The following is a 57,671-nucleotide window of genomic DNA, read 5'->3' as shown; positions in this document are numbered from 1 at the left end:
ACCGTTGTCGGCTTCGTTCTGGATGCTTGGACGCTTGTCTTTCTTTTCCTTCATGCCTGGCTCGAAACCGCCGCCCTGGATCATGAAGTTACCGATGACACGGTGGAAAACGGTGTTTTCGTAGTGACCGGCTTTGACGTACTCGATGAAGTTGGCCACGGTGATCGGGGCTTTTTCAGCGTTCAGTTCGATGACGATGTCGCCATGGTTTGTTGTCAGTTTGACTTGGGTCATGGTCGCTGCTCTTTTTCAATGAAGCGTTTTATAAAGAATTCGTGGTCTTGGAGCCTCAAGCCCCGCAACCGGTTCAGCCTGATTCGGCCAAGGAGCGCAGTTTAGCGTGACAGGCGCGAAATTCGAGGCTGTTTTTCAATTGCCGGCGATTAAATGCATGCCTTTATAAGAGCCTGCTCTGTCAGGCCCTTGACAGCATCGGCTATGATAGCGGCTTTGTTTTGTCTGGCCCCCTTTGCGGCCGCGCACATGTAAGTCAAGGATCCTATGAGCAAGCCCACTGTCGACCCTACCTCGAATGCCAAGTCCGGCCCTGCCGTGCCGGTCAATTTCCTGCGGCCGATCATCCAGGCAGACCTGGACTCGGGCAAGCACACCCAGATCGTCACCCGTTTTCCGCCTGAGCCCAACGGCTACCTGCACATCGGCCACGCCAAGTCGATCTGCGTGAACTTCGGCCTGGCTCAGGAGTTCGGCGGTGTCACGCACCTGCGTTTCGACGACACCAACCCGGCCAAGGAAGACCAGGAATACATCGACGCGATCGAAAGCGACGTCAAATGGCTGGGCTTCGAATGGTCCGGCGAAGTGCGCTACGCCTCGCAATACTTCGACCAGTTGCACGACTGGGCCATCGAGCTGATCAAGGCCGGCAAGGCCTACGTCGACGACCTGACGCCTGAACAGGCCAAGGAGTACCGCGGCAGCCTGACCGAGCCGGGCAAGAACAGCCCGTTCCGCGACCGTTCGGTGGAAGAGAACCTGGACTGGTTCGCCCGCATGCGCGCCGGTGAGTTCCCGGACGGTGCCCGCGTGCTGCGCGCCAAGATCGACATGGCCTCGCCGAACATGAACCTGCGCGACCCGATCATGTACCGCATCCGCCACGCTCACCACCATCAGACCGGTGACAAGTGGTGCATCTACCCGAACTACGACTTCACCCACGGTCAGTCGGACGCCATCGAAGGCATTACCCACTCGATCTGCACCCTGGAGTTCGAAAGCCATCGTCCGCTGTACGAGTGGTTCCTCGACGCACTGCCGGTGCCGGCGCACCCGCGTCAGTACGAATTCAGCCGTCTGAACCTGAACTACACCATCACCAGCAAGCGCAAGCTCAAGCAACTGGTTGACGAGAAACACGTCAATGGCTGGGACGATCCGCGCATGTCCACGCTGTCGGGCTTCCGCCGCCGTGGCTACACCCCGGCGTCGATCCGCAGCTTCTGCGACATGATCGGCACCAACCGTTCCGACGGTGTGGTCGATTTCGGCATGCTCGAATTCAGCATCCGTCAGGACCTGGACGCCAACGCTCCGCGTGCCATGTGCGTGCTGCGTCCGTTGAAGGTCGTGATCACCAACTATCCGGAAGACCAGGTCGAGAACCTCGAACTGCCGCGTCATCCGCAGAAAGAAGAACTCGGTGTGCGCAAGCTGCCGTTCGCCCGTGAAATCTACATCGACCGCGATGACTTCATGGAAGAGCCGCCAAAAGGCTACAAGCGCCTGGAGCCGAACGGCGAAGTGCGTCTGCGCGGCAGCTACGTGATCCGTGCCGACGAAGCGATCAAGGACGCCGACGGCAACATCGTCGAGCTGCGTTGCTCCTACGATCCGGACACCCTGGGCAAGAACCCTGAAGGCCGCAAGGTCAAGGGTGTGATCCACTGGGTGCCGGCCGCTGCCAGCGTCGAGTGCGAAGTGCGTCTGTACGATCGCCTGTTCCGTTCTCCGAACCCGGAGAAGGCCGAAGACAGCGCGAGTTTCCTGGACAACATCAACCCTGACTCACTGCAAGTGCTGACCGGTTGTCGTGCTGAACCCTCGCTGGGCAATGCGCAGCCGGAGGACCGTTTCCAGTTCGAGCGCGAAGGCTACTTCGTCGCGGATATCAAGGACTCGAAACCAGGTCAGCCGGTATTCAACCGTACCGTGACCCTGCGTGATTCGTGGGGCCAGTGATCAAGTCTTAAGGAATGACCGTGCTTTCGATCTACAACACGCTCACCAAGAGCAAAGAAGTCTTCAAGCCGCTGGATGGCAACAAGGTGCGCATGTACGTCTGCGGGATGACCGTGTACGACTACTGCCACCTGGGCCATGGCCGCAGCATGGTCGCGTTCGACCTGGTGACCCGCTGGTTGCGGTTCAGCGGTTATGACCTGACCTACGTGCGCAACATCACCGACATCGACGACAAGATCATCAACCGGGCCAACGAGAACGGCGAGTCGTTCGAAGCGTTGACCGAGCGCATGATCGCGGCAATGCACGAAGACGAAGCGCGCCTGAACATCCAGAAGCCGGACATGGAGCCGCGCGCCACGGATCACATCCCTGGCATGCACGCGATGATCCAGACCCTGATCGACAAGGGTTTCGCCTACGCCCCGGGCAATGGCGACGTGTATTACCGCGTCGGCAAGTTCATGGGCTACGGCAAGCTCTCGCGCAAGAAGATCGAAGACCTGCGCATCGGTGCGCGGATCGAGGTCGACGAAGCCAAGGAAGATCCGCTGGACTTCGTGCTGTGGAAAGGCGTCAAGCCGGGTGAGCCGAGCTGGGAATCGCCGTGGGGCGCCGGGCGTCCGGGCTGGCACATCGAGTGCTCGGTGATGTCCACCTGCTGCCTGGGCGAGACCTTCGACATTCATGGCGGCGGCAGCGACCTGGAGTTCCCGCACCACGAAAACGAAATCGCCCAGAGCGAAGCGGCCACCGGCAAGACCTATGCCAACGCGTGGATGCATTGCGGCATGATCCGTATCAATGGCGAGAAGATGTCCAAGTCCTTGAACAACTTCTTCACCATTCGCGACGTGCTCGACAAGTACCACCCGGAAGTCGTGCGTTACCTGCTGGTGTCGAGCCACTACCGCAGCGCGATCAACTACTCGGAAGACAACCTCAAGGACGCCAAGGGCGCCCTGGAGCGTTTCTACCACGCGTTGAAAGGCCTGCCGAACGTGGCGCCGGCTGGCGGCGAAGCCTTCGTCGAGCGTTTCACCACGGTGATGAACGACGACTTCGGCACGCCGGAAGCCTGCGCGGTGCTGTTCGAGATGGTGCGTGAGATCAACCGTCTGCGCGAGAGCGATCTCGATGCGGCGGCCGGTCTGGCGGCACGCCTGAAAGAACTGGCCAGCGTGCTGGGTGTGTTGCAGCTCGAAGCCGATGACTTCCTGCAGGCCGGCGCCGAAGGGCGTGTCGATGCAGCCGAAGTCGAAGCGCTGATTGCTGCGCGTCTGGCGGCTCGTGCCGGCAAGGACTGGGCCGAATCCGACCGCATCCGCGACCAGCTAACCGCCATGGGCGTGGTGCTGGAAGACGGCAAGGGCGGCACGACCTGGCGTCTGGCTGACTGATTGCTGTGATTGGCTTCAAAACAAAACCCGCCTTGTGCGGGTTTTTGTTTTTCTGCTGTTCAAGTGGTGTTGCTTTTGCTCTGCGCGTAGGTCTTGATGTCTGGCGCGACCAACATGGGCTGCAGCCCTTGTAGCGGGATGCTGGTCAGCGACGTATATGGAAGGGAGAAATCATGGCAAACCACTATCGCGAACTCCTGACAACCCCCGGTGCAACGGGGTTGGTGCTCGCGAGCGCTATCGCGCGATTGCCGCAGGCGATGATCGGCATTGGCATCATTACCATGTTGGTGGAGCAAACCGGTATCTACTGGCTGGCCGGTGCAGTCGCCGGTACGTTCACCCTCGCCAATGCGCTGATCGGCCCGTACATCTCGAAACTCGTCGATCAGCGTGGCCAGAGCCGTGTGTTGCCCGTCGTGACGACTTTCAGCATCGGCATGTTGCTGGCGCTGATCTTTGCCGTTTATATGAGGGCGCCGGCGGCATTGCTTTTTGTGCTGGCTGCATTGGCGGGCACCATGCCGAGCATGCCGTCGATGATCCGTGCCCGCTGGACGCAACTGTTCCGGGGCAAGCCGCAGCTGCACACGGCGTTCTCTCTGGATACGGTGCTGACCGAACTCGCTTACATCATCGGCCCACCCTTGGCGATCGGATTGAGCGTGAGCCTTTTTGCCGAAGCCGGGCCGCTGGTCGCGGTCGGGTTGCTGGCCGTCGGGGTGACGGCGTTTGTCCTGCAGCGTCAGACCGAACCCAAGGTTGTTGTGGGCCATACGCGGCATACGGGTTCAACCCTGCTGATTCCCGGCGTTCCCACCATCGTGCTGGCGCTGTTGGCGATGGGGGCAATCGGAGGCTCGATCGATGTCGCCGTTGTCGCCTTCGCCAATGCGCAAGGCTGGCCTGCCTCAGCGACCTTCATCCTCGCCGCCTATGCGTTCGGCTCGCTGGTGGCGGGCCTGACGTTTGGTGCCTTGAGGGTTTCCCTGCCGATAGAGAAGCAGTTCTTTATCGGGATCCTGGTCACGGCCATCACAGGCGTATTGCCTCTGTTCTCACCGGACGTTTATGTCCTCTCGGCGATGCTGTTTATTGCCGGCATATCGTTTGCGCCAACGATGGTCGTGGTCATGAAGCTGGGGACGATCATCATCCCGCCGTCGAGGATTACCGAAGGGCTGACATGGATGACCACCGGCATCAGCATCGGCGTCGCCCTGGGAGGTTTGCTCTCGGGTCTGATCGTTGATGCTTTTGGCGCTCGGGCAGGTTTCGGTGTAGCCGTTTTCGCCGGGCTGGGGATGCTGATAGTGGTTCTGGCCGGGCTGCGTACCTTGGGTGCCGTATCAACGAGTGTTGAGCCGACCTGCCAGTAACCAGCGTTGTACGAAGGCACAAAAAACAAAACCCGCACCAGGCGGGTTTTGTTTTTTTGCGGCGGGCCTTAACTCAAGAGTCCGGTGCTGACCGCGACGATCAGGAAAACCCCCAGCACTGCGCGGTAAATCACGAATGGCCAGGTGGAGAACTTCTCCAGAAACCGCATCAGGCCCCAGATCGCGAAAAACGCCGAGATGCTGGCAATCACCAGACCGAAAATCAGGTGTGCCCAAGCTTGCGCCGGCAATTGCGCATGGAACAACACCCACAACTCCTTCAAACCCGCCAGCGCGATGGCCGGCAGCCCGAGCAGGAAGGAGAAGCGCGCCGCTTCCTCACGTTTGAAGTTGAGGAACAGCGCCGCCGTCAGCGTCGAGCCGGAGCGCGAAACGCCGGGAATCAGCGCCCCGATCTGAGCGATACCCACGATCAGCGCATCGCGCAGACGCATTTCGCCCACGGTACGGCGATGGCGACAGGTGAGTTCGGCGATGGCCAGCAGCACCGCCATCACCACGCAGGATATCCCGATCACCATCAAACCGCGCAATGGCGAGTTGCAAGCATTGAGCGTCGAGGACAAGGCGATGCCGGCAATACCAATGGGGATGGTCGCCAGCACGATGGCCACCGCGAGGATGAACCATTGATTGTTGAAATCCCGTTGTCGCACCGCCTCCAGACTGCCGGTCGCGACCTGTCTCACGTCGCGCCAGAAATAACTGACCACCGCCGCCAGCGCGGCCAGTTGCATGGCGGCGGAAAACGCCGAGCCGGGATCCGGCCAGCCGAGCAGGGCCGGAACGATGCGCATGTGGGCGGTGGAGGAAACGGGCAGCAATTCGGTGATGCCTTGAATGACGCCGAGGATGCCGATTTGCAGGTAATCCAGCGAGGCGAAGCCGATATCAAGGCCGGTAGAACAGATGTTGGTCAAAGAACTTACCCTGTGAGGATCAGGAAGAGGGGGGGCGAAAACCTGAAACATTTCGTCACAGTCTAGTCGGTGCGGTCAATGGGTGCAGTGAAGGGTTTTTTAGGGTGATCGGGCTGACGCCTTCGCGAGCAGGCTCGCTCCCACAAGGGATTGGTGTATGGCGCAGATCAAATGTGGGAGCGAGCCTGCTCGCGATTGACGGCGCAGCCGTCAGCCTTCAGCCTGGCGCAAGCGTTTATAAAGGGTATTGCGGCTTACCCCCAACCGCCGCGCCAGATGGGAAATATTGCCCCCGGCCGCCTGCAGTTCCCGATTCAACGCCTCGCTGTCGTTCAGGTCGATGCCCAACGGTTCTGGCGTATCCAGCGGCTCCATCTCCAGATCGACAAAAAAATCATCCGGCAAATGCTCGGGCTTTACCGGTTGCTCTTCGGCCATGGCCAGCGCCACCTGCATCACGCTGCTGACCTGACGCAGATTGCCCGGCCAAGGGTGGCGGTCGAACAACTCCAGCACTTCGCGGCTCAATCCCGCCCATTGCGTCGGTTCGCGATGTTGTTCCCACAACCGCTTGAACAACGCTTGTTTGTCACTGCGCTCGCGCAGCGGCGGCAATTCCAGGGTCAGGCCGCCGATGCGATAGTACAAATCTTCGCGAAAGCGCCCCAGTTGCACCTGTTCGCGCAACGAGCGGTTGGTGGCGGAGATGATCCGCAGATCCACCGGAAACAACTCGCTGCTGCCCACCGGTTGCACGCAACGTTCCTGCAATACCCGCAGCAGGCGGGCCTGGGTCGGCAGCGGCATGTCGCCGATTTCGTCAAGGAACAACGTGCCTTTGTCAGCCTTGCGGATCAGGCCGATGCTGCCTTTCTGGTTGGCGCCGGTGAACGCGCCTTTCTCGTAGCCGAACAGCTCGGACTCCACCAGTTCGGCGGGGATCGCTGCGCAGTTCACGGCGATGAACGCCTGTTTGCTGCGGGAGCTGGCCTGGTGCAGGGCTTTGACGAAGACTTCCTTGCCGACCCCGGTTTCTCCGTGGATCAACAGCGGAATGTCTTTTTCCAGCAGGCGCTCGGCCTGACGCACGGCTTTTTCCACGCGGCTGTCGCCGAAGTGCAGGGTGTTGAGGCTGATTGCCGCAGGTGGGACAGGTTTGGTTTCTTCGGCAAACACCCGCGCCTGAATCGGTGCCTGTTTAGGCCGCTTCAACACGCACTGGAATCGATTGCGCCCCGAGGTCTGCAAGGAAAACGGCAAACCGTCCGGCTGATTGAGCAACTCCAGCAACGACACCTTGAACAGACTCTCGACATTCACCCGCGACAAGCGCACGCCCAACAGATTGTCGGCCCGTCGGTTGGCCGACAGCACCTGACCGCTCTCATCGAAAATCAGCAGACCCGCCCATTGGCTGTCGAGGTTGTTCAACCCGGTGTTGAAGGTCAGTTGAAAGTGCTGGCCGTGGAACAGGTTGAGGATCAGCCGGTTCTCCACGGTCTGGCTCATCATCTTGACCATGCCGAGGGTATGGGAGGGCGGCAGGTAGCTGTCGCTGGACACATCGAGCACGGCGATGACCTTGCGCTCGGCGTTGAAAATCGGCGCGGCGGAACCGGTCATGAAACGGTTGGCTTTGAGGAAGTGCTCGTCGTGCTCGATATGCACCGCCTGCTCGCAGGCCAGCGCCGTGCCGATGGCATTGGTGCCGCTGGCGTGTTCCATCCAGCTCGCCCCGGCCTGAAACCCCCGCGCCAGATTCGGCTCGATAAAGCGCTGGGTGCCCCAGGACGTCAGCACCTGGCCCTGATTGTCGGCCAGCATGATCAGGCAATTGGAATTGCTCAGGATGTTCTCGTAGTACGGCAGCACTTCCTGATGGGTGGTCTGCACCAGCGAATGGTGACTGTCGAGCAACTGCGCGATACCGGAGGCGGGCAACTGGTCGAACGCCGGTGCACTTTGATGCTTGAGACCGAAGGCGCGGCAACGGGACCAGGAGTCCTGGACGATGGCTTCGTGGGAAAGCGGCGGGGCAGGTGCGGACATGGCAGTCAGCCTCTGAAAGCAGCGTTTTTATTATTGTTATGAGGCCCGTCGGGACCTGAAAAGCATCGATAGAGTGTTGTTCACTATTGTTCATTGTCAATCGTTGAACTGTTCAAATGTGTTCAGCAATGAAGGTGTTTTGCTAGCGTTTTCGGTGATTTTCGCGGCGAATCAACGGCTTGGGATTTCTGGCACGAATGTCGCTCTGTTGCACACGTCGCTTGACTCCAATAATAAAAAGGCCGAGCCATGTCACTCACCCTGGAGCACGTCAGCCGCACCGTCGAGGGCCAGACCTGGATCGACGATGCGAACCTGAAATTCGAAGCCGGATCCTTCAATGTCCTGCTCGGGCGCACGCTGTCCGGCAAGACCAGCCTCATGCGCCTGATGGCCGGTCTGGACAAGCCCGACAGCGGTCGCATCCTGATGAACGGCGTCGATGTCACCCAACGCCCGGTGCGTCTGCGCAACGTGTCGATGGTTTATCAGCAGTTCATCAATTACCCGACCATGACGGTGTTCGAGAACATCGCCTCGCCGTTGCGCCAGGCCGGGATCTCCAACGAGCAGATCCAGAGCAAGGTACAGGACACCGCGAAGATGCTGCGCATCGAGAAGTTTCTGAAGCGCTACCCACTGGAACTCTCCGGCGGCCAGCAACAGCGCACCGCCATGGCCCGGGCGTTGGTGAAAGATGCCGAGCTGATCCTTTTCGATGAGCCGCTGGTCAACCTCGACTACAAACTGCGCGAAGAACTGCGCCAGGAAATGCGTGAGCTGTTCAAGGCGCGCCACACCATTGCCATCTACGCCACCACCGAGCCTAACGAAGCGCTGGCACTGGGCGGCACCACCACCATTCTTCATGAAGGTCGGGTGATCCAGAGCGGTCCGTCGACCGAGGTCTATCACCAGCCGCAAACGGTGCTGGCGGCGGAATTGTTCTCCGAGCCGCCGATCAACCTGATGCCGGGGCGCATCGCCGGCAACGAAGTGAGTTTCGCCAACTTCGTGCACTTCCCGTTGAACGTCGATCTGCGGCCGGTGGGCGAGGGCGAGTTCCGTTTCGGTGTGCGTCCGAGCCATATCTCGCTGGTGCCGAGCAACGACGACGATCTCGAATTGGCGGTGACCGTCGAGGTGGCGGAAATCAGCGGTTCGGAAACCTTCCTGCACGTGCGCAACGAGCATTTCCTGCTGGTGCTGCACTTGCCCGGGGTTCACGAATACGACGTCGATGCGCCGATCCGCATCTATATCCCGACTCATAAACTGTTTGTGTTCGATGCGCAGGGCCGTCTGGTGCAGGCACCGGGCCGGCGTGTGGCGAGGGTTGCCTGATGGCCGAAATTCGTTTGCAGCACCTCGCCCACAGTTACAGCAAATCCCCGAGCGGGTCCGAGGATTACGCGATCCGCGAGATGGACCACATCTGGGAGCAGGGCGGCGCCTACGCCTTGCTCGGGCCGTCTGGTTGCGGCAAGTCGACCTTGCTCAACATCATTTCCGGCCTGCTCAGCCCTTCCCAGGGGCATGTGTTGTTCGACGGCAAAGCGGTCAACGACCTGACCCCGGAGAAGCGCAACATCGCTCAGGTTTTTCAGTTTCCGGTGGTCTACGACACCATGACGGTGTTCGACAACCTGGCCTTCCCTCTGCGCAATCAGGGTATGGCCGAGGCCAAAGTGCATAGCAAGGTGCAGGAAATCGCCGAAGTCCTCGATCTGCAAAACTTGCTTGGCAAGAAAGCGCGCAACCTCACCGCCGACGAAAAACAGAAAGTCTCCATGGGCCGTGGGCTGGTGCGCGACGATGTGTCGGCAATTCTCTTCGATGAGCCGCTGACAGTGATCGACCCGCACCTGAAATGGAAATTGCGGCGCAAGCTCAAGCAGATCCACGAGCAGTTCAACATCACCATGGTCTACGTCACCCACGATCAGCTGGAGGCCTCGACCTTCGCCGACAAGATCGCGGTGATGTACGGCGGCCAGATCGTCCAGTTCGGCACACCCCGGGAATTGTTCGAACGGCCGAGCCACACCTTTGTCGGCTACTTCATCGGTAGCCCCGGGATGAATCTGATCGAGGTGCAGCCGCAACCGGGCGGCGTCGGTTTCAATTCGACCCATCTGCCGCTGTCCGACGCCCTGCAGCGCCATATCGAACACGGGCAATGGAAAAATCTGAAGGTCGGCATCCGCCCCGAGTTCATTCATGTGTGGGACGAGCCGTTCGATGACGCGATGCAGGCGCGGGTCGTACACGTCGAAGACCTTGGCACCTACAAGATCATGACCCTGGATCTGGACGGCGCACCGCTGAAAGTGCGTCTGGCCGAAGACAAACCGGTGCCCCAGGGCACGGCGTACATCAGTTTTCCGGCGCAGTGGCTGATGGTCTATGCCGATGAATTCCTGCTCGAAGCCAGCGAAGAGGTGCAGCCATGAACAAGGTGCAGAACAACAAGGCGTGGTGGCTGGTGTTGCCGGTGTTTCTGCTGGTGGCCTTCAGTGCGGTGATTCCGATGATGACCGTGGTCAATTACTCGGTGCAGGACATTTTCGATCAGTCCAGCCGCTATTTCGTCGGCGCTGACTGGTACAAGCAGGTGCTGCTTGATCCGCGTCTGCATGACTCGTTGCTGCGCCAGTTCATCTATTCGGCGTGCGTGCTGCTGATCGAAATTCCGCTGGGAATCGCCATCGCCCTGACCATGCCGACCAAGGGCCGCTGGTCATCGGTGGTGCTGATCGTGTTGGCGATTCCGCTGCTGATTCCATGGAACGTGGTCGGCACCATCTGGCAGATCTTCGGCCGCGCCGACATTGGCCTGATGGGATCGAGCCTGAACGCCATGGGCATCAGCTACAACTACGCGGCCAACACCATGGACGCCTGGGTCACGGTGCTGGTGATGGACGTGTGGCACTGGACGTCGCTGGTGGCGCTGCTGTGTTTCTCCGGGCTGCGGGCGATTCCCGATGTGTATTACCAGGCGGCGCGGATCGACCGGGCTTCGGCCTGGGCGGTGTTCCGCCACATCCAGTTGCCCAAGCTGAAGAGCGTGCTGCTGATCGCGGTGATGCTGCGCTTCATGGACAGCTTCATGATCTACACCGAGCCTTTCGTGCTCACCGGCGGCGGGCCGGGCAATGCCACGACCTTTCTGAGTCAGACCCTGACCCAGATGGCCGTAGGCCAATTCGACCTGGGGCCAGCGGCGGCGTTTTCGCTGGTGTATTTCCTGATCATCCTGCTGGTGTCCTGGCTGTTCTATACCGCCATGACCCACAGCGACGCCAACCGCTGAGGCCCGGCCATGAGCAAGAGAAAAGTGATCCCGTTGCTGCTCTACATCCTGTTCCTGCTGGTGCCGATCTACTGGCTGCTGAACATGTCGTTCAAGAGCAACACCGAAATCCTCGGAGGCCTGACGCTGTTTCCCCAGGACTTCACGCTGCACAACTACAAGGTGATCTTCACCGATCCGAGCTGGTACACCGGTTATCTCAACTCCCTGTATTACGTGAGCCTGAACACGGTGATTTCCCTGAGCGTGGCATTGCCGGCGGCCTATGCGTTTTCCCGTTACCGCTTTCTTGGTGACAAGCACCTGTTCTTCTGGCTGCTGACCAACCGCATGGCGCCGCCGGCGGTGTTCCTGCTGCCGTTCTTTCAGCTGTATTCGTCGATTGGTCTGTTCGACACCCACATTGCGGTGGCGCTGGCGCATTGCCTGTTCAACGTGCCGCTGGCGGTGTGGATTCTCGAAGGGTTCATGTCCGGCGTGCCCAAGGAAATCGATGAAACCGCCTACATCGACGGCTACAGCTTTCCCAAGTTCTTCGTGAAGATTTTCATCCCGCTGATCGGTTCCGGCATCGGCGTGACGGCATTTTTCTGCTTCATGTTTTCCTGGGTCGAACTGTTGCTGGCGCGCACGCTGACCTCGGTGAATGCCAAGCCGATCGCGGCGGTGATGACGCGCACGGTGTCGGCGTCCGGCATCGACTGGGGCGTGCTGGCGGCGGCGGGGGTGCTGACCATCCTGCCGGGCATGCTGGTGATCTGGTTTGTTCGCAACCACGTGGCCAAGGGCTTTGCCCTGGGCCGGGTCTGAGGAACTGATGATGGAATGGATGAGCTGGACCGTCCCGACGGCGGCGTTTTTCATCGTGATTGGCTTGATCCTGGTGGGCATGACCACCTGGGAGCTGCGCTCGCCGAGCATCCTGCGGCGAGGGTTTCTGCCGATTGCCACCACCCGTGGCGATCGCTTGTTCATCGGTCTTCTCGGCAGTGCCTACCTGCACCTGCTGGTGATCGGCGTAACCGACTGGAGCATCTGGGTGGCGTCCGCGTTGTCCCTGGTGTGGCTGTTGGCTGTGATGCGTTGGGGCTAGTCGAATCGCTCGGCAATGTTGCTCCAGAACTTAAACAGGAGGTCTCTATGTTCGACAAAAACAATAAGCTGCGACATAGCATTTCATTGGCAGCCATGCTGGCACTCAGCGGTTTGAGCGCATCCGCCTGGGCCGATGCCTACGAGGACGCGGCAAAAAAATGGATCGGCGCCGAGTTCAAGCCGTCGACCCTGACACCGGAGCAGCAACTCGAAGAACTAAAGTGGTTCATCAAAGCCGCCGAGCCGTTTCGCGGGATGGACATCAAGGTCGTCTCGGAAACCCTGACCACCCACGAATATGAATCCAAGGTGCTGGCCAAGGCCTTCAGCGAAATCACCGGGATCAAGCTGACCCACGACCTGCTGCAGGAAGGCGACGTCGTGGAAAAGATGCAGACGGTGATGCAATCGGACAAGAACATCTATGACGGCTGGGTCAACGACTCGGACCTGATCGGTACGCACTTTCGCTACGGCAAGACCGAGTCGATCACCGACCTGATGGCCAACGAAGGCAAGAACTTCACCTCGCCGACCCTCGACATCAAGGACTTCATCGGCATCTCCTTCACCACCGCGCCGGACGGCAAGATCTATCAATTGCCCGACCAGCAATTTGCCAACCTGTACTGGTTCCGCGCCGACTGGTTCGAACGCGCCGACCTGAAGGCCAAGTTCAAGGAAAAGTACGGTTATGACCTGGGCGTGCCGGTGAACTGGTCCGCCTATGAAGACATCGCCAAATTCTTCAGTGAAGACGTCAAGGAAATCGACGGCAAACGCATCTACGGGCACATGGACTACGGCAAGAAAGACCCGTCGCTGGGCTGGCGCTTCACCGATGCCTGGTTCTCCATGGCCGGTGGCGGCGACAAGGGCCTGCCCAACGGTTTGCCGGTGGACGAGTGGGGCATCCGCGTCGAGGACTGCCACCCGGTGGGTTCCAGCGTGACCCGTGGCGGCGATACCAACGGCCCGGCAGCGGTGTTCGCCACGACCAAGTACGTGGACTGGCTCAAGGCCTACGCGCCACCGGAAGCGGCGGGCATGACCTTCTCCGAGTCCGGCCCGGTGCCGTCCCAGGGCAACATTGCCCAGCAGATCTTCTGGTACACCGCGTTCACCGCCGACATGACCAAACCGGGCCTGCCCGTGGTCAACGCCGACGGCACGCCGAAATGGCGGATGGCGCCGTCGCCACGCGGACCGTACTGGGAAGAGGGCATGAAACTGGGTTATCAGGACGTGGGTTCCTGGACCTTCATGAAATCCACGCCTGAGAAACAGAAACTCGCGGCCTGGCTGTACGCGCAGTTCGTGACCTCGAAAACCGTGTCGCTGAAGAAAACCATCGTCGGCCTGACGCCGATCCGCGAGTCGGACATCAACTCGCAAGCCATGACCGACCTGGCACCGAAACTCGGTGGTCTGGTCGAGTTCTACCGCAGCCCGGCCCGGGTGCAATGGACGCCGACCGGCACCAACGTGCCGGACTACCCACGTCTGGCACAACTGTGGTGGAGCCACATCGCCGAAGCCGCCAGTGGCGACAAGACCCCGCAACAGGCGCTCGACGGCCTGGCCAAGGATCAGGACGCGATCATGACCCGTCTGGAACGCTCCAAGGCCCAGGCCACCTGCGCCCCGAAAATGAACCCCGAGCGCGATGCGCAATACTGGTTCGACCAACCGGGTGCACCGAAGCCGAAACTGGCCAACGAGAAACCGAAAGGCGAGACCGTGAGCTACAACGAACTGCTCAAGTCGTGGGAGGCGGCGCGCAAATAAGCGTTTTTGCGGGGCGGAACGGCACCTTCGGGTGCCGTTTTTTTCAGCACTCGATTTCACGTTTCACCGCCCGGCGCACGGTTTTGAGGATGGCGCTTTCGAAGGCGTTGTGCCCGGCATGCAGCAAACGGCAGTGAATGTTCATACGTTGCCTGAGCCAGCGCACGCTGGCCATGCCGAAGGTATCGCGGATGCCCTGGATCAGCAGGGTATTGTCGTCGAGGGTCAGCTTCTGGTCCCTTGGCTGGAAGAAATAGCCTTGAAGGTGGTAATGCAATTCCAGACGGATGGCGAGTACCGCTTCCTGATCGACGAAGCTCTCCAGTGTGCCGGGGCAAATCGTCTGGCCCGTGCGGCGCAGAACAGCATTCAGCCATTCGATGGCGGCGACGCGCTGTTGCAACGGGCAGCCTTCGCCGAGTATCCGGAAGATGTCCCTGGCGCGATGGCGTGACACGGTTTGCGGCAGTTGTGCCGGCCCCTCATTGAGTGCCCGGTCGTACGCCCGGACATTGGCTGTAAAAGGTACGAAAACCGAAACCAGCGTGGTTTTCAGCAGGTGCTGCGGATAGCGTTGCTGGTACTGGATTGCCAGCCAACTGCCCCACGAAACGCCGAGCACACTGATCTTTTCGAAGCCGAAATGCTGGCGCAGAGCGTCGATGTCTTCGACACACAGGCCTGTGGTGTTGTCGCGCAATTCGCCGTAAGGCGTCGAGCGCCCGCAACCGCGCTGGTCAAACAGGATGATGTCGAAACGGCGCAGGTCGAAGAATTCCAGGTGATGGCGGCTGATTCGTCCGCCGGGGCCTCCATGCAGGAAAAACACCGGTTCGCCTCCAGTGATTCCATGCCGTTCCCAATAGAGTTGATGACCATCGTCGGTCGGGTAAAAGCCTCTGCCTTGCAGGGAAAAGGTCATGCTGAGTCGGCCGTCAGGTGATAACTGGTTTATGGATCGGATTTGTGTTCATGCATCCAATGGCGCTCATGGTGTGTGCTTCCTGGTTGTCTGGTGAGTGAACGGTTTCAAGCAGGAGCCGAATCTAGAAGCACTGCGATGATGAGGTCAAAGATGTCCGGAGGTTTCCATCCGCGGTTTTCGGGGGCACCGAAATACGTACTGACAAATCGTGATTGGACACGCCACGACCGACACAAAGGCTTGTTTTAGTGGGGTAGTACGGGGTGGCTGAACGCGAGCGAAGCGACGATGCATTAGTTTTCAACAAAGTTTTGTTTCATGCCTTCGTCAGACGTTTCATCGCAAGGTCGAAGCAAATTCGCACTGATGGATTTGCGCAGGTTTTTGGCGGATGTGTGCGGTGATTTTTCCGATGGAGATTGAGAAAACACCGCACAAATCTGCTTGAAGGTTTTAGTGCTTTTCCGCAAACACGGGAAACACCAGACTGAAAACCGTCATCGCTCCCGGACGGCTCTGCACCTGTGCGGTGCCCGAATGCAGGCTCATGATCGAGCGCACGATGGCCAGCCCCAGCCCGGTGCTGCCCTGCGAGCGGGTGCGGCTGCTGTCGACCCGGTAGAAACGGTCGAACAGATGTGGCAAGTGCTGCGCTTCGATACCCGCACCGGGATTGCTCACCCGCAGCGCCACTTGTGTCGGTGACTGTTCAATGAACAGCGAAACGGTTTTGCCGGGCGGGCAGTGGCGCAGGGCATTGGACAGCAGGTTCGATATCGCCCGCTGGATCATCAAACGGTCGCCCGACACCCGGGCGCTGCCGACCACCTTCAAATGAATCTGCTTGTCCTGCGCCGAGAGGGAAAACAGGTCGGCCACCCGTAACGCCTCCTCCTCCAGCGCAATCGGCTCGAACGACGCGTGCGCCATCGGCTGACTGGCCTGGGCCAGAAACAGCATGTCCGAGACAATCCGCGCGACGCGCTCCAGTTCCTCGGTGCACGACACCAACACGTCCTTGTAGTCCTCGACCGTACGCTTGCGCGAGAGCGTGACCTGCGCCTTGCCCATCAGGTTGTTGATCGGCGTACGCAGTTCATGGGCCAGATCATCGGAGAACTGCGACAGTTGCTGCACGCCGCTGTCCAGGCGATCGAGCATGACGTTGATGCCCTGCGCCAGTTCACTCAGTTCCTGAGGCATGTTCACCACTGAAAGCCGGTGGTCGAGGTCCTGGGTGGTCACCCGGGCCGCCACCTTGCGAAACTCGCGCAGCGGCGCCAGTCCACGCTGTACCGCGCCCCAGGCGGTAAGGCCGATGAACACCAACAGCAACGGCAAGGCCATCAGCGTCGAGCGCAAATAGGCGCTGAGCAGGGCCTGATCGTGGGCATTGTCCATCGACAACAGCACCGGCACGTTGCTGCCGTCCTTCAGGCGAATCAGCTTCGAGGCGGTAAGAAATTTCGCACCTTCATCATCGACGCTGTCGGTGTAGATCAACTGATCGGTCGTCGCCCGCACCGCTTTCAATTCGATCCGTGGGTCCGTCAATCCCGAGCCGGACTTGAGCAATGGCGAGCGCAAATTGCCCCGGTCATAAATCGTCAGCGTGAGGTTGTCATGCCCCATGACCTGATCGAGCAGAATGTGCGGCTTGCCACTGACTTCATTGGCATCAACGTACAGCGACAGGCTGTGTTCCACCTGCGCCATCTTCTTTTCCAGGCTGTCCCGGGACAACGCGTTCAGTTCATGGGTCAAGGCGAAATACGCGAGGATCGCCAGAAACACCACCAGCAGCGCGCCGAGAATGCTGACGGTCAGACCCAATCGCAGAGACAGGCTGGCCGGCTTCATTCCCGGGCCTCCAGCACATAGCCGACGCCGCGCAGGGTGTGGATCAGCTTGCTGTCGAACGGGTCGTCGATCTTCGCTCGCAAGCGGCGGATCGAGACCTCGACCACGTTGGTGTCGCAGTCGAAATTCATGTCCCACACCAGCGAGATGATCTGGGTGCGAGTCAGCACTTCACCGGACTGGCGCATCAGCAGGTGCAGCAGGGCGAACTCCTTGGTGGTCAGGTCGATGCGCTGCGTGCCGCGAAACGCCCGGTGACGGCCCGGATCGAGTTCCAGATCAGCCACTTTGAGCACCTGCGGTACCGGGATGTTTTCGCTGCGACGCATCAGGGTGCGCACCCGGGCCAACAGTTCGGGGAACTCGAACGGCTTGACCAGATAGTCGTCGGCGCCCAGATCCAGCCCCCGGATCTTGTCCGCCAGCCGGCCGCGTGCGGTGAGCATCATCACCCGGGTGGAGTGAGTACGACGCAGTTGTTCAAGCACGCTCCAGCCGTCGAGTTCCGGCAGATTCACATCCAGAATGATCAGGTCATAAACCTGTTGTTGCGCCAGGTGCAAACCGTCAGCGCCGTTAACGGCGTGGTCAACGATATAACCACTTTCGGTCAGTCCCTGATGCAAGTATTCGGCAGCTTTAAGCTCGTCCTCGACGACAAGGATTTGCATGATCTTTCACCACTTTTATTCAATGGATATTTAATTAAGGTGGCCAGGAAAGTTGTTGTTTTTGTAAAGTCTTCCGGACGGTTTCAGTTACTGGATGGCGTGCAAGGTAAAGGCTGTAGTGGCTACAGAGTCAACGTATAAGCCCTTTAAAACGGCCGTCCGCGACAGCCTGTCGCAGCAGGAAAGCGGTTTTTTCATGACTTCGATTTCGGCAAGTGCTGTTCGGCAGATAACTAATGTGTATTTGTTTCCATGTGTTGCTACAACGCCATTCGAATCCGGAATCCTAGAGCAAAACAACTTCGATGAACGGTTGATAACGGATTTGTAATTTTCCAGTCACCTTGTCGATAAGTTCAAAACCCTACCGTGGCGCAATCAAAGATTCTTGATTAAAGGAAGTCTTCCATTGCCCGGTTTAATAGAACGGACGGCGCGCTCACGCCTGAAAAAAACCGCCTGCGGCCTCTTGTTGCTGGCCTGTACAGGTCTTGCCAGTGCATCGACCCTGACCCTCGATCAGGCCCTGCAAACCGCCTTCGCCGGTAACCCGGACCTGGCGGCCGCACAGTGGGAAATCGGCATTGCCGAAGGTGACCGCAAACAGGCGGGCCTGATCCCCAACCCCGAGGTTTCGTGGGAGGCCGAAGACACCCGGCGCCAGTCGCGCACCACCACGGTGATGCTCAGTCAGCCGATCGAGCTGGGCGGCAAGCGTGGCGCGCGGACCGATGTGGCGAGCCGTGCGCAGGATGCCGCCGGTATCGAGCTGGAGCGCAAGCGCAACACCTTGCGCGCCGATGTAATTCAAGCGTTCAACGGTGCGCAAACGGCGCAGCAACGTTTGCAACTGAGCCGCCAGTCACTGCAACTCGCCGAGCACGGCTTGCGTGTGGCCCAAGGGCGGATCGAGGCGGGCAAGTCATCGCCGGTGGAAGGCACGCGGGCGCAAGTGCAACTCTCGGAAGTGCGCCTGGAGCTGAGCCGCGCCGAGCGCGATCAGGCCAATGCGTACCAGCAACTGGCGCAGGTCATGGGCGCACCGTTGCCGACTTCGACCACGGTGCAAAGCGCTGCTCAAAGCCTGCCCGGCGTACCGCCACCCACCCGTTTGCTCGAGCGTCTGAATGAAACGGCGGAGCTGCGTCTGGCGAAATTGCAGATCGATCAGCGCGAGGCGTCTCTGGGACTGGAGAAGTCCCAGCGGATTCCCGATCTCACCGTCAGCATCGGCAGCCAGTACAGCGAAACCGAGCGCGAGCGGGTCAACGTGGTCGGGCTGTCGATGCCGATTCCGCTGTTCAACCGCAATCAGGGCAATGTGCTGGCGGCGGCGCGGCGTGCCGATCAGGCACGGGACCTGCGCAACGCCACCGAACTGCGCCTGCGCACGGAAATCCAGACCACCCTTGAGCAGTGGCAGACCGCCAACGGCGAAATCCAGGCGTTCGACCGGACCATCCTGCCCGCCGCTCAAAGTGCGTTCGACAGCGCCACTCGCGGATTCGAAATGGGCAAGTTCGGCTTCCTCGACGTGCTCGACGCTCAGCGCACGCTGATCAGCGCCCGCACCCAATACATCCAGGCGGTAAGCGAGGCGACCGACGCCCGGGTCCGCATCGAACGCATTTTCGGCGACCTCGGCGTCAACCGTTGAATTTCAATTTTCTGATCACTGCGCGACGGCACGGCGCAGAGGAGTTTCCATGGATAAAAAACTGATCGTGGTCGCTGCGGCGACCTTGGCGTTGGGCATTGGTATCGGCTCGATGTGGGCGGGCAACGCGGGCATCGATGCGCATGCTGATGAAGCCTCCGAGCATGCGGATCACGCTGACGAAGGCGAGCATGGCGAAGAAGGACACATCGAATTGGCGGCGGAGCAGATCACGGCGGCGGGGATTCAACTGGCTGAAGCGAAGGCGCAGCGCATCAATCTTGGCTTGCCGTTCCCCGGCGAAGTGCGTTTCGACGAGGATCGCACCGCCCATGTGGTGCCACGTGTACCGGGGGTGGTCGAGTCGGTGTCGGTCAATCTCGGGCAGTCGGTGAAGAAGGGCCAGTTGCTGGCCGTGATCGCCAGTCAGCAGATTTCCGATCAGCGCAGCGAGCAGGCAGCCGCGCAACGCCGTCTGGCCCTGGCCCGCACGACGTTCGAACGCGAGAAGAAACTGTGGCAGGACAAGATCTCCGCCGAACAGGATTTCCTCCAGGCGCGCCAGGCCCTGGAAGAGGCTGAAATTGCCGTGAGCAACGCCCGGCAAAAGATCAGTGTACTCAGCGGCAGCGTGGTCGCCACCGGCGGCAATCGCTATGAACTGCGGGCGCCGTTCGACGGCGTGGTGGTGGAAAAACACCTGACGCCGGGGGAAGTGGTCGATGAAACCACGGCGGCTTTCACGCTCTCGGACTTGTCGCGGGTGTGGGTCACCTTCGGGGTTTCAGCGAAGGATCTGAACAAGGTGCAAGTGGGCAAACCCGTCACCGTCAGCGCGGCGGAGCTGAATGCTGAAGTCAGCGGCACCGTGGCTTACGTCGGCAGCCTGCTCGGCGAACAGACCCGTACCGCGACCGTGCGCGTCACCCTGGAAAACCCGCAAGGCTCATGGCGCCCCGGGCTGTTTGTCACCGCGCTGGTCGCCACCGACAGCCGTCAGGCCAAGGTCGCCGTACCGGAAACCGCGATCCAGACCGTCGAGGACAAACCCACGGTATTCGTGCGTACCGACGACGGCTTCAAGGCGCAAGCGGTGGAGCTGGGCAGTCGCGCGGCGGGGCAGGTGGAAGTCACCGCCGGACTGGAACCGGGCGTGCAAGTCGCCAGCGCCGGCAGCTTCGTCCTCAAATCGGAGCTGGGCAAAGCCTCGGCCGAGCACAGTCATTAATCGCGGAAGACTCCCATGTTCGAACGCCTGATCCAGTTTGCCATCGAGCAGCGCATCATCGTGCTGCTCGCCGTTCTGCTCATGGCCGGCCTCGGCATCGCCAGTTACCAGAAACTGCCGATCGACGCCGTGCCCGATATCACCAACGTCCAGGTGCAGATCAACACCGGCGCGGCCGGTTTTTCGCCGCTGGAAACCGAACAGCGCATTACGTTCCCGATTGAAACCGCGATGGCCGGCCTGCCGGCGCTGGAGCAGACCCGCTCGCTGTCGCGCTCGGGGTTGTCCCAGGTCACGGTGATCTTCAAGGACGGCACCGATCTGTTCTTTGCCCGGCAATTGGTCAACGAGCGTTTGCAGTCCGCCAAGGAGCAGTTGCCCGAGGGCGTGGAAGCGGTGATGGGGCCGATTTCCACCGGGCTTGGCGAGATATTTCTGTGGACGGTCGAGACGAAGGAAGGCGCGCTGAAGGACGACGGCACGCCCTACACGCCGACCGATCTGCGGGTGATCCAGGACTGGATCATCAAGCCGCAACTGCGCAACGTCCCCGGCGTGGCCGAGATCAACACCATCGGCGGCTTTGCCAAGGAGTACCAGATTGCCCCCGATCCGAAAAAACTTGCGGCCTACAAGCTGACCCTCACCGATCTGGTGACGGCGCTGGAGCGCAACAACGCCAACGTCGGCGCCGGCTACATCGAACGCAGCGGCGAGCAATTGCTGATTCGCGCACCGGGGCAAGTGGCGAGCACCGAGGACATTGCCAACATCGTCATGGCCAACGTCGACGGCACGCCGATCCGGATCAAGAACGTCGCTACCGTAGATATTGGCCGCGAACTGCGCTCTGGCGCCGCCACGGAAAATGGCCGTGAAGTGGTACTCGGCACGGTGTTCATGCTGATCGGTGAAAACAGTCGCACCGTCTCCCAGGCCGTCGCCGCCAAGCTCGAACAGATCAACAAATCCTTGCCCGATGGCGTGATCGCGGTGCCGGTGTACGACCGCACGCATCTGGTCGACAAAGCGATCGCCACGGTGAAGAAGAACCTCGTCGAAGGCGCGATTCTGGTCATCGCGATCCTTTTCCTGTTCCTCGGCAATATCCGCGCCGCGCTGATTACCGCGATGGTGATTCCGCTGTCGATGCTGTTTACATTCAGCGGTATGTTCAGCAACAAGGTCAGCGCCAACCTGATGAGCCTTGGTGCGCTGGACTTCGGCATCATCGTCGACGGCGCAGTGGTGATCGTCGAAAACACCCTGCGACGACTGGCCCATGCGCAGCAGCATCACGGACGACTGCTGACGCGATCCGAGCGCTTCCATGAAGTGTTTGCCGCGGCGAAAGAGGCGCGGCGCCCGCTGATTTTCGGTCAGTTGATCATCATGGTCGTGTACCTGCCGATCTTCGCCCTGAGTGGCGTCGAAGGGAAAATGTTCCACCCGATGGCGTTCACCGTGGTTATCGCGTTGCTGGGCGCCATGCTCTTGTCCGTCACTTTTGTGCCTGCGGCGATTGCGCTGTTCGTGACCGGCAAGGTCAAGGAAGGAGAGGGCGTGGTGATGCGCGGCGCACGTCGCGTGTATGCACCGGCGCTGAACTGGGTGATGTCGCATCGTGCTGTGGCGGTCGGCGCGGCGCTGGGTGTGATCGTGCTCAGTGGCGTGGTCACCAGCCGCATGGGCAGCGAGTTTGTGCCGAGTCTCAGCGAAGGCGATTTTGCCTTGCAGGCGTTGCGCGTGCCGGGCACCAGTCTGACGCAATCGGTGGATATGCAGCAGCGACTGGAAACGCTGATCCTCAATAAAGTGCCGGAAGTCGAGCGCGTGTTCGCCCGCACCGGCACGGCGGAAATCGCCTCCGACCCGATGCCGCCGAACATCTCCGACAGCTACGTGATGCTCAAACCGAAAGACCAATGGCCGGACCCAGGCAAGTCCCGCGAAACCCTGATGGCCGAACTGCAACAGGCCGCCGCGACGCTGCCGGGAAGCAACTATGAACTGTCGCAGCCGATTCAGTTGCGCTTCAACGAACTGATCTCCGGCGTGCGCAGCGATGTGGCGGTGAAGGTGTTCGGCGATGACATGGACGTGCTCAACGCCACGGCGGCGAAGATTGCCGCCGCGATGCAGAAGGTCAACGGCGCGTCCGAGGTCAAGGTCGAGCAAACCACCGGGCTGCCGGTGCTGACCATCAACATCGACCGCGACAAGGCGGCGCGCTACGGGCTCAACGTCGGCGATGTGCAGGACACCATTGCGGTGGCTGTCGGTGGGCAGAAGGCCGGGACGATGTATGAGGGCGACCGGCGCTTCGACATGGTGGTGCGACTGTCCGACGCGATGCGCAAGGATATCGAAGGGTTGTCGGCGCTGCTGATTCCGGTACCGGCGGCGGGTGGTGAGGCGGCCCGTCAGATCGGTTTCATTGCGCTCAAGGATGTCGCCAGCCTCGATCTGGTGCTGGGGCCGAATCAGGTCAGCCGCGAGAACGGCAAGCGACTCGTGATCGTCAGCGCCAACGTGCGTGGGCGTGACATCGGATCGTTCGTCGCCGAGGCGGGCGAAGTGATCGAGCGCGATGTGCAGGTGCCGGCGGGGTACTGGACCACCTGGGGTGGGCAGTTCGAGCAACTGCAATCGGCGGCCAAGCGTTTGCAGATCGTGGTGCCGGTGGCGTTGCTGCTGGTGTTCGGGTTGCTGTTCATGATGTTCAACAACCTCAAGGACGGCTTGCTGGTGTTCACCGGGATTCCGTTTGCGTTGACCGGCGGGGTCATGGCGTTGTGGTTGCGGGACATTCCGTTGTCGATCTCGGCGGGGGTCGGGTTCATCGCATTGTCCGGCGTGGCGGTGCTTAACGGGCTGGTGATGATTGCGTTCATTCGCAACTTGCGGGAGGAGGGGCGTTCGCTGTCCGAGGCGATCAACGTCGGTGCACTGACACGGTTGCGACCGGTGTTGATGACTGCTCTGGTGGCGTCCTTGGGCTTCATTCCGATGGCCCTGGCGACCGGCACCGGGGCCGAGGTGCAGCGACCACTGGCCACGGTGGTGATCGGCGGAATTCTGTCCTCGACCATTCTCACGCTGCTGATCCTGCCGGCGCTGTATCAGATTGCGCATCGCCGGGACGAGGAATCGCCTGCGGCTGCTTAGTCATTTTTTGCTTTAACAACCGGCCCGCAACTGCGGGCCTTTCTACATAACGGATATGTAATTTCGGCGCCACCGTCACGAAAGGTTCGGATTGTTACCTTGATCCTGTCAGTTACTTAAATGAGGAATCAAACATGAAACCTGTACAGATCGGTGCGTTTTTGTTCGCGTTGGCGGTGTCTTCCCTGGCGATGGCCGAAGGTGGCGGCGACCGCACTTTTGACCGGATGATGACCAACAACGACCGCTCCATGGAGCTGTTCGTTGCCAAGGAAAAGGCCCGTGATCCCGTTGTCGTGAACGACAAGAAGGCCGAACAGACCCAAGACCTGTAAGCGTGCCGCCAGTGAATGAGCCCGTCATCGCGCATCGATGGTGGGCTTTTTTATGAGTCGTGTTTTGAAGGAGCTGGATATGAAACTTCTAAAGTTGTTGGCGTTCACCGGTGTCATGGCGATGTCTTTGAATGCGTTGGCCGAAGGCGGTGGCGACAGAACGTTTGACCGGGCGCTCAGCGCCAATGCCCAGGCCATGGAGCAGTACGCGGCGGCTCAGGGCAAAGCGGCGCCGGTGGTCAAGGAATATACGTACGGAATGAAGCTGGACGTGAAGAAAGTGGTGAGCGTTGTCCGGCCGAAAAATGAATGTGCGGTGGTGCCGGCTGCGATGACTTATGAAGATTCCAAAGGACAACTCAACACCGTGACCTACAGCGTCATGGGCACCTGCCGTCAGCAGGGTGGATAGCGCCTGTCGCGGCACAAGCGCCCGGTTCATGTTCAGTGAGTCGGGCTTTTTTTCAGGCATAAAAAAGGCGCCCCTAAGGACGCCAAAAAATTCACCTCTTACCAAAGGAGCAAGGAGCTTCTAAAGGTGAATGTGTGTTGCTCGTGAAACTCAGAGAATCGCCAGCGGGTATTCGACGATCACCCGTACTTCATCCAGATCCGACTCGAATGCCGTGGCACGGGTGGTGGCCTGGCGCAGGCGCAGTGACAGGTCTTTCATCGAACCGCTCTGCACCACGTATTTGACTTCGATGTCACGCTCCCAGCGTTTCTGGTCGGTCAGCGGATTGCCTTCGGCATCGCGGCGCATGTACACGGCGTTGGCGTTGGAGTAATCGGCGTCGGTGCCGTGGGCATAACGGGTCATGAACGACAGGCCCGGCACGCCGTAAGTGGTCATGTCGAGGTCGTAACGCACCATCCATGAACGCTCTTTCGGCGAGTTGAAGTCGCTGTACTGGATCGAGTTGTCGAGGAAGATCGAGTCGGACTGGCGCAGGTAATCGAAATCATCGTTACCGTTGTTGCGCTGATGGGAGAGGGCGACGGAATGCGCGCCGAGTTTTAAGCCGACCCGGCCGCTCCAGATGTTGTTGTCGAATTTACCGAGCAGTTGTTTGCCTTCATCGACAGCCTTGTAGTAGTTCAGGCCACCGAACAGCGACAGGTCATCCGACAGCGGATACGTCCAGGCGGTGCCGGCGTAATACTGGTTCCAGGCATCTTTCAGGCGACTGGAGTACAGGCTGAAACTGAGGTTTTTGTTCAGCGCATAATCGCCGCCGCCGTAAGCGATCCAGGGCGAGTTGACCGGGCCGGCATAGAAGGTCGCGAAATTCTCGCGCATGTCGCTGGACACCGGTTGGCTCATCGCATGCAGTCGGCCACCCTGGATCGACAGCCCCTCGATGCTGGTGTTGGTCGCCGTCACACCGCGAAAGCTTTCCGGCAGCAGTCGTGAATCACCCGCTGCAACTACCGGGTTGGCCGGGAACACATCGCCGATTTTCACCACCGTATCGAAGGCCCGCACTTTGGCCGCACCACCGACCTTGGTGTATTCGTCCCGCGCTTTACCGTCGCTGTCGACCGGCAACACATCGAACGAACTGCGGTCACCGTTGCGGCCGTCACCGGTGTCGAGTTTCAGGCCGATCATCGCGAAAGCATCCACCCCGACCCCGACGGTGCCCTGGGTGAAACCGGATTCGAACTTGCTGATGACCGCATGGGCCCAGGCCTCGGAATAACCATTGCCGGTGGGGCTGGACTGGCCGTTGCGGTGATCACGATTGAAATAGAAGTTGCGGTTGAGTACCGACAGGCTGCTGCCTTCGATAAACCCTTCGGGTTTGTCTTCTGCAAACACCGTGGACGGCCCGGCGCCGACGACCACTGCTAAAGCGGCCATCGATATTTTTGTGTTGTTAACCATCAATCACTCCTGAGTTCGGCAGAACGGGAACGTGCTTCGGCGTGGGTTTTATTGTTCGACGGGCAAGGGCCCGCCGGGAGAGTCGCCGGGTGACATCGTTGCAGGCTGCGGATAACGCGGAGGTGATTGGGGGATTACAATTTTGTTAGGCGGGTACGGGCGAAACTCACACACACAGGGAGGGTCCGACCGCTCCACGTATGCAGGTTTGGGTTTCTACCTTTCGAAGGTGTCCAGCAAGTCCCCTGGCAGAGAGGTATCGATGTCTTTGGGAAGTGTGAGTTTGCCCTTCATGGTTCCGATCCGTTGGGCGCGCGTTTTTTTCAAGGTGACTTTGCCTTTGCGTTCTTCGGCTAATGCCTCGAGGCCGTCCATCAAGTCTGAAAAAATATCTCGCTTCATGGTTCCTGGCTCCACTTGATGGGTGACTTTCGAATTTAACGGCATAGGCCAACTGTGTGATGTCAGCCGTTGCTAATCCTTTTGAAGGCAAATTCCTAAATAGGGGAGGGCGTTGGAATAAAAATCCCACAAAAACAAAAACGGCACCCGAAGGTGCCGTTTCTGTTTGTAGCCATTCCAGCAGAGCAATCAGCCCGCCAGACCCGCCTGCTGAACCAGGGTCAGCAATGGTTGCGGGTACACACCGAGGAAGAACGCGACCACGGCGATAGCCAGCAGCATTACGCCACCTGCCTTCTGTTCCCAGTGCAGCTGGGCGTCGTGGCGGCGCAGGTTCGGTTCGATCAGGTACAGGGTGACCATCACGCGCAGGTAGTAGAACACGCCGATGGCGCTGCCCAGTACCAGCGAACCGACCAGCCACCATTGGTGCGACTCGACACCGGTGGCGATGATGTAGAACTTGCCGATGAAGCCAGCAGTCAGCGGGATACCGGCCAGGGACAGCATCATCACGGTCAGTACGGCGGTCAGGTACGGACGGCGCCAGAACAGACCGCGGTACTCGTACAGCGCGTCTGCGTCACGACCGTTGTACGGCGAGGACATCAGGGTGATCACGCCGAAGGCGCCGAGGCTGGTGATCACGTAGGTGACCAGGTACACGCCGATGGCTTCCACCGCCAGACCCTTGCTTGCCACCAGTGCGATCAGCAGGTAGCCGAAGTGCGCGATGGACGAGTAACCGAGCAGACGCTTGAGGTTGCTCTGGGTCAGGGCCAGCAGGTTACCGAACAGGATCGAGGCGATGGCGATGATGGTCAGCACGTTGCTCAGAACGCCACTGCTGGCGGCAGGGGAGATCTGGAACAGACGAACCATTACCGCGAACACAGCCACTTTCGAGGCGGTGGCGAGGAACGCGGCCACCGGTGCCGGAGCACCTTCGTACACGTCCGGCGTCCACAGGTGGAACGGTACCAGCGACAGTTTGAACGCCAGACCGATCAGCATCATGCCCAGGCCCAGTTGCGCCAGCGCGCTCGGCAGGTTGGTGGTGGCCAGTGCCTGACCGATGCCGACGAAGCTCAGGGAACCCGAGTCTGCGTACAGCAGTGCCATACCGAACAGCAGGAACGCGGAACCGGCAGCCGACAGCACCATGTACTTGATGCCGGCTTCCAGCGAACGCTTGTTGAAGAAGGCGTAGGCCACCAGACCGTAGACCGGTACCGACAGCAGTTCCAGACCGATGAACAATCCGGCCAGGTGCTGCGCGCTGACCAGAACCAGGCCACCGGCGGCGGCCATCAGGATCAGCAGGTACAGTTCTTCACGGTTACCCGGGTAACCCGAACCGCCATCGCCGAGGTAGGCGTGGGCGAGGGTGACGCAGGCGAGGGTGGCGACCAGGATCAGCGCCATGTACAGGCAGGCAAAGGTGTCGATCTGCAGCAATGGAGTCACGGCCAGAGGCGCGACTTTCAGGGCCGGCAGGATCGACAGCAAGGCCAGGTTCAGACCTGCCACCGAAATCAGGAAGGTCTGCGAGTGGTTGCGGCGCCAGGCGATTGCCAGCATCACCACGATAATGGTGAGGCTGGTGATCAACAGTGGCGCTAGCGCAATAAAGTGTTGAATCGTGAATTCCATAGCGCTCTTACCGGGCCGAAGCGAGTTGAGTGAAGGCGGTGCCGAGCCACTGCTGCACGCCATGCATCGTGGCGGCAGAAGTGTCGAGGAACGGTTGCGGGTAGACGCCGAGGTAAATCAGCAGTACCGCAAGGCCCAGCACCATGATCAGTTCGCGACCGTCCATGCCGTGCAGGATCGAATCCGATTTGGACGGACCGAAGTAGGCACGGTGGATCATGATCAGCGAGTAGACCGAACCGAACACCAGACCGGAGGTGGCAATCGCGGTGATCCATGGAGCACTGGCGAAGGTACCGATCAGGATCAGGAACTCGCCGACGAAGTTACCGGTGCCCGGCAGACCCAGCGAGGCGGCTGCGAAGAACAGGCTGATCGCCGGCAGGTAAGCGATACGCGACCACAGACCGCCCATCTCACGCATGTCACGCGTGTGCAGACGCTCGTACAGCTGACCGCTGAGGATAAACAGTGCCGCGGCCGACAGACCGTGGGCCAGCATCTGGATCACGGCACCTTGCAGCGCCAGTTGGCTGCCGGAGTAGATGCCGATCAGTACGAAGCCCATGTGGGAAACGGACGAGAAGGCGATCAGACGCTTGATGTCGGTTTGTGCGAAAGCGAGGAACGCACCGTAGAAGATCCCGATCAGACCGAGGGTCATGGCGATCGGCGCGAATTCGGCCGAGGCGTTCGGGAACAGCGGCAGGGCGAAACGCAGCAGACCGTAGGCCGCGGTTTTCAGCAAGATACCGGCGAGGTCGACGGAACCTGCAGTCGGTGCCTGGGCGTGAGCGTCAGGCAGCCAGGAGTGGAACGGAACCACTGGCAGCTTGACCGCGAAGGCGATGAAGAAGCCGAGCATCAGAATGTACTCGGTGGTCATCGACATCTTGGTCTTCAACAGGTCGGCGTAGTTGAAGGTGATCACGCCGGTGCTGTTGTAGTTGACCAGTACCAGGCCCAGGATCGCCACCAGCATGATCAGGCCGGAAGCCTGAGTGAAGATGAAGAACTTGGTCGCTGCGTAGATACGGGTTTTCTTGCCGTCCGAAGAACTGTGACCCCAGAGCGCGATGAGGAAGTACATCGGCACCAGCATCATTTCCCAGAAGAAGAAGAACATGAACAGGTCGAGGGCGAGGAACACGCCGACAACGCCGCCCAGGATCCACATCAGGTTCAGGTGGAAGAAACCAACGTGACGTTGAATCTCTTTCCACGAGCAGAGTACCGACAGGATACCCAGCAGACCGGTCAGCAGGATCATCAGCAGCGACAGGCCGTCGAGGGCCAGGTGCACGTTGATGCCGAAGCGCTGGATCCAGACGTGCTTGAACTCAAGCGCCCAGGTCGGATCGGCGCCAGGCGCCGGAGCAAATGAATAGTCACCGTGGGCCCACAGCCAGAGGCCGAGGGCGAGTTCCAGGGTCATGGTCAACAGCGCAATCCAGCGGGGGAGGGTAGCGCCGAAGCGCTCACCCATCCAGCACAGCAGGCCGCCGATGAAGGGGATCAGGATTAGCCAAGGCAGAATCATGACGGGCTCGTTTCCTTTCGCAAATTCGCAAGGTTCATATCAGACCGCTACCAGCACGACAGCGCCGATTACCAGTACGGCACCAGCAGCCATCGAAGCAGCGTACCAACGCAGTTGACCGGTTTCGGTACGGCTCAGGGCGGTGTGACCACCCTTGGCCATGCGCGGGATCAGACCGATGGTCTGGTCGAGCGGGTCTTTGCGCAGCATGTGGCTGATCGCAAGGTACGGCTTCACGAACAGTTTGTCGTAGATCCAGTCGAAGCCCCAGGCAGCGAACCACCAGGCCGAAAGGAGACGGCCGATGCCGCTGTTGGCGATCGCGGTCACGAAGCGACGCTTGCCGAGGAACAGCACCGCCGCCAGCAGGATACCGGCCAGGGCGATAGCGCCCGAGGCGATTTCCAGACTGTGCTTGGCTTCGCCACCGGCATGGCCAACGCTTTCCGGCAGTACGCCGTGCAGCGGTGGAACGATCATGGCGCCGACGAAAGTCGACAGCACGATCAGCACCGACAGCGGCAGCCAGTGAGCGATGCCGTGACCGGCGTGTGCTTCGGTCTTGGCTTCACCGTGGAACGCGATGAAGATCAGGCGGAAGGTGTACAGCGAGGTCATGAACGCACCGACCAGACCGGCGTACAACAGACCGTTGTGGCCGCTGGCGAACGCTTCCCAGAGGATTTCGTCCTTGGAGTAGAAACCTGCGGTCACCAGCGGCAGGGCGGCCAGGGCGGCACCACCGACGATGAAGCTGGCGTAGGCCAGCGGCAGTTTCTTCCACAGGCCGCCCATCTTGAAGATGTTCTGCTCGTGGTGGCAGGCAACGATCACCGCACCGGAAGCAAGGAACAGCAGGGCCTTGAAGAACGCGTGGGTCATCAGGTGGAAGATCGCGCCTTCCCAGGCACCAACGCCCAGTGCCAGGAACATGTAGCCGATCTGGCTCATGGTCGAGTAGGCGAGGATACGTTTGATGTCGGTTTGCACCAGTGCGGCAAAACCTGCCAGAACCAGGGTCACACCACCGACGATACCCACGAGATGCAGGATGTCCGGCGCCAGGGCGAACAGCCCGTGGGTACGGGCGATCAGGTAGACACCCGCAGTAACCATGGTTGCAGCGTGGATCAGTGCCGAAACCGGGGTAGGACCGGCCATCGCATCCGCGAGCCAGGTCTGCAGCGGCAGTTGAGCCGATTTACCGACCGCACCACCCAGCAGCATCAGGGTCGCCAGCACGATCCAGAAATCGCCGACCTTGAAGTGTTCAGGCGCCTTCACCAGCAGTTCCTGGACGTTCAGCGTGCCCAGTTGCTGGAACAGGATGAACAGGCCGATTGCCATGAACACGTCGCCGATACGGGTGACGATGAAGGCCTTCAGTGCGGCGTTACCGTTGTTGCGGTTGCTGTAGTAGAAACCGATCAACAGGTACGAGCACAGGCCCACGCCTTCCCAACCGAAGTAGATGAACAGCAGGTTATCGCCCAGCACCAGGAACAGCATGCTGGCGATGAACAGGTTGGTGTAGGCGAAGAAACGCGAGTAACCGGCTTCACCGCGCATGTACCAGGAGGCGAACAGGTGGATCAGGAAACCCACGCCGACCACCACACCCAGCATGGTCACGGACAGGCCGTCCAGGTACAGGGCGAAGTTAGGCTGGAAGCCTTCCACCGAGATCCACTTCCACAGCACATGCACGTACACGCCACCTTCCGGTGGAGCGACGTTGAACTGCCAGATCACGTAGGCCGCGACGATGGCAGACAGGCCGATGGAGCCGACACCGATCAGCGCCGACAGGTTTTCCGAGAGGCGGCCGCGCGAGAACGACAGCAACAGGAACCCGATCAGAGGGAATACGAAAGTCAGAAAGAGTAGGTTCATCCGCGCATCTCACTGGCAGCGTCGATATCGAGCGTGTGGAAGCGGCGATACAGTTGCAGCAGGATCGCCAGGCCAATACTGGCTTCGGCGGCTGCCAGGCTGATCACCAGGATGAACATGATCTGTCCATCCGGTTGCGCCCAGCGGGCGCCCGCGACGATGAAGGCCAGTGCAGAGGCGTTCATCATCACTTCCAGACTCATCAACACGAACAAAATGTTGCGGCGGACCATCAGGCCGACCAGACCAAGGCAGAACAGGATGCCGGCAACGGCCAATCCATGCTCGAGAGGGATAGCAGGCATGTCTTACTCCTTCGCCTCGTTACGGCCCAAATGGAACGCCGTGACGGCTGCAGCGAGCAGCAGCATCGAGGCGAGTTCGACCACCAGCAGGTACGGACCGAACAGGCTGATGCCCACGGCTTTCGCGTCCACGGTGGTTTGACCGATGGCCTGACCGCTCTGGTGAGCGAACAGCACATACAGCAGTTCGGCCAGCAGCAGGGCGGCGAGAATCACCGGTCCTGCCCAGATGCCGGGCTTGAGCCAGGTGCGTTCCTGCTGAACCGAGGCCGGGCCCAGGTTCAGCATCATCACCACGAACACGAACAGCACCATGATGGCGCCGGCGTAGGCGATCACTTCCAGCACGCCGGCGAACGGAGCGCCGAGGGCGAAGAAGGTCATGGCCACGGAGATCAGCGAAATGATCAGGTAGAGCAGGGCGTGCACAGGATTGGTGTTGGTGACCACACGCAGTGTGGACACAACAGCGATACCCGATGCGAAATAGAAAGCGAATTCCATCGTTCTTCCTTAAGGCAGCAAGCTCTTCACGTTGATCGGCTCGGCTTCGTTTTGTGCGGCGCCTTTCGGCTTGCCCGCAACGGCCATACCTGCAACACGATAGAAGTTGTAATCAGGGTTTTTGCCGGGGCCGGAGATCAGCAGATCTTCTTTCTCGTACACCAGGTCCTGACGTTTGAACTCGGCCATCTCGAAATCCGGGGTCAGCTGGATCGCGGTGGTCGGGCAGGCTTCCTCGCAGAGACCGCAGAAAATGCAGCGCGAGAAGTTGATACGGAAGAAGTCCGGATACCAGCGACCGTCTTCGGTTTCAGCTTTCTGCAGCGAGATGCAACCCACCGGGCAAGCTACGGCGCACAGGTTGCAGGCTACGCAGCGTTCTTCGCCATCGGGGTCGCGGGTCAGGACGATACGGCCACGGTAGCGTGGCGGCAGGTAGACCGGCTCTTCCGGGTATTGCAGGGTGTCGCGCTTGCGAAAGCCATGACCGAAGATCATGACCAGGCTGCGCAACTGGGTACCGGTACCCTTAATGATGTCGCCAATATATTTGAACATGGGTCAAATCCTCACTGAACCGCAACTGCAGGCGTGTTCCACAACACGATTGCAGCGGTCACCAGCAAATTGATCAGGGTCAGTGGCAGGCAGAATTTCCAGCTGAAGTCCATCACCTGGTCATAACGCGGACGCGGGATGGAAGCGCGCAGCAGGATGAACAGCATGATGAAGAACGCGGTCTTCAGTGCGAACCAGACGAAGGACAGTTGCGGCAGGATGCCGAACGGACCGTGCCAGCCACCGAAGAACAGGGTGACCAGCAGCGCCGAGATCAGGATGATGCCGATGTATTCACCGACGAAGAACATGCCCCATTTCATACCGGCGTATTCAATGTGGTAACCGTCGGCCAGTTCCTGTTCCGCTTCCGGCTGGTCGAACGGGTGACGGTGAGTCACGGCCACGCCAGCGATGAAGAAGGTACAGAAGCCGAAGAACTGCGGAATGATGAACCACAGGTTCTGCGCCTGGTACTCGACGATGTCGCGCATGTTGAACGAGCCGACCTGCACCACGATGCCCATCAGGGCCAGGCCCATGAACACTTCGTAGGACACGGTCTGCGCCGAGGCACGCAAGCTGCCCAGCAGGGCGAACTTGTTGTTACTCGACCAGCCGGCGAACAGCACCGCGTAGACCGACAGACCGGCCATGGCGAAGAAGAACAGCAGGCCGATGTTCAGATCCGCCACGCCCCAGGTCGGGGTGATCGGGATGATCGCGAACGCGATCAGCAGGGCGGACATGGCCACCACCGGCGCCAGGGTGAAGATCACCTTGTCGGCAAACGGCGGGGTCCAGTCTTCCTTGAAGAACATCTTCAGCATGTCGGCAGCGATCTGGAACATGCCGAACGGGCCTACGCGGTTCGGACCGTAACGGTCCTGCCACCAGCCCAGCAGGCGACGTTCGACAAAGCTGAGCAACGCGCCTGCGACCACGACGGCCAGCAGGATCACGATGGCTTTGATGACCGTCAGGATCACATCGATCACTTCAGGGGTGAACCAGGTCATTGCGCTGCCTCCTGCAGACCATCAACGGATACGCCGGCGAATGCCGGTGGAATGCCGGCGATGCCCGCAGGCAATGCCACCAGACCTGCGCCCAGCTCTTCATTGATGCGCAGCGGCAGACGCAGGGTCTGGCCGGCAACGTTGAGGCTCAGCAGTGCGCCGTCGTTGACGCCCAGGCGGTCGGCTTCGGACTTGGCCAGAGCGACGTAGGCTGCCGGAATGCGTTCCTGAACCGGAGCGGCTTTCGAAGAGTTCTCTTCGCTGCCGAACAGGTGGAAGAACGGCACGGCTTGCCAGGTGCCCGGCGCCGGGTTGAACGCGCGTGGCGCAGCAGCGAACCAGTTCAGCGAATCACCGGTGCTTTCGATCAGGCGGGTGCCCGGATCGCCAGCGCGCAGGTGACCACCGACTTCGTCCTGGAACTTGTTCCAGGCTTGCGGCGAGTTCCAGCCCGGCGACCAGGCAAAAGGAACCTGCTGACGCGGTTCGGCGGAGCCCGAGTAACCTTCCATCGAGAAGGCGAACGCGGTGTCCTTGTCTTGCGGGGTGCGCGGTTCGTGAACGCTGATGTTGGCGCGCATTGCAGTGCGGCCGGAGTAGCGCAGCGGTTCACGGGCCAGTTTCATGCCTTTGATGCGGAACGCGGCGGACGGTGCAGCGTCGACGATGCCGGCCAGTTGCGCGGTGCTCGAGGCAACGGCGGAGGTGACGTGGTCGAGTTGCGTCCAGTCGATCGGCTGGTTCAGCAGGGTGGCGCGCAGGGCGTGCAGCCAGCGCCAGCCTTCGTGGACCAGAATGCTTGCGTCCATGTATTGCGGGTCGAAAACCTGGAAGAAGCGCTGGGCGCGACCTTCCTGGCTGACCAGCGTACCGTCGCCTTCAGCGAAGCTGGCGGCTGGCAGGACCAGATGCGCGCGGTCGCTGGTAGCCGTTTTCTGATGGTCGGCAACGATCACCACTTTCGCAGCGTTCAGTGCCGCATCGACCTTGGCTTTCGAGGTGCGGGTGTAGAGATCGTTTTCCAGCACGACGATGGCGTCGGCCTTGCCGTCGATCACGGCTTGCAGCGCGGCATCAACCGATTCGCCACCGAGCATGGCCAGGCCGAGGCTGTTGGCTTCCGGCACGATCAGGCTGATCGAACCGTTCTTCTCGCGCAGCTTCAGGGCCTTGGCGATGTTCGCCGCGGCTTCGATCAAGGCTTTGGAGCCCAGCGAAGTACCGGCGATGATCAGCGGACGCTTGGCCGCGAGCAGGGCGTCGGCGATGCGCTTGGCCAGTTCCAGGGCTTCGGCGTCCAGACCTTCGACGGCCGGTGCGCTGGCGTCCAGGGCGTGAGCCACGGCGAAACCGATGCGGGCCAGATCGTCCGGAGCGGCGTGTACACACTCTTCGGCGATGTCGTCGAGCCTGGTTTCAGCCAGGCTGGCGATGAACAGCGGGTTCAGCTCGTGCTGACCGATGTTCTTCACCGCAGCGTCGAGCCAAGGCTGAACGCGCATGGCTTCGGCCATGTCTTCGGCCTTGCCTTTTACCGACTGACGCAGGGCCAGGGCCATACGGGCGGCGGTCTGGGTCAGGTCTTCACCGAGGACGAACACGGCGTCGTGGTCTTCGATGTCGCGCATGTTCGGCACTGGCAGCGGGCTGTCTTTCAGCACTTGCAGGACCAGACGGATGCGCTCCAGCTCGGAGGCTTCGATACCGGAGTAGAAGTGCTCGGCGCCCACCAGTTCACGCAACGCATAGTTGCTTTCCAGGCTGGCACGGGGCGAACCGATACCGACGATGTTGCGACCGCGCAGCAGATCGGCGGCCTTGTCCAGCGCATCGTCCAGGCTCAGCTTGGTGCCGTCGGCCAGCAGCGGCTGACGTGGACGGTCGGTGCGGTTGACGTAGCCATAACCGAAACGGCCACGGTCGCACAGGAAGTACTGGTTCACCGAACCGTTGTAACGGTTTTCGATGCGACGCAGTTCGCCGTAACGCTCACCCGGGGAGATGTTGCAACCGCTGGAGCAGCCATGGCAGATGCTCGGCGAGAACTGCATGTCCCATTTACGGTTGTAGCGCTCGGAGTGAGTCTTGTCGGTGAACACACCGGTCGGGCAGACCTCGGTGAGGTTGCCGGAGAACTCGCTTTCCAGCGTGCCGTCTTCAACGCGACCGAAGTACACGTTGTCGTGGGCGCCGTACACACCGAGGTCGGTGCCGCCGGCGTAGTCCTTGTAAAAACGCACGCAGCGGTAGCAGGCGATGCAGCGGTTCATTTCGTGGGAAATGAACGGGCCCAGTTGCTGGTTCTGGTGGGTGCGTTTGGTGAAGCGATAACGGCGCTCATTGTGGCCGGTCATCACAGTCATGTCTTGCAGGTGGCAATGACCGCCTTCCTCGCACACCGGGCAGTCGTGCGGGTGGTTGGTCATCAGCCATTCGACGACACTGGCGCGGAACGCCTTGGATTCTTCATCGTCGATGGAGATCCAGGTGTTGTCGGTGGCAGGCGTCATGCAGGACATGACGATGCGACCACGGGTGTCGTTCTCGTCGGTGTACTGCTTGACCGCGCACTGGCGGCAGGCCCCGACGCTACCTAGCGCGGGGTGCCAGCAGAAATAAGGGATGTCGAGGCCCAGCGACAGACATGCCTGTAACAGGTTGTCTGCCCCGTCGACTTCGAGCGCTTTGCCGTCTACGTGGATAGTGGCCATGGTTCAAAGGTCTTCGTTGGCCCGGTGTCAGCGGGCGTGGCTAATGGAATCTTGTTATCCGTCCGAATCCAGTCAGCCCCGAAAGGCGTCATCGGACGAAAGGCGAAGGGCACGGACCCTTCGCCTTTTTAAGCGTTTACGCGCCGACTACAATCGGCTTCGCCAGAGGCGGGACGGCGGCGTTTGCAGGCGCGATACCGGCTTCGAACTCTGGACGGAAGTATTTGATGGCACTGCCCAACGGCTCCACGGCACCCGGTGCGTGAGCACAGAAGGTCTTGCCCGGGCCGAGGAAGTTGACCAGACCCAGCAGGGTCTCGATGTCGCCTGGCTGGCCGCGGCCTTGTTCGATGGCCATCAGCAGCTTGACGCTCCATGGCAGGCCATCACGGCAAGGGGTGCAGAAACCGCAGGATTCGCGGGCGAAGAACTGCTCCATGTTGCGCAGCAGGGACACCATGTTGACGCTGTCGTCCACCGCCATGGCCAGGCCGGTACCCATACGGGTGCCCACTTTGGCGATGCCGCCGGCGTACATTTGGGCGTCGAGGTGTTCCGGCAACAGGAAACCGGTACCGGCGCCACCTGGCTGCCAGGCCTTGAGCTTGTAACCGTCGCGCATGCCGCCGGCGTAGTCTTCGAACAGCTCGCGACCGGTCACGCCGAATGGCAGTTCCCACAGACCGGGGTTCTTGACCTTGCCGGAGAAGCCCATGAGCTTGGTGCCCATGTCTTCGCTGCCGTCGCGGGCCAACGACTTGTACCAGTCCACGCCGTCGGCAATGATCGCCGGCACGTTGCACAGGGTTTCAACGTTGTTCACGCAGGTCGGCTTGCCCCACACGCCAACGGCGGCAGGGAAGGGCGGCTTGGAGCGCGGGTTGGCGCGGCGACCTTCGAGGGAGTTGATCAGTGCGGTTTCTTCACCGCAGATGTAACGCCCGGCGCCGGTGTGGACGAACAGCTCGAAGTCGAAGCCGCTGCCCAGGATGTTCTTGCCCAGCAGGCCCGCTGCCTTGGCTTCTTCCACGGCACGGTTCAGGTGCTTGGCAGCGGTGGTGTACTCGCCACGCAGGAAGATGTAGCCACGGTAGGTTTTCAGCGCGCGGGCGCTGATCAGCATGCCTTCGATCAGCAGATGGGGCAGTTGCTCCATCAGCATGCGGTCTTTCCAGGTGTTCGGCTCCATTTCATCCGCGTTGCACAGCAGGTAGCGGATGTTGATGGATTCGTCCTTGGGCATCAGGCCCCACTTCACGCCAGTAGGGAAGCCTGCACCGCCGCGACCCTTGAGGCCGGCGTCTTTCACGGTCTGGACGATGGCGTCCTGATCCATGTCGGCAAAGGCCTTGCGCGCAGCGGCGTAACCGTTCTTGGCCTGGTATTCGTCGAGCCATACGGCTTCGCCGTCGTCACGCAGGCGCCAGGTCAGCGGGTGAGTCTCGGCCGAACGCTGGATGCGGTTGGCAGGACCGAAAGAAGTCAGGGTCATACGTAGCCCTCGAGCAGTTTGGCGACGCCGGCAGGCTGGACATCGCCAAAGGTGTCGTCATCGATCATCAGCGCCGGTGCCTTGTCGCAGTTGCCGAGGCAGCAGACCGGCAGCAGGGTGAAACGACCGTCGGCGGTGGTCTGACCCAGGCCGATACCCAGGTTGTTCTGGATTTCGCTGACCACCGACTCGTGGCCGCCGATGTAGCAGACCATGCTGTCGCAGACGCGAATGATGTGACGGCCGACCGGCTGACGGAAGATCTGGCTGTAGAACGTGGCCACGCCTTCAACGTCGCTGGCCGGAATGCCGAGGATCTCGCCGATGGCGTACAGAGCGCCGTCCGGCACCCAGCCGCGTTCTTTCTGGACGATCTTCAAGGCTTCGATCGACGCCGCGCGCGGATCTTCGTAGTGATGCAGCTCGTGCTCGATGGCCGAGCGCTCGGTTTCACTCAGGGTGAAACGGTCTGTCTGGATAAGCGTGCTGTTCATGCTTAGCGGTCCACGTCGGCCATAACGAAGTCGATACTACCCAGGTACGCAATCAGGTCCGCGACCATGCTGCCTTTGATCACCGAAGGGATCTGCTGCAGGTGGGCGAAGCTCGGAGTACGGATCCGGGTACGGTAGCTCATGGTGCCGCCGTCGCTCGTCAGGTAATAACTGTTGATGCCCTTGGTCGCTTCGATCATCTGGAAGGATTCGTTGGCCGGCATGACCGGGCCCCACGAAACTTGCAGGAAGTGCGTGATCAAGGTTTCGATGTGCTGCAGCGTGCGCTCTTTCGGCGGCGGCGTGGTCAGCGGGTGATCCGCCTTGTACGGGCCTTCCGGCATGTTGCGCAGGCACTGGTCGATGATCCTGACGCTCTGGCGCATCTCTTCGACGCGAACCATGCAGCGGTCGTAGGCATCGCCGTTGGCGGCCAGCGGTACTTCGAACTCGAAGTTCTCGTAGCCGGAGTAAGGACGCGCCTTACGCAGGTCGAAGTCGCAACCGGTGGAACGCAGGCCGGCACCGGTGACGCCCCATTCCAGGGCCTCTTTGGTGTTGTACTGGGCAACGCCGATGGTACGACCCTTGAGGATGCTGTTCTGCAGGGCAGCCCTGGTGTATTCGTCGAGGCGCTTTGGCAGCCATTCAACGAAGTCTTTTACCAGTTTGTCCCAGCCGCGCGGCAGGTCGTGGGCGACGCCGCCGATGCGGTACCAGGCCGGGTGCAGACGGAAACCGGTGATGGCTTCGATCACCGTGTACGCCTTCTGGCGGTCGGTGAAGGTGAAGAACACCGGGGTCATGGCGCCGACGTCCTGAATGTAGGTACCCAGGAACAGCAGGTGGCTGGTGATCCGGAAGAACTCGGCCATCATGATGCGGATGACGTCGACCTTCTCCGGCACCTTGATGCCGGCGAGCTTCTCGACCGAGAGCACGTACGGCAGGTTGTTCATCACGCCGCCGAGGTAGTCGATACGGTCGGTGTACGGAATGAAGCTGTGCCAGGACTGACGCTCGGCCATCTTCTCGGCGCCACGGTGGTGGTAGCCGATGTCCGGAACGCAGTCGACGATCTCTTCACCGTCCAGTTGCAGGATGATACGGAACGCACCGTGAGCCGAAGGGTGGTTCGGACCCAGGTTGAGGAACATGTAGTCCTCGTTCGGGCCGGAACGCTTCATGCCCCAGTCTTCAGGACGGAAGCGCGCGGCTTCTTCCTCGAGCTGTTGCTTGGCCAGGTTCAGGCTGAACGGATCGAATTCGGTGGCGCGCGCCGGGAAGTCCTTGCGCAGCGGGTGACCTTCCCAGGTCGGCGGCATCATGATGCGCGACAGGTGAGGGTGACCTTTGAAGTCGATGCCGTACATGTCCCAGACTTCGCGCTCGTACCAGTTGGCGTTCGGCCAGATGCTGGTGACGGTCGGCAAGCTGAGGTCGCTCTCGGACAAGGCGACCTTGATCATCACGTCACTATTACGTTCCAGCGACATGAGGTGATAGAACACGGTGAAGTCGGCGCCCGATGGCAGCCCTTGACGCTTGGTGCGCAGACGCTCGTCCACGCCGTGCAGGTCATAGAGCATGACGTACGGCTTGGGCAGGTTGCGCAGGAAAGTCAGGACTTCAACGAGTTTGGCGCGGGCCACCCACAGCACCGGCATGCCGGTGCGGGTCGGCTGAGCGGTGAATGCTTCGGCGCCAAAACGGTTGTTCAGTTCGACGACCACATCCTGGTCGTCTGCCTTGTAAGGCGGGATGTACAGAGCACTGCCTGTAGTCATGGTTATTTTTTCGCTTTCGGTCAACGTAAAGAATGAAGCCAGCTTCTCGTTTCTTTGAAACAGATCTGGATCAGACTTCGTCAGGGCTACGCAGATTGGTGACTGCGATTCGCTGTTCGCGGCGCTGTTCCTTCTGCGAAGGCATGTCGGCGCGATAAACGCCTTGATCGCCAACGACCCAGGAAAGTGGGCGACGCTCCTGGCCAATGGATTCCTGCAACAGCATCAAGCCTTGCAGAAATGCTTCTGGACGGGGCGGGCAGCCAGGTACGTAGACGTCCACGGGCAGGAACTTGTCCACCCCTTGAACCACGGAGTAGATGTCGTACATGCCACCGGAGTTGGCGCACGAACCCATGGAGATAACCCATTTCGGCTCGAGCATCTGCTCGTAGAGACGCTGAATGATCGGCGCCATCTTGATGAAGCAGGTCCCGGCGATAACCATGAAGTCGGCCTGACGCGGTGATGCCCGGATAACTTCGGCGCCGAAGCGCGCGATGTCGTGGGGCGCCGTGAAGGCGGTGGTCATTTCCACGTAGCAGCACGAAAGACCGAAGTTGTACGGCCACAGGGAGTTCTTACGTCCCCAGTTGACCGCGCCACTCAGCACGTCTTCCAGCTTGCCCATGAAAATGTTTTTGTGGACTTGATCTTCTAACGGATCGGAAACGGTTTCCCGCTGGCCGATCGGATACTGCTCGTTAGGAGCATCGGGGTCGATTCTGGTGAGATTGTATTGCATTGCCAAAGCCTCATTGTTTCAGCTTCGCCTGCCGCTTGCGACGAGCTTCCGGAGCCCAGTCAAGGGCGCCCACTCGGAACAGGTAGACAAGACCTGCCAACAGAATTGCTATGAAAACGAGAGCTTCGACGAATCCGGTCCAGCCGCTTTCGCGGACGGACACAGACCATGCAAAGAGAAAGAGGGCTTCGATATCGAAGATCACGAACAGCATCGCGACCAGATAGAATTTGGCTGAGAGCCGCAAGCGGGCGCCACCGGTAGGTAGCATGCCGGACTCGAACGGTTCGTTTTTGCTGCGGCCCCAGGCTTTTGACCCGAGGAGGCTGGAGACGCCGAGCATGAAGGCACACAGGCCGACTACACCCAGAAGGAAAATGGCAAAGCCCCAGTTGTGGGCCATGAGTCCTGTCGCTTCGGGCATGCTGGAAATCCTTAACAGAGAGCAAAGGTCTCTGAGCTTGATAAAGAAATAAGGCAGTGACGATATGTCGCAGCAATCAATCGCGCTGATTTTATGGCTAAACACCCTGCAAGTAAAATTCCTATAGCGAAATTATTTATTGGAATAAGGACATAGCGCACCTCTATGGCCCTGTAGCCCATGCGTTGCGGGCATTAGCCGGGATTTCACGAATTATGTTTTGTAGGAAATGTAACGAACATAGTTGTCGCTAAATGATAATTAATATCGTTTGGAGTGGTTTTGTAACTGTTTAGCGATTGGGCAGTTGGGAAGTTGTCTTATATCCGCGTTACTGCAAGTAGCGGCGGCGCCCGTTTTAACCGATTTTTGTGACGCGGATACCGCTCTGGATCAATGTTTCGCCTGAAAGGCTGTGTCAGTCCTTAGGTGTGCAGAAGGCGACAGGCAAAAAAACGCCCCGAACCAGTCGGGGCGTCAGTCTTTCGGCAATGCGGTTAGCTTTCTATACGGTCCGCAAAGGCCGTTTACTCGGTGAAGTCGATCAGTGGAACTGTTCTTCTTCGGTCGAACCGGTCAGCGCGGTCACCGAGGACGTGCCACCCTGGATCACGGTGGTCATGTCGTCGAAGTAGCCGGTGCCCACTTCCTGCTGGTGAGCCACGAAGGTGTAACCCTTGGCGGCGTCAGCGAATTCCTGCTCTTGCAGCTTCACATAGGCAGTCATGTCGTTGCGGGCGTAGTCGTGCGCCAGGTTGAACATGCTGTGCCACATGTTGTGAATGCCGGCCAGGGTGATGAACTGGTGCTTGTAACCCATGGCGGACAGTTCGCGCTGGAACTTGGCGATGGTCGCGTCGTCCAGGTTTTTCTTCCAGTTGAAGGAAGGCGAGCAGTTGTACGACAGGATCTGGTCCGGGTATTCCTTCTTGATCGCTTCGGCGAAGCGACGGGCTTCGTCCAGGTCTGGTTTAGCGGTTTCGCACCAGATCAGGTCAGCGTATGGCGCGTAGGCCAGACCACGGGCGATGGCCTGATCCAGACCTGCACGCACCTTGTAGAAGCCTTCCTGAGTGCGGGTGCCGGTTACGAACGGCTGGTCGTACGGGTCGCAGTCGGAAGTCAGCAGGTCGGCAGCGTTGGCGTCGGTACGGGCCAGGATGATGGTCGGTACACCGGCAACGTCGGCAGCCAGACGAGCAGCGGTCAGCTTCTGTACGGCTTCCTGGGTTGGCACCAGAACCTTGCCGCCCATGTGGCCGCATTTCTTCACGGAAGCCAGCTGGTCTTCGAAGTGAACGCCGGCGGCGCCTGCTTCGATCATGCTCTTCATCAGCTCGTAGGCGTTCAGTACGCCGCCGAAACCGGCTTCAGCGTCAGCCACGATCGGCGCGAAGTAGTCGATGTAGCCTTCGTCACCCGGGTTCTTGCCGGCTTTCCACTGGATCTGGTCGGCACGACGGAACGAGTTGTTGATGCGCTTGACCACGGTTGGAACCGAGTCCACCGGGTACAGCGACTGGTCCGGGTACATCGATTCGGCGGAGTTGTTGTCCGCAGCGACTTGCCAGCCCGACAGGTAGATCGCCTGGATACCGGCTTTGACCTGCTGCACAGCCTGGCCGCCGGTCAGGGCGCCCATGCAGTTGACGAAATCTTTCTCTGGGCGGAAGGACGGCTTGGCACCCTGGGTGACCAGGTTCCACAGCTTCTCGGCGCCCATTTTCGCAAAAGTGTGCTCTGGTTGAACCGAGCCACGCAGACGGACGACGTCAGCAGCGGAGTAATTGCGAGTCACGCCTTTCCAGCGCGGGTTTTCAGCCCAGTCTTTTTCAAGGGCTGCAATTTGCTGTTCGCGTGTCAGTGCCATGGAGATAAACCTCGTCGCGTCTTTATGAAAAGTTGTTCTGCGGTGGAAAATTCCTTGCGCTCGCTGACCAGAAGCTTAGGTGGTCAGGTCGGGTTCGGCGGGGCAGGCGACGGGATGAACGATGGGCTCGAGGGGAAGTGAGCAGGTAAAGGCGAACTGGCGGGCGCATTCGGGCGTCGTGGGCCTTTATGCGAACTACAGTGTAAAGCCGGGTTACCTAATTACGCTTCCGTCCCTCGGGACAACTTCGTTCCAGTCGGCAACCTCGTCAAACACACCTTGTGGGCGGTACAGACACGAAACGGCTCGCGGGGATGGGTGCGAGCATCGCTTCGAAGGCCCTTGCCAGGGCCTCTGATTAGCGGGAGCGAGGCCATCATGCCTTCGCTTTTTTGGCTCGTCAAACGTTTTGTAGTGCTTTTTTTAAAGCACTACATCTTTCGTCTAATACGACTAATCAGTCAGTTTTTGGTGCTTTAGTCCAGCGTGTCGACTTTCACCCGCAACGTCATGTCGTCCCGGCCTTGAGTCGAGTAGCTGCGGGCCAGACCCTGTTTGTCGGCCTGAGTCTCGCGGTTCACGCCGGCCAGGGTGATCCATTCGCCCAGGCGTCCGGTGACGGTTGTGTCGGTGCTCTGCACGTTCACTACATCGGGACGTTCCTGGCTCATGCGGTCACGGTTGGTACTGATTGCCAGGTGAACGGTGTCACCGGTGACGCTGGCGGTGACGTAGAAGCCCTGAGTGACGTTGCGATATTGGGTCTGGCTGCTGTAATCGCCGTAGGAGTTGGTCTGGCTGCTGGTGATCGGCACGCTCTGGCCGACCTGGATCAGGGCGGGTGCGCCTTCGCTGGCCTGAATCTGCTGAATTCCGCCGTCACGGCTGGCAGTGCTGTAGTTGATGATTCTGGTTTGCTGGTCGCCGGTGTTCTGCTGGTTGTTTTCGTTGGTGTCGACGGTGATCAGCAGGCGTTTGGGGGCGGTATCGAGCTGCGTGAGCAGGGCTTTCAATTCCTGGATCTTGTCCGGTTCAGCCTTGACGATCAGTTGATTGCCATAGGCGCTGACCTGGCCGTCCTTGCCGATGAAATCCTGGGCCACCGGCAGCATGTCGGCGCTGGTGTGGTACTTGAGGGGCACGATTTCTGTGGCTGCCAGCACCGAAAAACTGCAACCGAGCAGCAGGGTGGTGAGCAGGGTGCGTAGGGACATGTCCGTTATCTCCGCTTTCGAAAGGCTTGATATTGCCAGTTTGTCGGCCCGGGGTGGGGCAAGTTGAATCCTAGACAGCAAAACGCCCCGGCATCATGAGATGGCGGGGCGTTTTGTGGTGCTCGTCAAGCGTTATTCCGAATGACGAACCATGTCGACATGCGGAATCCCGGCTTCCAGGAACTCTTCGCTGACCAGATTGAAACCCAGACGCTCATAAAACGCCGTGGCCTGCACCTGCGCGCTGAGCATCTGCTGCTTCAGGCCGCGAGCTTCAGCTTCCGAGATGACCGCTTGCATCAGTGCATCGCCGACCTTCAGCCCGCGCCAGTCCTTGAGCACCGAAACCCGGCCGATGTGCCCGTCGGGCAGCAGGCGGGCGGTGCCGATCGGAAAGTCGCCTTCGAAGGCCAGGAAATGCACCGCCGTGGCGTCATCGGCGTCCCACTCAAGCTCGGGTGGAACCGATTGTTCGGCAATGAACACCGTTTCGCGAATGCGGCGGATCTCGGCGTTGTCCTTTTGCCAGTCTGCAACACGTACGCGAATCTTATTCATCGTCGGCGAACCCCAGGCTGCCCTGTTTGACCAGTTCGCACAGCAGGCCACGACCATCTTCGTCGCTCAGCCAGTCGCCGAGGTTGTCGGTGTGCAGGGCGTCAGCCGAGCAGATCAGCTTCAGCAGCTCGCGCAACTTGCCCGGCAGGTAACGGCTCTGGCCGCTGGCGAACAGCAGCAGATCGTCATCGACTTCCGACCACGCCAGGCGTGCACTCGGGTTGCGGATCAGGATGGCGCCGTCTTCGAGGGCGCTGAGGAAGTCTTCTTCTTCGACTTCTTCCGGGCCGACTACCAGCTCCGGATAACGCGGCTCGGTCATGTACTGGCCGAACCAGGTCAGCAGCAGACGCTCGTCGCTCATGTGCTCGGCGAGCAGTGCCTTCAGGCGGCCCAGAGCATCGTGCTGGATCTGGTTCGGGTCATCGCTGACCGGCTTCGCATCGGCATCGGTGTAACGCTCTTCGTCAGTCAGGAACTGGCTGAGGAAGTCGGTGAAGTGGGTCAGCACTTCGGCGGCGCTTGGTGCGCGGAAGCCGACCGAGTAGGTCATGCAGTCATCGACGGCAACGCCGCAGTGGGCCAGGCGCGGCGGCAGGTAGAGCATGTCGCCCGGTTCCAGGACCCACTCTTCGGTCTCGTGAAATTCGGCGAGGATGCGCAGGTCCGCATGTTGCAGCAGCGGGCTTTCGGAGTCGCACATCTGGCCGATTTTCCAGTTGCGCTTGCCGTGGCCTTGCAGCAGGAATACGTCGTAGTTGTCGAAGTGCGGGCCGACGCTGCCACCCGGGGCGGCGAAGCTGATCATCACGTCATCGACGCGCCAGCTCGGCAGAAAGCGGAAGTTTTCCAGTAGCTCGCTGACTTCCGGCACGAACTGATCGACGGCCTGCACCAGCAGGGTCCACTCGCGCTCCGGCAGTTTGCTGAATTCATCTTCGGCGAACGGGCCGCGACGCAGTTCCCAAGGGCGCTCGCCGTGCTCGATTACCAGGCGCGATTCGACTTCTTCTTCCAGGGCCAGGCCGGCGAGTTCGTCGGCGTCGATCGGGCTTTCGAAATCAGGAATTGCCTGACGGATCAGCAGTGGTTTTTTCTGCCAGTAATCGCGCATGAATTCGCGCGCCGTGAGACCACCCAGAAGTTGAAGAGGAATATCGGGATTCATATGTAACCTATTGAAAAAAAGCATTTTTCAGACGGGAATAAAAACGCCCGGCGCGGCCGGGCGTCTCAAACGGGTGAAGCAGTCGATCAGATGCGTTTGGCTTGCGCTACAGCGTTGCCGATGTAGTTGGCCGGAGTCAGTTGCTTGAGCTCGGCTTTCGCAGCGGCCGGCATGTCCAGGCCATCGATGAAAGTCTGCAGCGCTTCAGGGCTGATGCCCTTGCCGCGGGTCAGTTCTTTCAGCTTCTCGTACGGGTTTTCGATGTTGTAGCGGCGCATCACGGTCTGGATCGGCTCGGCCAGGACTTCCCAGCAAGCGTCCAGATCGGCAGCAATCTTGTCAGCGTTCAGTTCAAGCTTGCTGATGCCTTTGAGGCTGGCTTCGTATGCGATCACGCTGTGGGCGAAGCCGACACCGAGGTTGCGCAGAACGGTGGAGTCGGTCAGGTCGCGCTGCCAGCGGGAGATCGGCAGTTTGCTCGCCAGGTGCTGGAACAGCGCGTTGGCGATGCCCAGGTTGCCTTCGGAGTTTTCGAAGTCGATCGGGTTGACCTTGTGCGGCATGGTCGACGAACCGATTTCGCCGGCGATGGTGCGCTGCTTGAAGTAACCCAGGGAGATGTAGCCCCAGATGTCACGGTCGAAGTCGATCAGGATGGTGTTGAAGCGCGCAATGGCGTCGAACAGCTCGGCGATGTAGTCGTGCGGCTCGATCTGCGTGGTGTACGGGTTGAACGCCAGGCCCAGCTCGTCTTCGATGAAGGCGCGGGCGTTGGCTTCCCAGTCGATCTGCGGGTAGGCCGACAGGTGAGCGTTGTAGTTGCCGACAGCGCCGTTGATCTTGCCCAGCAGCGGAACGGCAGCGACCTGAGCGATCTGGCGCTCGAGACGGTAAACCACGTTCGCCAGCTCTTTACCCAGAGTGGTCGGGGAAGCCGGCTGACCGTGGGTACGCGACAGCATCGGCACGTCAGCGAAGCGCAGGGCCAGTTCGCGGATGGCGTTGGCGGTCTGGCGCATCAGCGGCAGCATCACGTCGTCACGACCTTCGCGCAGCATCAGGGCGTGGGACAGGTTGTTAATGTCCTCGCTGGTGCAGGCGAAATGGATGAATTCGCTGACCTTGGCCAGTTCCGGCAGCTTGGCCGCCTGCTCCTTGAGCAGGTACTCGATCGCTTTCACGTCGTGGTTGGTGGTGCGCTCGATCTCTTTCACGCGCTCGGCGTGCTCCAGCGAGAAGTTTTCGGCCAGTTCGTTCAGAACGGCGATGGCTTCGGCGGAGAAAGCTGGCACTTCCGGGATACCGGCGTGAGCGGCCAGGCGCTGGAGCCAGCGCACTTCAACCAGAACGCGGGCACGGATCAGGCCGTACTCGCTGAAAATCGGGCGCAGGGCCTGGGTTTTGCCGGCGTAGCGGCCGTCAACAGGGGAAACCGCAGTGAGCGAAGAGAGCTGCATGGGGTGTTCTCGGACAGTCGGGCAACGAAATGGGGCGCGTATCATACATGAAAAAATCCGCCGGTCCGTCGCCAACTGACCGGCGTATTACGCGTTACAGACTACAAAGCTTTTATTGCGCGGTGATTTACTCGCTGCGCATCAACGGATACAGCTCTTTGAGCAGCTTGCGACGACTGATCACCAACTGCCAGCGATGACCGCCGAGCTGACGCCACAGGCGTGCCGAACGAATGCCGGCTAGCAGCAGGGCGCGAATCTTCGAGGCGTTGCTCGGCTGCTGCAGGTTGCGCATGTCACCGTGCACCTGGATGCGTTGGCGCAGGGTGCTCAGGGTGTCCTGGTACAGCGCGCCACATGCGGCGATCACGTTTTCGTGGGCCGGGCCGAAATGCTCGACCTGAGACTGGATCTGCGGCAGACGCTTGCCGATCACGTCGAGCATGTCGTTGCGCTTGGCCAGTTGCCGCTCGAGGCCGAGCATAGACAAGGCGTAGCGCAATGGCTCGCGCTGCAAGGTGCTCGGGTCGCGTTCGAGGGCACCGATCAGTGCGCGGTAACCCTCGCGCAGGTTGATGTCGTCGCCCCCGTACACGTCCAGCGTGTCTTTGGGGTCGCGAACCAGCAGGCTGCCGAGCATGCAGCTCAGGCCGGCCTCGTTGGTCTGGCCGGTCTTGGCGATCCGGTCCACCAGTACGGCGGCGAGAAACACGCCGCCCAGAGCCGTCAATTGCTCCTGAGTCGGGCTCATGCCTGGCCGCTCCACGGCTCGGCGACTTCGATCACGCCGCCACCGAGGCAGATTTCTCCGTCATAGAACACCACCGACTGGCCCGGCGTGACCGCGCGCTGCGGCTCGTCGAACACGGCGCGATAACCGGTCGCGGTTTTTTCCAGGGTGCAGGCCTGATCGCTCTGGCGATAACGGACCTTGGCAGTCAGGCGCAGTGGCTGGCTCAGATCGATCGGGTTGACCCAGTAGATTTCCGAAGCGAGCAGGGCGCCGGAGAACAGCCATGGATGGTTGTTGCCCTGGCCGACGATCAGCTCGTTGGTGTCCAGGTCCTTGCGCAGCACGTACCACGGCTCGTCGCCGGCGTCTTTCAGACCGCCGATGCCCAGGCCCTGACGCTGACCGATGGTGTGGTACATCAAACCGTGGTGACGGCCGATGACTTCGCCTTCGGTGGTCTTGATCTCGCCCGGTTGCGCCGGCAGGTATTGCTTGAGGAAATCGCTGAAACGACGCTCGCCGATGAAGCAGATCCCGGTGGAGTCCTTCTTTTTGGCGGTCGCCAGCTCGTATTTCTCGGCAATCGCACGGACTTCCGGTTTCTCCAGCTCGCCGACCGGGAACAGGGTCTTGGCGATCTGTTCGCCGCCAACGGCGTGCAGGAAGTAGCTCTGGTCCTTGTTCGGATCCAGGCCCTTGAGCAGTTCGGTACGGCCATCGATGTCGCGGCGGCGCACGTAGTGACCGGTGGCGATCAGGTCGGCACCGAGCATCATGGCGTAGTCGAGGAACGCCTTGAACTTGATCTCGCGGTTGCACAGGATGTCCGGGTTCGGCGTGCGTCCGGCCTTGTATTCGGCCAGGAAATGCTCGAACACGTTGTCCCAGTACTCGGCGGCGAAGTTGGCGGTGTGCAGCTTGATACCGATCTTGTCGCACACGGCCTGGGCATCCGCCAGGTCGTCCATGGCGGTGCAGTATTCCGTTCCGTCGTCTTCTTCCCAGTTCTTCATGAACAGGCCTTCCACCTCATAACCCTGCTCGATCAGCAGGAGAGCGGAAACGGAAGAGTCCACGCCGCCGGACATGCCGACAATGACGCGCTTCTTGGATGTGTCAGAAGGGGCTGGATCACGCATAGGGATTCAATGAGTGTCTTGAAAAAGGACGCGATTCTATCAGGCTCACGGCCTCAAGGCTAAAGGGAAGGGCGGATCAGTTCGAGACCGAAGCGATTGCCGGCCAGATAATCATCGATGCAGCGGATGATCAGCTCGCTGCGCCAGTTGTCCCGCTGAGCCAATAATTCGTCGCGGGTCAGCCACTTGGCGCCGACGATGCCGTCGTCCAGTTGATAATCCGGGTGGTGTTTCACGGCTTTGGCGCTGAAGCATACGCGCTGGTAAGTCACGCCATTGCTCGGTGCGGTGTACAGATAAATGCCGATCACGCTGGTGGGCTCGACGTCCCAGCCGGTTTCTTCGAGGGTTTCGCGCACGGCGGCTTCGATCAGGGTTTCGTCCGGGTCCAGATGACCGGCGGGCTGATTGAGCACGTTATGGCCAGCCTTGTGTTCCTCGACCATCAGGAAACGGCCGTTGTCCTCGACGATGGTGGCGACGGTGATGTGGGGGAGCCATTGCATTGATTGAATCTCCTGGGCGGAAGGCAGAAACACAAACCCCAGCGCATGGCCGGGGTTTGTGATGTTCCCTTTACAACCTTATACCAGCGCAGCAATCGCCGCGTTGAGGGTTGCGCTCGGGCGCATGGCCTTGCTGATCAGCTCGGCATTGGCGTGGTAGTAACCGCCGATGTCCACTGGCTTGCCTTGAACGGCGTTGAGCTCGGCGACGATGGTCGCTTCGTTCTCGGTCAGGGTCTTGGCCAGGGTTGCGAACTGCGCTTGCAGTGCAGTGTCTTCAGTCTGGGCAGCCAGGGCTTGTGCCCAGTACATGGCCAGGTAGAAGTGGCTGCCGCGGTTGTCGATGTTGCCGACTTTGCGCGATGGCGACTTGTTGTTGTCCAGGAACTGGCCAGTGGCCTGGTCCAGGGTCTTGGACAGAACCAGCGCTTTCGGGTTGTTGTAGTTCACACCCAGGTGCTCGAGAGAAGCGGCCAGGGCCAGGAACTCACCCAGCGAATCCCAGCGCAGGAAGTTCTCTTCGACCAGTTGCTGCACGTGCTTCGGAGCCGAACCGCCGGCGCCGGTTTCGAACAGGCCACCGCCGTTCATCAGCGGCACGATCGACAGCATCTTGGCGCTGGTGCCCAGTTCCATGATCGGGAACAGGTCGGTCAGGTAGTCGCGCAGTACGTTGCCGGTCACCGAAATGGTGTCTTTGCCTTCGCGGGTGCGCTGCAGGGTGTACTTCATCGCGTCGACCGGCGCCATGATCTGGATGTCCAGACCGGCGGTGTCGTGATCCTTCAGGTAAGCCTGAACCTTTTCGATCACTACGCCGTCGTGGGCACGCATCGGGTCCAGCCAGAAAATGGCCGGGGTGCTGCTTGCGCGAGCACGGTTGACGGCCAGTTTGACCCAGTCCTGGATCGGCGCGTCTTTGGTCTGGCACATGCGGAAGATGTCGCCGGCTTCGACAGCCTGTTCCATCAGCAGGGTGCCTTTGCTGTCGGTCACGCGAACCACGCCGTCGGCCTTGATCTGGAAGGTCTTGTCGTGGGAGCCGTACTCTTCGGCCTTTTTGGCCATCAGGCCAACGTTTGGCACGCTGCCCATGGTGGTCGGATCGAAAGCGCCATTGGCTTTGCAATCTTCGATCACGGCCTGGTAGATGGTGGCGTAGCAGCGATCCGGGATCACGGCCTTGGTGTCGTGCAGCTGGCCGTCGGTGCCCCACATCTTGCCGGAGTCACGGATCATGGCCGGCATCGAGGCGTCGACGATGACGTCGCTCGGCACGTGCAGGTTGGTGATGCCTTTGTCGGAGTTGACCATCGCCAGCGACGGACGAACGGCGTAGACCGCTTGGACGTCAGCTTCGATCTGGGCTTGCTGCTCGGCCGGCAGGGATTTGATGCGGGCGTACAGGTCGCCGATGCCGTTGTTCAGGTTGAAGCCGATTTCGGCCAGCACGTCGGCGTGCTTGGTCAGGGCGTCCTTGTAGAACTCGGCAACGATCTGGCCGAACATGATCGGGTCGGAGACCTTCATCATGGTGGCTTTCAGGTGAACCGACAGCAGCACGCCTTGTTGCTTGGCGCTGTCGATTTCAGCGGCGATGAACGCCCGCAGGGCCTTTTTGCTCATCACGGAGCAGTCGAGGATCTCGCCCGCCTGAACGGTGGTTTTTTCTTTCAGGACGGTAGCGGTGCCGTCTTTGGCGATCAGCTCGATCTTCACGGCGTCAGCGGCGTCGATCAGGGCAGCTTTTTCGCTGCCGTAGAAATCGCCGGTGCTCATGTGAGCGACGTGGGACTTGGAGTCCTTGGCCCAGGCGCCCATCTTGTGCGGGTGCTTGCGCGCGTAGTTCTTGACCGACAGCGGAGCGCGACGGTCGGAGTTGCCTTCACGCAGAACCGGGTTCACGGCGCTGCCCTTGACCTTGTCGTAACGCGTCTTGGCGTCTTTCTCGGCGTCGCTGGTCACGGTTTCCGGGTAGTCCGGCAGGTTGTAGCCCTGGGCTTGCAGTTCTTTGATCGCGGCTTGCAGTTGCGGAACCGAGGCGCTGATGTTCGGCAGCTTGATGATGTTGGCTTCAGGCGTAACGGCCAGGTCGCCCAGTTCGGCGAGGTGGTCGGCTACGGCTTTGTCGCCCAGTTGCTCGGGGAAGCTGGCCAGAATACGTGCTGCAAGAGAGATATCGCGGGTTTCCACGGCGATATCGGCCGAGGCGGTGTAAGCCTCGATGATCGGCAGCAGGGAATAGGTGGCGAGGGCTGGAGCTTCGTCGGTGAAGGTATAGATGATCTTCGAGCGGGTGGGCATATTCGGATTAACTCTCTCTTCTTTGCTAAAGCGTGCGCAGAAACTCGAGGGGCGCCGGGTAAGCGCGTTCGTTCAAAGTCATCCATGAACCGAATGTCGAGAATCTTCGCGGTGATGTTGGGTGCATCAGTAGAGCGTCAAGCAGTCGGACTGCGGTAACAACCCGACCAATCAGGCGGAAAGTCTCGTGCTAGAGAGGCCAGCCGTCGTGACCCTTTGGTCAGCGGGCGGCATTATACATAGGTAGCTGGCAATCTGCCGATGGTTCATATGCAACGATTCTCGTCCATTGGTCTAAAGGTCGCAGGGCGGGGTGGGGCGTAGAGTCGCCGTGAATGCTTGAGATTGGCGCTTTTCCCTTTGCTTTCAGGCTTGTACGAAACGAGATGTGGCCGCGCCCGGAACAGAGGGTTTGCGTGTTGATTCAACTGGGTTACGCTCGAACCAAGCCAGATGTTCAATCCAAACAATGGAGTTCAGCATGGGTTACAAGAAGATTCAGGTTCCAGCCGTCGGCGACAAAATCACCGTCAACGCAGACCATTCTCTCAATGTCCCTGATAACCCGATCATTCCCTTCATTGAAGGTGACGGCATTGGCGTCGACGTCAGCCCTGTGATGATCAAAGTGGTTGATGCTGCCGTGGCCAAGGCCTACGGGGGCAAGCGCAAGATTTCCTGGATGGAGGTTTATGCTGGCGAAAAAGCAACTCAAGTCTATGACCAGGACACCTGGCTGCCCCAGGAAACCCTGGACGCCGTCAAGGATTACGTGGTTTCCATCAAGGGCCCGCTGACCACCCCGGTCGGTGGCGGCATCCGCTCCCTCAACGTGGCCCTGCGCCAACAGCTGGATCTGTATGTCTGCCTGCGCCCGGTTGTGTGGTTCGAAGGTGTACCGAGCCCGGTTAAAAAGCCCGGCGACGTCGACATGGTGATCTTCCGCGAGAACTCCGAAGACATTTATGCCGGTATCGAATGGAAGGCCGGCTCCCTTGAGGCCACCAAGGTCATCAAGTTCCTGAAAGAGGAAATGGGCGTCACCAAGATCCGTTTCGACCAGGATTGCGGTATCGGCATCAAGCCGGTATCGAAAGAAGGTACCAAGCGTCTGGTGCGCAAGGCCCTGCAATATGTAGTGGATAACGACCGCAAGTCGCTGACCATCGTGCACAAGGGCAACATCATGAAATTCACCGAGGGTGCCTTCAAGGACTGGGGCTACGAGGTGGCGCGGGATGAATTCGGCGCCGAGCTGCTGGACGGCGGCCCGTGGATGAAATTCAAGAACCCGAAAACCGGCCGCGAAGTCATCGTCAAGGATGCCATCGCCGACGCCATGCTCCAGCAGATCCTGCTGCGCCCGGCCGAATACGATGTGATCGCCACCCTTAACTTGAACGGTGACTATCTCTCCGACGCCCTGGCGGCGGAAGTGGGCGGTATCGGTATTGCGCCGGGTGCCAACCTGTCCGACACCGTGGCCATGTTCGAGGCAACCCACGGTACTGCGCCGAAATATGCCGGCAAGGACCAGGTCAACCCGGGTTCGGTGATCCTGTCGGCGGAAATGATGCTGCGCCATCTGGGCTGGACCGAGGCCGCCGATCTGATCATCAAGGGCACCAACGGCGCGATCAAGGCCAAGACCGTGACCTACGACTTCGAGCGTCTGATGGAAGGGGCCACGCTGGTGTCCTCGTCGGGCTTCGGTGAGGCGATCATCAAGCACATGTAAGAACGACAGCAGCAACGAAACCGCCCGGCTCGAGTGATCGAGCCGGGCGGTTTGTTTTCTGGCAGGTGTTCTGGTTGCTTCAGCTGGTCACTGACTGGTGATGAGCTGCAGGTGAGACGGTGTCTTTTGCGGCCTCGACATTCTGAATTTTTGTGGCATGCAGGCCTTTGGGCCCTTGCACGATCTCGAATTTGACGATTTGCCCGGCTTTGAGGGTTTTGTACCCGTCCATTTCAATGGCGGAGTAGTGCGCAAAGAAATCGATTTCCTTGCCGTCCTCGTCTTTCCCCTCGCGGGCGTCGGTGTTGATGAAACCGAACCCCTTGGCATTGTTGAACCATTTCACCTTGCCGACAGCCATGCTCAAATCCCTCTGCAACAGTCTCCATCGCTGGAGTATCATCCAATTCATCCGCAGTCGAATCCGTTAAAAAGATTGACTCCGCGGATCTTTTTTACCCACTGTGGGTTCTATTGGTTGTAACACCGTTTTCCCGATAGTCAAGGTGACCGGGCAGTCGGAGTTGAAAACGTGTCAAGCCGCCCCCACCACTGTATTTGCACAACTGACGAACCTTTCTTTCCATGCATGCAATCAGCCAGATTCGACTAACATTCAATCAGGATCGCCCGCTTCTCCAAAAGGATCTTCCACAGGAGTACGACGACGATTCGGCAGGCGTTGCTGTTCAGGAAGCAAAGCCTGCGTTACAGGCGCCGCCGATGTACAAGGTGGTTTTGTTTAATGATGACTACACACCGATGGATTTCGTCGTCGAAGTGCTCGAGGTGTTTTTTAACCTGAATCGCGAGCTGGCGACCAAGGTCATGCTGGCCGTCCACACAGAAGGGCGGGCAGTATGTGGAGTGTTTACCCGCGACATCGCCGAGACAAAGGCCATGCAGGTCAACCAGTACGCCAGGGAAAGCCAGCATCCGCTACTCTGTGAAATCGAGAAGGACGGTTAATCGCCGACCACTTGGGTATGAGGTGAAGCTATGTTAAACCGCGAGCTCGAAGTCACCCTCAATCTTGCCTTCAAGGAGGCTCGTTCGAAGCGTCATGAGTTCATGACCGTCGAACACCTGCTGCTGGCCCTATTGGACAATGAGGCTGCCGCCACCGTATTGCGTGCCTGCGGCGCAAACCTCGACAAACTCAAGCACGACCTGCAGGAGTTCATCGACTCCACCACGCCGCTGATCCCCGTCCATGACGAAGATCGCGAAACCCAGCCAACCCTGGGCTTCCAGCGTGTGCTTCAACGTGCTGTCTTTCATGTACAGAGCTCGGGCAAGCGCGAAGTAACCGGCGCCAATGTGCTGGTTGCAATCTTCAGTGAGCAAGAGAGTCAGGCAGTGTTCCTGCTTAAACAGCAGAGCGTTGCACGAATCGATGTCGTCAACTATATCGCCCATGGTATTTCCAAGGTGCCGGGGCATGGCGATCACTCTGAAGGTGAACAAGATATGCAGGACGACGAGGGCGGTGAGTCTTCTTCTTCAGGCAATCCGCTGGATGCGTATGCCAGCAACCTCAACGAACTCGCACGCCAGGGCCGGATCGATCCGCTGGTCGGGCGTGAAACGGAAGTCGAGCGTGTCGCGCAGATTCTCGCGCGTCGGCGCAAGAACAACCCGTTGCTGGTAGGCGAGGCAGGTGTGGGTAAAACCGCGATTGCCGAAGGCCTGGCCAAGCGCATTGTCGACAATCAGGTGCCGGATCTGCTGGCCAACAGCGTCGTCTATTCCCTCGATCTGGGCGCCTTGCTCGCAGGCACCAAATATCGCGGCGATTTCGAGAAGCGCTTCAAGGCGCTGCTCGGCGAGCTGAAAAAACGTCCGCAGGCGATCCTGTTCATCGACGAGATCCACACCATCATCGGTGCGGGTGCTGCGTCCGGTGGCGTCATGGATGCCTCGAACCTGCTCAAGCCGCTGCTGTCGTCGGGTGACATTCGCTGCATCGGTTCGACCACGTTCCAGGAATTCCGCGGCATCTTCGAGAAAGACCGTGCCCTGGCGCGTCGCTTCCAGAAGGTCGATGTGGTCGAGCCGTCCGTGGAAGACACCATCGGCATCCTGCGCGGCCTGAAAGGGCGTTTCGAGCAGCACCACAATATCGAGTACAGCGATGAGTCGCTGCGCGCCGCTGCGGAACTGGCTTCGCGCTACATCAATGACCGGCATATGCCGGACAAGGCCATCGATGTGATCGACGAGGCGGGCGCCTACCAGCGTCTGCAGCCGGTCGACAAGCGCGTGAAGCGCATCGACGTGCCGCAGGTCGAGGACATCGTGGCGAAGATCGCACGTATTCCGCCAAAACACGTCACCAGTTCCGACAAGGAGCTGCTGCGTAACCTGGAGCGCGACCTGAAACTGACGGTGTTTGGTCAGGATGCGGCGATCGATTCGCTGTCGACTGCGATCAAGCTGTCCCGTGCGGGCCTCAAGTCGCCGGACAAACCGGTCGGTTCGTTCCTGTTCGCCGGGCCTACCGGTGTCGGCAAGACCGAAGCTGCGCGGCAATTGGCCAAGGCGCTGGGGATCGAGCTGGTTCGTTTCGACATGTCCGAATACATGGAGCGTCACACCGTATCGCGTCTGATCGGTGCGCCTCCGGGTTATGTCGGTTTCGACCAGGGCGGTCTGCTGACCGAGGCCATTACCAAGCAACCGCATTGCGTATTGCTGCTCGATGAAATCGAGAAGGCGCATCCGGAAGTCTTCAACCTGCTGCTGCAGGTGATGGATCACGGTACGCTGACCGATAACAACGGGCGCAAGGCGGATTTCCGCAACGTGATCGTGATCATGACCACCAACGCCGGTGCCGAAACCGCGGCGCGTGCTTCGATCGGTTTCACTCATCAGGACCACTCGTCCGATGCGATGGAAGTGATCAAGAAGAGCTTCACGCCGGAATTCCGCAACCGCCTGGACACCATCATTCAATTTGGTCGCCTCAGTCACGAGGTCATCAAAAGCGTGGTGGACAAGTTCCTCACCGAACTTCAGGCGCAGCTGGAAGACAAGCGGGTGCTGCTGGAAGTTACCGACGCGGCGCGCAGCTGGCTCGCGGCCGGAGGCTACGACTCGGCAATGGGCGCTCGTCCGATGGCGCGTCTGATCCAGGACAAGATCAAGCGTCCGCTGGCGGAAGAGATTCTGTTTGGCGAACTGGCCGATCATGGCGGTGTGGTGCACATCGACATCAAGGATGGTGAGCTGACGTTTGATTTCGAGACCACCGCAGAAATGGCTTGATGGCTGGTAAGTGAAAAGGCGCCTTCGGGCGCCTTTTTGTTGTCTGCGTTTTTTATTTTGGGGGCATATCCGTTGCTTCGGGGGCTGCCGCTGGCGGTTTCGCCCTTACGGCGAGTCACCTTTTCCAAACGCCGAAAAGGTAACCCAAAAGGCTTTACCCTGACGTACGGCCCCTCGCTGAGGCTCGGGGTTCCTTCGCTCCGGGATCGATCCGGGGGCATCGCCTACGGTTTGCTTCGCTGCACCTCCTCTCGATGTGTTTGGCTTCGCCAAACGGTCGCT

General features: G+C 60.0%; 48 protein-coding genes (1 of these 48 running past the window's edge). 17 read left to right on the top strand and 31 right to left on the bottom strand.

Annotated features, from left to right (window positions below; translation table 11 throughout):
• Positions 1–234 carry the beginning of a peptidylprolyl isomerase gene (locus DXT77_RS20960; protein WP_085712420.1) on the bottom strand. 273 nt of this gene lie to the left of the window's left edge, so 234 of the gene's 507 nt are visible here — the first part of the coding sequence; its start codon is at positions 232–234; its stop codon lies off the left edge, out of view.
• A gap of 267 nt (positions 235–501) precedes the next feature.
• On the opposite strand from DXT77_RS20960, the gene DXT77_RS20955 reads away from it, so the two are divergent.
• From DXT77_RS20955 to DXT77_RS20945, 3 genes are all read left to right on the top strand, one after another.
• Entirely contained in the window at positions 502–2,202 is a 1,701-nt protein-coding gene (locus DXT77_RS20955) for a glutamine--tRNA ligase/YqeY domain fusion protein (protein ID WP_119428990.1), read from the top strand.
• 20 nt (positions 2,203–2,222) lie between these two features.
• Positions 2,223–3,605: a cysteine--tRNA ligase gene (gene cysS, locus DXT77_RS20950; RefSeq protein WP_085732169.1), complete on the top strand. Its 1,383-nt coding sequence runs from the start codon at positions 2,223–2,225 to the stop codon at positions 3,603–3,605.
• 173 nt (positions 3,606–3,778) lie between these two features.
• Positions 3,779–4,984 (top strand): MFS transporter, encoded by a 1,206-nt coding sequence (locus DXT77_RS20945; RefSeq protein WP_119428989.1) that lies wholly within the window; start codon positions 3,779–3,781, stop codon positions 4,982–4,984.
• A gap of 68 nt (positions 4,985–5,052) precedes the next feature.
• Here DXT77_RS20945 and DXT77_RS20940 read toward each other — a convergent pair whose 3' ends face one another.
• The gene (locus DXT77_RS20940) at positions 5,053–5,925 is read right to left on the bottom strand and encodes an undecaprenyl-diphosphate phosphatase (RefSeq protein ID WP_119428988.1); all 873 of its coding nucleotides are present in this window, start codon (positions 5,923–5,925) and stop codon (positions 5,053–5,055) included.
• A 210-nt stretch (positions 5,926–6,135) separates the two neighbouring features.
• Positions 6,136–7,974 (bottom strand): sigma-54-dependent Fis family transcriptional regulator, encoded by a 1,839-nt coding sequence (locus tag DXT77_RS20935; RefSeq protein WP_119428987.1) that lies wholly within the window; start codon positions 7,972–7,974, stop codon positions 6,136–6,138.
• Positions 7,975–8,223: 249 nt separating this feature from the next.
• Here DXT77_RS20935 and DXT77_RS20930 point away from each other — a divergent pair, with 249 nt between their 5' ends.
• Genes DXT77_RS20930 through DXT77_RS20905 form a run of 6 tightly spaced genes read left to right on the top strand, consistent with a single transcriptional unit; the run spans position 8,224 to position 14,173 of the window.
• A complete protein-coding gene (locus DXT77_RS20930; protein WP_085712414.1) occupies positions 8,224–9,318 on the top strand; it encodes an ABC transporter ATP-binding protein in 1,095 nt (364 codons plus the stop codon).
• Positions 9,318–10,427 (top strand): ABC transporter ATP-binding protein, encoded by a 1,110-nt coding sequence (locus tag DXT77_RS20925; RefSeq protein WP_085732165.1) that lies wholly within the window; start codon positions 9,318–9,320, stop codon positions 10,425–10,427. Before DXT77_RS20930 ends, DXT77_RS20925 begins: the two co-directional genes overlap by 1 nt.
• The gene (locus DXT77_RS20920; RefSeq protein WP_085712412.1) at positions 10,424–11,290 is read left to right on the top strand and encodes a carbohydrate ABC transporter permease; all 867 of its coding nucleotides are present in this window, start codon (positions 10,424–10,426) and stop codon (positions 11,288–11,290) included. Before DXT77_RS20925 ends, DXT77_RS20920 begins: the two co-directional genes overlap by 4 nt.
• 9 nt (positions 11,291–11,299) lie before the next feature.
• Positions 11,300–12,100, top strand: coding sequence for a carbohydrate ABC transporter permease (locus tag DXT77_RS20915; protein WP_119428986.1), 801 nt, complete (start codon positions 11,300–11,302; stop codon positions 12,098–12,100).
• A gap of 10 nt (positions 12,101–12,110) precedes the next feature.
• On the top strand, positions 12,111–12,383 hold the full coding sequence (locus DXT77_RS20910) for a DUF2160 domain-containing protein (RefSeq protein ID WP_039767461.1): 273 nt from the start codon (positions 12,111–12,113) through the stop codon (positions 12,381–12,383).
• Positions 12,384–12,430: 47 nt separating this feature from the next.
• The gene (locus tag DXT77_RS20905) at positions 12,431–14,173 is read left to right on the top strand and encodes an ABC transporter substrate-binding protein (RefSeq protein WP_119428985.1); all 1,743 of its coding nucleotides are present in this window, start codon (positions 12,431–12,433) and stop codon (positions 14,171–14,173) included.
• A 43-nt stretch (positions 14,174–14,216) separates the two neighbouring features.
• Here DXT77_RS20905 and DXT77_RS20900 read toward each other — a convergent pair whose 3' ends face one another.
• The 3 genes from DXT77_RS20900 to DXT77_RS20890 all read right to left on the bottom strand — a co-directional run bounded on the left by DXT77_RS20900 (position 14,217) and on the right by DXT77_RS20890 (position 17,629).
• Positions 14,217–15,095 carry an alpha/beta fold hydrolase gene (locus DXT77_RS20900; protein ID WP_119428984.1) on the bottom strand — a complete coding sequence of 293 codons (879 nt, stop codon included), beginning with the start codon at positions 15,093–15,095 and terminating at the stop codon, positions 14,217–14,219.
• Between the two features lie 456 nt (positions 15,096–15,551).
• Positions 15,552–16,958, bottom strand: coding sequence for a heavy metal sensor histidine kinase (locus DXT77_RS20895; protein WP_119428983.1), 1,407 nt, complete (start codon positions 16,956–16,958; stop codon positions 15,552–15,554).
• Positions 16,955–17,629 carry a heavy metal response regulator transcription factor gene (locus DXT77_RS20890; protein WP_119428982.1) on the bottom strand — a complete coding sequence of 225 codons (675 nt, stop codon included), beginning with the start codon at positions 17,627–17,629 and terminating at the stop codon, positions 16,955–16,957. Before DXT77_RS20890 ends, DXT77_RS20895 begins: the two co-directional genes overlap by 4 nt.
• A 409-nt stretch (positions 17,630–18,038) precedes the next feature.
• Between DXT77_RS20890 and DXT77_RS20885 the strand changes: the two genes are divergently transcribed.
• The 5 genes from DXT77_RS20885 (at position 18,039) to DXT77_RS20865 (ending at position 24,429) form a co-directional block, all read left to right on the top strand.
• The gene (locus DXT77_RS20885) at positions 18,039–19,286 is read left to right on the top strand and encodes a TolC family protein (protein ID WP_119428981.1); all 1,248 of its coding nucleotides are present in this window, start codon (positions 18,039–18,041) and stop codon (positions 19,284–19,286) included.
• 49 nt (positions 19,287–19,335) lie between these two features.
• Entirely contained in the window at positions 19,336–20,514 is a 1,179-nt protein-coding gene (locus tag DXT77_RS20880) for an efflux RND transporter periplasmic adaptor subunit (protein ID WP_119428980.1), read from the top strand.
• A 15-nt stretch (positions 20,515–20,529) separates the two neighbouring features.
• Positions 20,530–23,682, top strand: a complete 3,153-nt coding sequence (locus tag DXT77_RS20875; RefSeq protein WP_119428979.1) for an efflux RND transporter permease subunit — start codon at positions 20,530–20,532, stop codon at positions 23,680–23,682.
• 134 nt (positions 23,683–23,816) lie between these two features.
• On the top strand, positions 23,817–24,017 hold the full coding sequence (locus DXT77_RS20870; RefSeq protein WP_119428978.1) for a co-regulatory protein PtrA N-terminal domain-containing protein: 201 nt from the start codon (positions 23,817–23,819) through the stop codon (positions 24,015–24,017).
• Positions 24,018–24,096: 79 nt separating this feature from the next.
• Positions 24,097–24,429 carry a DUF2790 domain-containing protein gene (locus DXT77_RS20865; RefSeq protein ID WP_119428977.1) on the top strand — a complete coding sequence of 111 codons (333 nt, stop codon included), beginning with the start codon at positions 24,097–24,099 and terminating at the stop codon, positions 24,427–24,429.
• Positions 24,430–24,579: 150 nt separating this feature from the next.
• Here the strand turns inward: DXT77_RS20865 and DXT77_RS20860 are convergent, their stop codons facing one another.
• From DXT77_RS20860 to DXT77_RS20745, 24 genes are all read right to left on the bottom strand, one after another.
• On the bottom strand, positions 24,580–25,905 hold the full coding sequence (locus DXT77_RS20860) for an OprD family porin (protein WP_119428976.1): 1,326 nt from the start codon (positions 25,903–25,905) through the stop codon (positions 24,580–24,582).
• A 216-nt stretch (positions 25,906–26,121) separates the two neighbouring features.
• Positions 26,122–26,307 carry a hypothetical protein gene (locus tag DXT77_RS20855; RefSeq protein WP_119428998.1) on the bottom strand — a complete coding sequence of 62 codons (186 nt, stop codon included), beginning with the start codon at positions 26,305–26,307 and terminating at the stop codon, positions 26,122–26,124.
• A 189-nt stretch (positions 26,308–26,496) separates the two neighbouring features.
• Entirely contained in the window at positions 26,497–27,960 is a 1,464-nt protein-coding gene (nuoN, locus tag DXT77_RS20850) for an NADH-quinone oxidoreductase subunit NuoN (RefSeq protein WP_119428975.1), read from the bottom strand.
• Between the two features lie 7 nt (positions 27,961–27,967).
• Complete coding sequence (gene nuoM / locus DXT77_RS20845; protein WP_007951464.1) at positions 27,968–29,500, bottom strand: NADH-quinone oxidoreductase subunit M; 1,533 nt, start codon at positions 29,498–29,500, stop codon at positions 27,968–27,970.
• Positions 29,501–29,539: 39 nt separating this feature from the next.
• Positions 29,540–31,393 (bottom strand): NADH-quinone oxidoreductase subunit L, encoded by a 1,854-nt coding sequence (gene nuoL, locus DXT77_RS20840; protein WP_119428974.1) that lies wholly within the window; start codon positions 31,391–31,393, stop codon positions 29,540–29,542.
• Positions 31,390–31,698 (bottom strand): NADH-quinone oxidoreductase subunit NuoK, encoded by a 309-nt coding sequence (nuoK, locus tag DXT77_RS20835; protein WP_003180046.1) that lies wholly within the window; start codon positions 31,696–31,698, stop codon positions 31,390–31,392. Before nuoK ends, nuoL begins: the two co-directional genes overlap by 4 nt.
• A gap of 3 nt (positions 31,699–31,701) precedes the next feature.
• The gene (gene nuoJ / locus DXT77_RS20830; protein ID WP_085690004.1) at positions 31,702–32,202 is read right to left on the bottom strand and encodes an NADH-quinone oxidoreductase subunit J; all 501 of its coding nucleotides are present in this window, start codon (positions 32,200–32,202) and stop codon (positions 31,702–31,704) included.
• 9 nt (positions 32,203–32,211) lie between these two features.
• Positions 32,212–32,760, bottom strand: coding sequence for an NADH-quinone oxidoreductase subunit NuoI (nuoI, locus tag DXT77_RS20825; protein WP_085712394.1), 549 nt, complete (start codon positions 32,758–32,760; stop codon positions 32,212–32,214).
• 11 nt (positions 32,761–32,771) lie between these two features.
• A complete protein-coding gene (gene nuoH / locus DXT77_RS20820; RefSeq protein ID WP_007951460.1) occupies positions 32,772–33,779 on the bottom strand; it encodes an NADH-quinone oxidoreductase subunit NuoH in 1,008 nt (335 codons plus the stop codon).
• Complete coding sequence (gene nuoG / locus DXT77_RS20815) at positions 33,776–36,490, bottom strand: NADH-quinone oxidoreductase subunit NuoG (RefSeq protein WP_119428973.1); 2,715 nt, start codon at positions 36,488–36,490, stop codon at positions 33,776–33,778. Before nuoG ends, nuoH begins: the two co-directional genes overlap by 4 nt.
• A 136-nt stretch (positions 36,491–36,626) precedes the next feature.
• The gene (gene nuoF / locus DXT77_RS20810; RefSeq protein WP_119428972.1) at positions 36,627–37,982 is read right to left on the bottom strand and encodes an NADH-quinone oxidoreductase subunit NuoF; all 1,356 of its coding nucleotides are present in this window, start codon (positions 37,980–37,982) and stop codon (positions 36,627–36,629) included.
• Positions 37,979–38,476, bottom strand: a complete 498-nt coding sequence (gene nuoE / locus DXT77_RS20805) for an NADH-quinone oxidoreductase subunit NuoE (protein ID WP_003223804.1) — start codon at positions 38,474–38,476, stop codon at positions 37,979–37,981. The genes nuoF and nuoE overlap by 4 nt, the downstream gene beginning before the upstream one ends.
• Before the next feature lie 2 nt (positions 38,477–38,478).
• Positions 38,479–40,263 carry an NADH-quinone oxidoreductase subunit C/D gene (gene nuoC / locus DXT77_RS20800; protein ID WP_119428971.1) on the bottom strand — a complete coding sequence of 595 codons (1,785 nt, stop codon included), beginning with the start codon at positions 40,261–40,263 and terminating at the stop codon, positions 38,479–38,481.
• Between the two features lie 70 nt (positions 40,264–40,333).
• Positions 40,334–41,008 carry an NADH-quinone oxidoreductase subunit B family protein gene (locus DXT77_RS20795; protein ID WP_007951456.1) on the bottom strand — a complete coding sequence of 225 codons (675 nt, stop codon included), beginning with the start codon at positions 41,006–41,008 and terminating at the stop codon, positions 40,334–40,336.
• Positions 41,009–41,018: 10 nt separating this feature from the next.
• Positions 41,019–41,432, bottom strand: a complete 414-nt coding sequence (locus DXT77_RS20790; protein ID WP_003223812.1) for an NADH-quinone oxidoreductase subunit A — start codon at positions 41,430–41,432, stop codon at positions 41,019–41,021.
• Between the two features lie 544 nt (positions 41,433–41,976).
• On the bottom strand, positions 41,977–43,302 hold the full coding sequence (aceA, locus tag DXT77_RS20785; RefSeq protein WP_011334956.1) for an isocitrate lyase: 1,326 nt from the start codon (positions 43,300–43,302) through the stop codon (positions 41,977–41,979).
• A 476-nt stretch (positions 43,303–43,778) separates the two neighbouring features.
• Positions 43,779–44,516, bottom strand: coding sequence for a secretin N-terminal domain-containing protein (locus DXT77_RS20780; protein ID WP_085712390.1), 738 nt, complete (start codon positions 44,514–44,516; stop codon positions 43,779–43,781).
• 132 nt (positions 44,517–44,648) lie between these two features.
• A complete protein-coding gene (locus DXT77_RS20775; RefSeq protein WP_119428970.1) occupies positions 44,649–45,074 on the bottom strand; it encodes a GNAT family N-acetyltransferase in 426 nt (141 codons plus the stop codon).
• Positions 45,067–46,242 (bottom strand): cupin domain-containing protein, encoded by a 1,176-nt coding sequence (locus tag DXT77_RS20770; protein WP_119428969.1) that lies wholly within the window; start codon positions 46,240–46,242, stop codon positions 45,067–45,069. Before DXT77_RS20770 ends, DXT77_RS20775 begins: the two co-directional genes overlap by 8 nt.
• A gap of 86 nt (positions 46,243–46,328) precedes the next feature.
• Positions 46,329–47,699, bottom strand: a complete 1,371-nt coding sequence (gene purB, locus DXT77_RS20765; RefSeq protein ID WP_119428968.1) for an adenylosuccinate lyase — start codon at positions 47,697–47,699, stop codon at positions 46,329–46,331.
• Positions 47,700–47,826: 127 nt separating this feature from the next.
• Entirely contained in the window at positions 47,827–48,450 is a 624-nt protein-coding gene (gene hflD, locus DXT77_RS20760; protein WP_064380694.1) for a high frequency lysogenization protein HflD, read from the bottom strand.
• Complete coding sequence (gene mnmA / locus DXT77_RS20755; protein WP_085712386.1) at positions 48,447–49,571, bottom strand: tRNA 2-thiouridine(34) synthase MnmA; 1,125 nt, start codon at positions 49,569–49,571, stop codon at positions 48,447–48,449. The genes hflD and mnmA overlap by 4 nt, the downstream gene beginning before the upstream one ends.
• Positions 49,572–49,630: 59 nt before the next feature.
• The gene (locus DXT77_RS20750; protein ID WP_119428967.1) at positions 49,631–50,077 is read right to left on the bottom strand and encodes an NUDIX hydrolase; all 447 of its coding nucleotides are present in this window, start codon (positions 50,075–50,077) and stop codon (positions 49,631–49,633) included.
• A gap of 78 nt (positions 50,078–50,155) precedes the next feature.
• Entirely contained in the window at positions 50,156–52,381 is a 2,226-nt protein-coding gene (locus DXT77_RS20745) for an NADP-dependent isocitrate dehydrogenase (RefSeq protein WP_119428966.1), read from the bottom strand.
• A gap of 481 nt (positions 52,382–52,862) precedes the next feature.
• Here DXT77_RS20745 and icd point away from each other — a divergent pair, with 481 nt between their 5' ends.
• Positions 52,863–54,119, top strand: a complete 1,257-nt coding sequence (gene icd / locus DXT77_RS20735; protein ID WP_119428965.1) for an NADP-dependent isocitrate dehydrogenase — start codon at positions 52,863–52,865, stop codon at positions 54,117–54,119.
• A gap of 79 nt (positions 54,120–54,198) precedes the next feature.
• Here the strand turns inward: icd and DXT77_RS20730 are convergent, their stop codons facing one another.
• Positions 54,199–54,480 carry a cold shock domain-containing protein gene (locus tag DXT77_RS20730; protein WP_119428964.1) on the bottom strand — a complete coding sequence of 94 codons (282 nt, stop codon included), beginning with the start codon at positions 54,478–54,480 and terminating at the stop codon, positions 54,199–54,201.
• Positions 54,481–54,704: 224 nt separating this feature from the next.
• Between DXT77_RS20730 and clpS the strand changes: the two genes are divergently transcribed.
• Positions 54,705–55,088 carry an ATP-dependent Clp protease adapter ClpS gene (gene clpS, locus DXT77_RS20725; protein ID WP_119428963.1) on the top strand — a complete coding sequence of 128 codons (384 nt, stop codon included), beginning with the start codon at positions 54,705–54,707 and terminating at the stop codon, positions 55,086–55,088.
• Positions 55,089–55,118: 30 nt separating this feature from the next.
• The gene (gene clpA, locus DXT77_RS20720) at positions 55,119–57,389 is read left to right on the top strand and encodes an ATP-dependent Clp protease ATP-binding subunit ClpA (protein ID WP_119428962.1); all 2,271 of its coding nucleotides are present in this window, start codon (positions 55,119–55,121) and stop codon (positions 57,387–57,389) included.
• Positions 57,390–57,671 lie beyond the last annotated feature (282 nt).

The sequence above is a fragment of the Pseudomonas sp. 91RF genome (genome assembly GCF_003576265.1).
Lineage (GTDB): Bacteria > Pseudomonadota > Gammaproteobacteria > Pseudomonadales > Pseudomonadaceae > Aquipseudomonas > Aquipseudomonas kribbensis.
Note: the sequence above shows the minus strand (reverse complement) of the source record. Positions and strands in the feature narration are given on the sequence as shown.

What these genes read in the sequence shown, in the direction of transcription:
- DXT77_RS20955 (WP_119428990.1), top strand. Translation starts at nt 502, where the DNA reads ATGAGCAAGCCCACTGTCGACCCTACCTCGAATGCCAAGTCCGGCCCT.
- DXT77_RS20945 (WP_119428989.1), top strand. Translation starts at nt 3,779, where the DNA reads ATGGCAAACCACTATCGCGAACTCCTGACAACCCCCGGTGCAACGGGG.
- DXT77_RS20935 (WP_119428987.1), bottom strand. Translation starts at nt 7,974, where the DNA reads ATGTCCGCACCTGCCCCGCCGCTTTCCCACGAAGCCATCGTCCAGGAC.
- DXT77_RS20930 (WP_085712414.1), top strand. Translation starts at nt 8,224, where the DNA reads ATGTCACTCACCCTGGAGCACGTCAGCCGCACCGTCGAGGGCCAGACC.
- DXT77_RS20925 (WP_085732165.1), top strand. Translation starts at nt 9,318, where the DNA reads ATGGCCGAAATTCGTTTGCAGCACCTCGCCCACAGTTACAGCAAATCC.
- DXT77_RS20920 (WP_085712412.1), top strand. Translation starts at nt 10,424, where the DNA reads ATGAACAAGGTGCAGAACAACAAGGCGTGGTGGCTGGTGTTGCCGGTG.
- DXT77_RS20915 (WP_119428986.1), top strand. Translation starts at nt 11,300, where the DNA reads ATGAGCAAGAGAAAAGTGATCCCGTTGCTGCTCTACATCCTGTTCCTG.
- DXT77_RS20910 (WP_039767461.1), top strand. Translation starts at nt 12,111, where the DNA reads ATGGAATGGATGAGCTGGACCGTCCCGACGGCGGCGTTTTTCATCGTG.
- DXT77_RS20905 (WP_119428985.1), top strand. Translation starts at nt 12,431, where the DNA reads ATGTTCGACAAAAACAATAAGCTGCGACATAGCATTTCATTGGCAGCC.
- DXT77_RS20900 (WP_119428984.1), bottom strand. Translation starts at nt 15,095, where the DNA reads ATGACCTTTTCCCTGCAAGGCAGAGGCTTTTACCCGACCGACGATGGT.
- DXT77_RS20895 (WP_119428983.1), bottom strand. Translation starts at nt 16,958, where the DNA reads ATGAAGCCGGCCAGCCTGTCTCTGCGATTGGGTCTGACCGTCAGCATT.
- DXT77_RS20890 (WP_119428982.1), bottom strand. Translation starts at nt 17,629, where the DNA reads ATGCAAATCCTTGTCGTCGAGGACGAGCTTAAAGCTGCCGAATACTTG.
- DXT77_RS20880 (WP_119428980.1), top strand. Translation starts at nt 19,336, where the DNA reads ATGGATAAAAAACTGATCGTGGTCGCTGCGGCGACCTTGGCGTTGGGC.
- DXT77_RS20875 (WP_119428979.1), top strand. Translation starts at nt 20,530, where the DNA reads ATGTTCGAACGCCTGATCCAGTTTGCCATCGAGCAGCGCATCATCGTG.
- DXT77_RS20870 (WP_119428978.1), top strand. Translation starts at nt 23,817, where the DNA reads ATGAAACCTGTACAGATCGGTGCGTTTTTGTTCGCGTTGGCGGTGTCT.
- DXT77_RS20865 (WP_119428977.1), top strand. Translation starts at nt 24,097, where the DNA reads ATGAAACTTCTAAAGTTGTTGGCGTTCACCGGTGTCATGGCGATGTCT.
- DXT77_RS20860 (WP_119428976.1), bottom strand. Translation starts at nt 25,905, where the DNA reads ATGGTTAACAACACAAAAATATCGATGGCCGCTTTAGCAGTGGTCGTC.
- DXT77_RS20855 (WP_119428998.1), bottom strand. Translation starts at nt 26,307, where the DNA reads ATGAAGCGAGATATTTTTTCAGACTTGATGGACGGCCTCGAGGCATTA.
- nuoN (WP_119428975.1), bottom strand. Translation starts at nt 27,960, where the DNA reads ATGGAATTCACGATTCAACACTTTATTGCGCTAGCGCCACTGTTGATC.
- nuoM (WP_007951464.1), bottom strand. Translation starts at nt 29,500, where the DNA reads ATGATTCTGCCTTGGCTAATCCTGATCCCCTTCATCGGCGGCCTGCTG.
- nuoL (WP_119428974.1), bottom strand. Translation starts at nt 31,393, where the DNA reads ATGAACCTACTCTTTCTGACTTTCGTATTCCCTCTGATCGGGTTCCTG.
- nuoK (WP_003180046.1), bottom strand. Translation starts at nt 31,698, where the DNA reads ATGCCTGCTATCCCTCTCGAGCATGGATTGGCCGTTGCCGGCATCCTG.
- nuoJ (WP_085690004.1), bottom strand. Translation starts at nt 32,202, where the DNA reads ATGGAATTCGCTTTCTATTTCGCATCGGGTATCGCTGTTGTGTCCACA.
- nuoI (WP_085712394.1), bottom strand. Translation starts at nt 32,760, where the DNA reads ATGTTCAAATATATTGGCGACATCATTAAGGGTACCGGTACCCAGTTG.
- nuoH (WP_007951460.1), bottom strand. Translation starts at nt 33,779, where the DNA reads ATGACCTGGTTCACCCCTGAAGTGATCGATGTGATCCTGACGGTCATC.
- nuoG (WP_119428973.1), bottom strand. Translation starts at nt 36,490, where the DNA reads ATGGCCACTATCCACGTAGACGGCAAAGCGCTCGAAGTCGACGGGGCA.
- nuoF (WP_119428972.1), bottom strand. Translation starts at nt 37,982, where the DNA reads ATGACCCTGACTTCTTTCGGTCCTGCCAACCGCATCCAGCGTTCGGCC.
- nuoE (WP_003223804.1), bottom strand. Translation starts at nt 38,476, where the DNA reads ATGAACAGCACGCTTATCCAGACAGACCGTTTCACCCTGAGTGAAACC.
- nuoC (WP_119428971.1), bottom strand. Translation starts at nt 40,263, where the DNA reads ATGACTACAGGCAGTGCTCTGTACATCCCGCCTTACAAGGCAGACGAC.
- DXT77_RS20795 (WP_007951456.1), bottom strand. Translation starts at nt 41,008, where the DNA reads ATGCAATACAATCTCACCAGAATCGACCCCGATGCTCCTAACGAGCAG.
- DXT77_RS20790 (WP_003223812.1), bottom strand. Translation starts at nt 41,432, where the DNA reads ATGCCCGAAGCGACAGGACTCATGGCCCACAACTGGGGCTTTGCCATT.
- aceA (WP_011334956.1), bottom strand. Translation starts at nt 43,302, where the DNA reads ATGGCACTGACACGCGAACAGCAAATTGCAGCCCTTGAAAAAGACTGG.
- DXT77_RS20780 (WP_085712390.1), bottom strand. Translation starts at nt 44,516, where the DNA reads ATGTCCCTACGCACCCTGCTCACCACCCTGCTGCTCGGTTGCAGTTTT.
- DXT77_RS20775 (WP_119428970.1), bottom strand. Translation starts at nt 45,074, where the DNA reads ATGAATAAGATTCGCGTACGTGTTGCAGACTGGCAAAAGGACAACGCC.
- DXT77_RS20770 (WP_119428969.1), bottom strand. Translation starts at nt 46,242, where the DNA reads ATGAATCCCGATATTCCTCTTCAACTTCTGGGTGGTCTCACGGCGCGC.
- purB (WP_119428968.1), bottom strand. Translation starts at nt 47,699, where the DNA reads ATGCAGCTCTCTTCGCTCACTGCGGTTTCCCCTGTTGACGGCCGCTAC.
- hflD (WP_064380694.1), bottom strand. Translation starts at nt 48,450, where the DNA reads ATGAGCCCGACTCAGGAGCAATTGACGGCTCTGGGCGGCGTGTTTCTC.
- mnmA (WP_085712386.1), bottom strand. Translation starts at nt 49,571, where the DNA reads ATGCGTGATCCAGCCCCTTCTGACACATCCAAGAAGCGCGTCATTGTC.
- DXT77_RS20750 (WP_119428967.1), bottom strand. Translation starts at nt 50,077, where the DNA reads ATGCAATGGCTCCCCCACATCACCGTCGCCACCATCGTCGAGGACAAC.
- DXT77_RS20745 (WP_119428966.1), bottom strand. Translation starts at nt 52,381, where the DNA reads ATGCCCACCCGCTCGAAGATCATCTATACCTTCACCGACGAAGCTCCA.
- icd (WP_119428965.1), top strand. Translation starts at nt 52,863, where the DNA reads ATGGGTTACAAGAAGATTCAGGTTCCAGCCGTCGGCGACAAAATCACC.
- DXT77_RS20730 (WP_119428964.1), bottom strand. Translation starts at nt 54,480, where the DNA reads ATGGCTGTCGGCAAGGTGAAATGGTTCAACAATGCCAAGGGGTTCGGT.
- clpS (WP_119428963.1), top strand. Translation starts at nt 54,705, where the DNA reads ATGCATGCAATCAGCCAGATTCGACTAACATTCAATCAGGATCGCCCG.
- clpA (WP_119428962.1), top strand. Translation starts at nt 55,119, where the DNA reads ATGTTAAACCGCGAGCTCGAAGTCACCCTCAATCTTGCCTTCAAGGAG.